Raw genomic sequence first — 48,598 nt, 5'->3', positions numbered from 1 at the left:
TCGGTGATCCTGCGGCCAATCTTACGCTTTCAGAGCGTCGTGCATTTGCGATCAAAACCTGGTTGGAGAAAAAATCTGCCAATAACTTCCCGGAAGGCAGGATTACGATATTCTCTCATGGAGCAAGCAACCCATTGGTATCCAATGATGCCCCTGCTGGCCGTGCGAAAAACCGTCGGGTTGAAATCATTATGGGGAAATAAATTGGTTTCAAGTTTTGGGTTGCCCACAATTCTGCCACTAAAGCGAAAATTGTGGGCAACCCAAAACCCAAAACTTCAGACATGTCCAAATTTACCGCTGATCTTCTGCGCGTATTTAAACCCAACACCAGTGTAGGCCGACCTACAGTGGTATTGATAATTGTAGTGCAGGCAATTATTGCGCTGATTGCCTGGTATACTTCTTCGGAGATTTTACCACGGCCACCCGAAATCTGGTCTGCGTTTGGTCGTTTGCTCAAAGGAGGTGACTTGATTCGGGAGCTGTTTACCAGTATGACGCTGTGTATTCAAGCAATGGGTTTGTCCATCATCATTTCGCTGACGCTTTCCTATTTGACGGTATTGCCCTTTTTCAGACCGACCGCATTTATTGTTTCCAAAGGCCGTTTTTTGACTTTGGTGGGCTTGAGCTTCGTGTTTACGCTGCTCACTTCGGGAGGTCACAACCTCAAGGTGTCTTTGATGGTTTTTGGCATCACGGTTTTTTTTGTTACTTCCGCTATCGCTATGATTCAGTCCATCTCCAAAACGGAATTTAACCATGCTCGAACTTTGGGCATGAGTGAGTGGCAGACAGTAGGGGAGGTCATTATCCTTGGCCGCTTGCATGAAGTGTTTGAAATCATTCGGCAAAACTTTGCCATCAGTTGGATGATGCTGACGATGGTAGAGGGGATTTCCAGGGCAGAAGGGGGCATCGGCGCAATGTTGCTCAACCAGAACAAACACTTGCATCTGGATGCCGTTTTTGCCATTCAAATCCTGATTTTGTTGGTCGGTATCGGAATGGATTACTTGATCGGCGTAGTCAAGAACATCATTTGCCCTTATGCTTCTTTGAGTTTGGAAAGAAGATAAACCTCAACCATGACACACGAATTTAAAAATACAATCCTCAAGGTCGAAAATGTATCGCTCAACCTGGGGGGGAATCAAATCCTGCGCGATGTCAATGTAGATGTGCGCGATATTGTGCGCCCAGGGATGAGTCAGGGGCAAATTGTCGGTTTTTTAGGTCCTTCCGGGATTGGCAAAACTAAGTTTTTTGAAATACTGGCGGGCTTGCTGAAACCCGATACGGGTCAAGTATTACTAGGAGATCCGCTCACTCCAGTACAAATTGGTAGAGTAGGGGTGGTGCAACAGAGCTACCCTTTATTCAATCACCGCACCGTAATGGGTAATTTGATGGTGGCCGCAGCCCGCAAAGGAATTCCTGTGGCTGAACGCAAGGCGAAATGTGAAGAAATGCTGGGGCATTTTGATTTGCAAGCGTATGGCAATCGGTTTCCTGCCGAACTTTCAGGTGGCCAAAAGCAACGAGTGGCCATCGCCCAACAGTTGCTTTGCTCTGAGCATTTTTTATTGCTCGACGAACCCTTTAGCGGACTGGATATCCTGATGATCGATAAGGTTCGTGAGTTGCTGAAAAGCATCTCTACCATGCACGAGTACAACACCATTATTGTGGTATCTCACGATATTGAATCTACGGCCTCCATTGCCGATACGCTGTGGGTCATGGGCAGGGATCGGGATGAGCAAGGAAACATCATCCCCGGTTCGCGGATCAAACACACCTATAACCTGGTTGATCGTGGCCTGGCCTGGCAAGAAGAGGTGATGGTACGTCCTGATTTTCACGAGTTGGTCAATGAAGTTAGAGGATTGTTTAAAACCTTGTAATCGATAATAGAGATGTGAAGTATCGCTTCTCGCATCCCTCCAAAAATAAAATGCCTTTGAAACGCGACGTATCGTGTAGCAAAGGCATTTCATTTTTGGGAAAGCAACACATTGCGTCTCTATCCAAATTTGCGCTTGAAGAACCAACTGCTGTCGTTCAATGTAAATCCGAAAAGGAATTTAATGTAGTTTTCTTTTAAGCCATTTTTGCTTCCAAAACGACCTGCTTCGATGGCCATGTTGAAATAAGAGATGGTTTGCCGAGGCAACACAACCGGAAGTCCAAGTCCCAAGGTGAACCCTGAGTTGGTCAATTGTTGGCCGTTGTTGCTGCGCGGATCTTGACCACTGAAAATGCCCAAGCGGTAGCGAGCCCGCTGCCAGTTGCTATTGTAAGACAAGGCATTGGGGATATACTCCACTCCAAGCGCCATTCTGCGGGTATCTGCCAATTGTTCTCTTTTTGCTTCATTTTGGTACTCGCTCCAATTTGCCAGTGAATATTCGGCACTAAGGCGCAATTTTCCCAGCGCTTCATAAGTGATGCCAAATCCCATTTCCGAAGGCATTGTTCCTGAACGTTGGATGTCAGTTTCGTAAGAAATGGTATCTTTTACCGCAGACACAGAAGACAAACTCCGATACAAACGACTACTGATCGATTTAAGGTTGGAATTTGGAACATAATAGGCTCCTAGTATGATGGTGCGGTCACCAATTTCATAAAGACCTTTGCTATCGGCTTTGTCCAGGCGAATTAAGTACTGACCGCCCAATCGAAATGAGACGCCGCTGTAATTGATGGCATCTTGCAGATCGGCAGAATAAGCCAAAGCCACACTGTCCAATGATACCGCCCGACTATTGGTTGTTTTACCGAACAGTGACTGAATTTCAACTCCTAAGGAAAGGTTTTTGTACCGAAAGCCATTGCCAAATCCCAACTTGTAAGTACCACCCGCACCTTTGAGATCTGTGGTAATCCGCTCAAGCGATTCACTGCGGATCTCCACGTTTTGGATAAGGTATCCAACTTCCGTGTAAGGTGCCAAATGGAAGCCCATTCCCCAGTCAAAATTGCGTTTTTTGCGCTCAAGCGATCGGTTGATGGAGTTGCTGAGCGGAAAAGCAAGCGACATGTGGCGAATATTTCCACTGTAAGTGGCATCTTTTTTGTCACCATCTGATAAGGCTGCATATTTTGCAGAAACAACAACCTCCAGACCTGCAACCTCAAGTGAACTCAAGGAAGCGGGGTTCAACCAATTGGTATGTGATCCATCGCGTAAGGCAATACCCATACCAGCCATGCCTGCCTGGGACACTAAGGCTGGGGAAAACAAATCACCTAACCCAAAGCGAGAATAGGGAGAGTTTTGCTTGGGCAAAATTTGTGCGGTGGTTGTTTGAGCCGAGGCCATCCAAGGCATCCACAACAACATTACGGTTGCAAAAAGCACCGTTTTTTTCATCCAACTACTCGACATTATGGTTCAATATTTTGTTCAGTCCAATGAATACAAGATCCGGCTCGTGTACAGTATCAGTCAGCATTGATTGGGTTAAGAAACCAGCGTCACCGCCAGTCAGCACAACTTTGAGTTGTCCCCATTCTTTTTCCCATCGTTGCCGGTATCCTTCAATTTCCAGAAAAGTCCCTAAGATGGCACCATTGTTCATTGCAGTTTGGGTAGAATCTCCAATCCAGTTTTGCACTGGATGCAGATTCACTTCGGGTAAACGCGCCGTAAACTCGTGCATGGCGCGCAAACGCATGCGCAATCCTGGTGCTATGTTTCCACCCAAATAAACGCCATCGGCTGTCAATAAATCATAGGTAATGCAACTTCCTGCATCTACCACCAGGCAGTTCATGCCTGGAAAAAGTGCAAAGGCACCCACCACCGCTGCCAGGCGATCTTTGCCTAAGGTTTGTGGGGTTTTGTAGGCATTTTGAATTGGAAGAGGGGTATTGGCTTCCAATTGAATCAAGCGGAGGTTTTTACCAAGCCGCACTGTTGATTCTTCGTCCAAACGCCGACCAACCGAACATAAGATCATATTCTTTACCTTATGGTTGGTTGTAAAGTGCAATAAATCATCAATTGCCCAATCATCCCAATGCTGACGTTCTACCAACTTATCCCCGTCAAAAACGGCGAGCTTGGTTCGGGTGTTGCCGATGTCGATGGTCAGGTTCAAGTGATTTGGGTTTCGTGGTTTAGGTATTGAGTTTTTGCCCCACTACTAATGTTTAAAATGCCTTACTCCCGTCACAACCATTGCCAGACCATGTGCATTGCAATAATCAACGCTGTCTTGGTCGCGAATGGAGCCACCGGGTTGCACTACTGCGGTTACGCCAGCTTCGTGGGCCAATTGTACACTATCTGCAAAGGGGAAAAACGCATCGGAAGCCATTACAGCTCCGTGGGTATCCAACTCAAAACGATGTGCTTTTTCAATGGCATGGCGCATCGAATCCACCCTTGAGGTTTGACCACAACCCATTCCAATCAATTGGGCGTTTTTGGCCAAGGCAATCGCATTCGATTTGAGATGCTTCACGCATTTGTTGGCAAAAATCATGTCTTTGATTTCTGCTGTAGTTGGCGCTTTTTTGGACACAACGTTGAAGTTGGTCTCCGTTTCGACCGCCAAGTCGGTATCTTGTTCAATCACCCCATTGAGCAAGCTGCGGAAATTGCGCGCTTGTGCGTTGAAGTGTTTAATTTTAAGCAGGATGCGGTTCTTTTTCTTGACCAATAATTTAGCAGCATCTGGATCAAAATCTGGAGCCAAAAGTACTTCGTAAAAAATTTCATCTACTGCCAATGCAGTTGCCAGATCAATCTTGGTATTGGAGATCAAAATACCTCCGAACGCAGAAATATTGTCTGCTTGCAAAGCGGCTTGCCAGGCTTCCAGTACCGTAGGTCGGGTAGCCACGCCACATGCATTGGTATGTTTGAGAATGGCAAAAGTAGGCTCATCATCAATGAATTCCCGCATAAGTCCGACTGCCGCATCAATGTCGACCATGTTGTTGAAAGAGATGGACTTACCGCCCAGCTTTTCAAACATCTGCTCCAAATCACCGTGATACACCGCTTTTTGGTGTGGATTTTCGCCGTAGCGCAATTCTTCGTGTTGGGTCAAGCTGTGCTTAAACAGTGGTTCCTGCACTCCTTGATTGAAATAATTGAAAATTGCGGTATCGTAGTGGCTGGAAACCTGGAAACCCCGGCGGGCCAATTCTTTGCGATCCTCAAGGTCAGTAGTCCCTTGTTTGGTCTGAATCAATTCCAGAAAATAGGGATAATCATTGCGCGAAGCGACAATGGCTACATCCTGGTGGTTTTTGGCAGCTGCCCGAATCAAGGAAATGCCACCAATGTCTATTTTTTCAATAATCGAACGCTCATCTGTAGTGCTGGCTACCGTTTCTTCGAAAGGGTAGAGGTCTACAATTACCAAATCAATTTCCGGAATATCGTATTGTGCCAGTTGGGTTTGATGGTTTTCTTCGCGGCGTGCCAGGATTCCACCAAAAATTTTGGGGTGTAAAGTTTTTACCCGCCCATCCAGGATAGATGGGTAGGAAGTCAGGTCTTCAACCGGGATAACCGGAATACCCAATTGCTCGATGAATTGTTGGGTTCCTCCTGTTGAATATATTTTTACTCCATGCGTATGTAACTCACGGATGATCGGTTCAAGCCCATCTTTATAATAAACTGAAATGAGGGCTGACTGAATTTTCTTACGTGCCATTTTGTGATTTGGATGCGGTATTAAAAAAGATGGGCAAAGGTAAATAGTTTTTTCTGATAAAGCGCAGCTTGAGTGCAGGAATGCCAATAACCAGCTGTTTAAAAAAAGAGGCAGAGTGAAATATCACCCTGCCGTCCAAAATTTGAAAAGTTCCCCCTATAAACAATTCTTATGCTTAAAGGCAATGCCTTTTACTTTCTTTGTATGCAAAAATACCAATGCTTAGACGCAAATTTAAAACACAGTCACGCATTATGTGCAAAAAGAATGCAATATTTTCGCTGAAATCTATATGTTGTTAGTAGTCAGTGAAAAACAAAAAAACCGCCGAAAGATTCATTCACCTTTCGAGCGGGATTGATTGTGCATTCAGTATGCCCTAACCAGAAAAAAATAACTGAATGCGTTTCTTAGTAGTGGGGCACAAATGAACACTTATTTTTTTGTCGCCCCTTAGCCTAAAAATTTACTGACAGCGTAGTATTTGCGTTTTGAAACAAATGTTGATGTAGGCTGCGCAATGCCGCATTTTTGGCATCTCCACTTACCAGAATAGAGATGTTGTTGCTGCTCCCACCATAAGAAACCATGCGTAGCGGAATGCTTTCGAGGGCACTGAAAATGTGCTTGGTTACTTCGGTATGTGCGCTCAAGGCATCACCTACAATACAAATGATAGATTGGTCTTTATCAACACTGACCTCTCCAAAAGCTTCAAGACTCTGAATGATTCCTGCCAAATGTTGGTCAGAATCAATAGTCAGAGATACGGATACTTCAGAGGTTGTGATCATGTCGATTGGCGTGCGGAATTGCTCGAATACCTCGAACACTTTGCGCAAAAAGCCATAAGCGTGCAACATCCGGCCACTCTGAATTTTGATGGCGGTGATGCCATCCTTGGCTGCGATAGCGGTTATTGTGCGATTGGAAGATGTACTTGAAATCAATGTGCCATGAGCCTTTGGCTCAAAGGTATTTTTCAGTACAATCGGTACCTGGCGTTCTTCTGCTGGAATGACGCAGGTAGGGTGCAAAATTTTGGCGCCGAAATAAGCCAATTCTGCTGCTTCCCGATAGGATACTTGGCGGATCGGCCAGGTGTTTTCAACGATGCGGGGATCATTGTTGTGGATGCCGTCGATGTCTGTCCAAATTTGAATTTCAGAAGCACGAATTGCTGCCCCGATTAAAGTTGCACTGTAGTCACTTCCTCCCCGCTGAAGGTTGTCTACTTCATCAAAAGCATTGCGACAAATGTAGCCTTGGGTAATGAAATAGGTTGCCAAAGGGTGTTGTTGAGGCAACAAGAGTTCTAATCTTTCTTCAATCCATTCCAAATCTGGCTCGCCGTGCTCGTCAATACGCATGAAATCGAGAGCAGAAAGCAAAGCAGAGGGCCGCTCTATGGATGCCAGGTACAACTGAAATAAATTCGTAGAAATGATTTCACCTTGAGCAAGAATCCATTTTTCATGGCGGGTTTCAAAGCGATTTACCCAAAGCAATTGTTCGGTTTCGTCAAAAATACCCCGTACAGTATCATGTCCTTTTGCCTGAAATGGATCAGTGGGCAATAGTTCGTTTACAAACAACCGGTACTCCTCACGTAGTGCCGCAAGTTTGATGGAAGCGACTTCAATCTGTTGTTTGCGAATGAGTTCTCCCAATTCAACCAACTTATTGGTGGTGCCAGATACTGCCGAGAGTACCACAATTTTAGGTTGGCCATCGTCGATCAGTTCGCCTACTCGACGCATTCTTTCCGGACTTCCAACTGAGGTGCCACCAAATTTCAGAACTTGCATAACTTCGTACTTAATGATGTGAATACTTGCAATAATTAATCATCTTGATTGATGAAACAAAAGTAAAGTGCGGAGCAAGCAATTGGAAATTTCAACAGTTAATTGTACGAAAAAATTTATTTTTGTATAAATTTTAACAAAGTGATAAAAATATCAGAACACGTCAGTCAGATTATCCTTCGGTCTCCCTTTTTAATCGAAGCCTTAGCTGAAGGTTTGGTCAATGTGTCTTCTTTGGCTCGCAAGATTCACCCGGAAGTAGAACAAGCTGTAGGAAAAACAATCAACTACGGTGCGATCATTCAGGCCATCAACCGCATGGATACTGGGAAATTGATGAACCTGGATAGAAACATGCGGCAATTCTTCAACCAAATGACCGACATCAGTGTGCGCTCTGGCTTGTTGGATTATACTTTTCTTAATTCGGAGACTTTGCTGAGCAAACAGGTCGATTTGCTCAAGGCCATCAGCAAGCAAGCCAAGGTATTTTATTCTTTTTCACAAGGAGTGTCAGAAACCACGATTGTCATTTCGGAAAACATGGGGATCGAATTGGAAGAAATTTTTCAATTAGAAAAAATGCTGGTCAAAGAGAAAGACCTCAGTTCCATCAGTCTTATGCTGCCTGCGGGCAACCAATTTGTATACGGCTTGTACTACTATATTCTCAAAGAGTTGGCGCTCAATGGCATCAACCTGGTTGAAATGATCTCTACCTCCAATGAATACACCATTGTGGTAGGGAATAAGGATTTGGACAAAGCTTTTTCCCTGTTAATGAGCCTTAAGCACCGCTAAACTCTATAAGTATGACGCAAAAAATTACTTATTTAAAATAGTTTGCCTCAAAAAACTCCTGATATCCATCTACCGTTTTATCGCGGAGGATGGAGCGGTAGTTGTCCATACTGATCGGCAACAGTTGGTAATCCATACCAGAATCCATGAATTCGCTACGGTTTTTGAGTACGCCATCATAGTATTTCATGGCTGCGGCTTTGTTTTCATAGCGGCGCAGGATGACCAATAATTTGCGGGCTTTCTCGTCATCACCGAGGAAAAGATTGGTAATGGTTAATTTATCCAACTTGTGGAACTTCCGGTTGTAGTCTGATATTTTTGCTTTGGCTGCATCCAGGTTGGAGCTGTTGTCCAGTACCACCAGGATAAAGTGGATGGCCGCATCGTCGGTTCTAAAGCGTTCGGCATCAGCGTCGGTACGCTCATCGTCACCAGGGAGTTGAGCGCCTGTGGCACCCAATAAGCGAAGAATTTCTTTGGACCGCTTTTGTTCGTCTGAAGTGGGGTAGCGCGCAATCACTTCGTTGAGCGAATTGATGTAGGCTTCTTTGCCTTGTAGGTTGCCGGTACACATGGCGGCTAACAAGGCAAAACGGGAAGCCAATTTGTTTTCAGCCCCAAAGCGCACTTTAGAATCTCCAGCCATTTTGAAGGCGTCCTGATAATTGCCTGCTTTAAATGCAGCATATGCCTCATCGTAATACACGTTCACTTTCTTCTCTTCATTCAGAAATTCAGCGGCAAAATTGGGGTCTTTCAACATCCGCGCAAAGGTGGAGGTAGGGTATCCATCTACAATTTTATCGTAGTAAACTTTGGCCTGATTGGTTTGATTCAGCTTGGTGTGTGCCAAATAAAGGTAATACCAGGAGTTGAGCTCAAAATTGTGTCTTCCAAAGCGGGTATTGAGGCTTTCCAGGGTTTTTACCGTTTTGCCAAAATTTTCGAGTTTGTCGTAGTACAAAACACCGAGTTTGTACATCGCATCGATTAATTTCACTTCAGAAGTGCGCCGTTCGGCTTCGTTGCGCGGAATTGGCCCCAAATAGGTAGCTATATCGTTGGCTTCGGGACTATCGGGGGTACTGGGATTGGCTGGGGCTGCTGGTTCAGGGTTGGGGTCATCATTGTTGTTGTTGCCCCGTTTTTGGGAGCGCCGCCAGTTGTCCTCCAGAGGCCGATCCCCCCAATAGCGTTGGAATTCCCGTTTGCCCTGTTTGAGTTCTTTGTCATCGTAAGCCCAAAAGAGGGCAGCTTGAGGTTGACCAGCAGTAGTAAGGCGAACGCCCGGATTTCCGGGGCCGGGAGGGTTGCTGGCCGTTGGAGCTTTAGCGTATTCTAGTTCTTTGAGGCGTTTTTCATCCTGATCCCTTTTCATTTTGGCTGCCTTTTTCCTGAGTTCAGCATCCGACAAAGTACTCAAGCGCAACATGCTGTCTTGGAGTTGGATGATGCTCAAGTTTTTGGCAATGTCAACGAGGTTATCTCTCAGGTTGTTGGCCGTTTTGTAGCGGTCATCTTTTTTGTCCATTACCTGGAGGGTACTGTCTAGGTAGCTCTTGGTCTCGATGAATTTGTCTTCATCAAAATACAATTGTGCCAAAGTGTAATAAGACTCTGTCACTTGAGCGGGGTTGCTGCCCCCACTGCGTACCGAAAGAGTCAGGTATTTGATTGCGGTGGGTTTATCGTTGTTTTTGAGGGCAACATTGGCCAGTGCATAATAAATACGATCGTTGTATTCCTGGTTTTTTTGATCCTTAAGCATGCGTTCCAACTGGGTAGTGGCTGATGCCGCAGACCCTTTTCCACTCAACCAGGAATTTTGGGCCATATTCAAGCGGGCATTGAACTGCATTTCGTAATTGACCGATGAGCTGGCTACTTTTTCAAAACCATTGTATGCATCGTTCCAACGACTCGCTCTTTGGTGCAACTGTGCCAGGATGAAATTGTATCGGGCTCTGGTTTTGGGATTATCTGACAGTGCGATGGCTTCTTCCAGCGGCTTTACCGCCTCTTCATACTGTTTGCTTTTGATGTAAAAATGAGCCAGAAGCGGAGCCAATTCCGCACGTACTTTATCAGGCGTATTTTTATCACTTTCCAATTGGGTCAGGGTACGGAAAGCCAAATCTTCATTGCCGCGCTCAATCAAGGTACGCGCCAACCACAATACACCTTCGTAGTAGGCTGGTTTTTTCTTGAGAAACTCTTCTTCTCGTTTTGCTTCTTCGGCGGCTTTGCGGTCTTTATCTTTTTGAATCTGAGCCGGAGTTTTATTGGTAGAAGTAGTTGTGGTCGTGGTTTTGGTTTTGTTCAGTATTTCCGGCTTAATTGGCAAGGGACGGCCACGTTTGCGGGCACTGGCTACATCGGCATTGTATTTCTTGCGTGCCTGAGCAACTTTTTTGGTCTGTTTCTCTTTTTCTTGTTGCAGCTTTTTCTTCACCTTGGCCTTTTCCTTGGCGGTGAGTACTTCTCCATCTGCGTTAACTGCAGGTGGGCGAGAAGAAGAGCCATTGCTGGAAAGATTGCGTTGCACCGCTTTTTTCATGCGCGCTTTTTCAGGCGAGTACTCAGAGGTAAGCCAACGGAGGGTTTGCTCCGCAGTTTCAAAGTCCTGTTTCAAAAAGTGGGCTTTGCCAGCTAGTAGATAGCAATCGTCTACCCAATCGCTTTTGGGGTGCAATGAAGCGACCTTGGTCACTTTCTTGACCGCTTCATCCAATTGGGGTGCAAGTGACTTGGGGTTGTCGAAGCCCATATAAGGATACACCACCAGAATTTGGGTGTAATTGTCTTTGTACTGCTGATCCATGCCCAGCATGGTCGTAGTCAGAATTTCGTCGGCATTGAAATAACCATTGTAATGCGCAGTCGTGTTGTGGTATGCCTTAGCCAACGGAGACAACTCCTTGCTGGAGCTTTTGACGGCAACACAACTCTCGATCATCAAGGCAAGGGCCAGCACCGGAAGGGTGTAAATAAATCGTTTCAAGGCCGAATATTTTATCAGGTTCATTCTTAACCTTAATCCCAATTGGACAGCGCCAACCTAAACTTGGACGTTGTGATCAAGGAGAATAAGCTAGGAATTAAACCCTTCGCTGAATAAATTCGTTAAAATCAGGTTGAAGCACTGGTTTACCAACTGGTAAACCGTAAATTTGCTGAACATATAACTTTAAAGGAACAAATTTATTTTGGTTTTAAGAAAAAACCAACCCCTAACGCACTCTTGGAACCAGAGTTCAAATCAAAAAACATGGCTTTGAAGTTCAATACCGAACGTTGGCAAAAATGGCGGGAGAATACCACCAAGCATTATCGTTTTGTCATCATGAATGAAGATACGTTTGAAGAAGTAGGTTCCTACAAACTTACTTTGATGAATCTTTATCTCTTCATCAGTACCCTTTTGGTCATGTTGACCTTTTTGGTCTTTTTGTTGATAGCCTATACGCCAATCAAGGAGTACTTGCCGGGTTTTCAACCTTTGGGCAACAACGACCGTCGTTTGCTTGAACTCACCCGGGAAGTAAACCGAATGGGCCAAGAAATGCAGGCACAAGAAGTATACATCAACAACTTGAGGCGGATGCTGACGGGCAACCCCATCCGCGAAAAAGACGTACCGAAAGTAGATATGCCGGATCAATCCAAAAAAGGAGAGACCAAAAAGGTTGGAATATCAGAGATTGATGAAGAATTTCGGCGAGAAGACGAACTGGAGAGGGTAGGGCGCATTGCCAAGCAAGCGCGTTCGGTGGGCTTTGCACCCACTGAAAAAGCAATGGAACAATTGTTTTTTGCAGCTCCAGTAAATGGAGAAATCAGTTCACACTTTGATCGCCAAAAATCACATTATGGTGTGGATGTGCTTGCCCCCCGCAATACCGCGATAAAAGCCGCAATGGATGGTTATGTCTTTTTGTCGGAATGGACGCTCGAAACGGGCAATACCGTTGGAATTCAGCACGACAATGGCATTCTTTCTTTTTACAAACACAATTCATCTTTGTTAAAAAAGGTAGGGAATTTTGTCCGCGCGGGCGAAGCCATCGCCATTGTTGGCAATACAGGGGTTCTTTCAAGTGGCCCTCATTTGCATTTCGAACTTTGGCACAAGGGAAAACCCGTTGATCCTGTAGACTATGTTACTTTTTGACTGTGCTGATCTGCTTGTTTTGATGGGATAAATTTTTTCTTGCAGATTTTTCCTTTTCATTTTTCTCAAAAAAACCGGATATTGCAGCGTTTTTACATGAGCCTCTAGCCAATATTGACCAAATTATTCTGTCTATCAATCCTTTATCCACACAGTTCAAGACAATACAACATTTTCATGGACCAGAATACCCAGCAGCTTAAGGCAGCTTATAATGAGAAGGGTGAATCGATTAGCCCGGTTTTACCAAACGAAACGAAGAATTTCCTCATTGACATTGATGGAACCATCTGTGATGACATCCCTAATGAGGAACCCGAGCGTATGGTGACGGTGTTGCCTTATCCTGATGCGCTCAGCATCCTGAACAAATGGTACGATGAAGGCCATGTGGTGACTTTCTTTACCTCGCGGACCGAAGAACACCGCCAAGTGACGGAAGAATGGCTCAATCGGAATGGGTTCAAATACCATGGCATTTTGTTTGGCAAACCACGTGGTGGCAATTACCATTGGATCGACAACCATATCGTAAAAGCAACCCGTTTCAAAGGGAAATTTACAGATTTAGTGGTTGAAAAACACGAAATCGAAGTGTTCAAGGATTAATTGATCCTCATGCTAAGATAAATGCAGAGCCAGTTTATAGCATACTATAAACTGGCTTCGTTTTTTTGAAAAAAAAAAGCCGACACACATGAATGCAGCCGGCAAATAAAAAATGTATGAAACTTAGATTAGCCATGGAAGAGACCTTTGCTGATCAACTCATCAATCCTTCAATTCACTCTGGCAAGGTCTGTTTAAATAAATCTTTGCAATTTAGGCACAAATTGCAGATCCATAACGAGGAATATTAGTTTAAGTTACAATTATTCGAAGAAAAAATTGTCTGAAATTAAGAATAATTTGGTCTTTAATTTGTTAAAAGCCTTGTTCTAATCGACGTTCATGCCTTTCTTTGACCACTTGAGCAAGGGATTTGTTTTGAATTTTACTTTCCACCCATGATTCTAAATCGAGGAAAATGAACGATCTCTTTTCAAAATCATTTGCTTTCAGTTCTTCTAATTTTTTGCGAAAATCCTGAAATAGTTTTTGAGTATCATCGGGTCTGGCATTGAGCAGCCTCCTAAAAAAGCTGATGCTGGCTTTTTGTAGCTTACTGGGATCTCGCATTTTACTGATAAATCGAGCGGTGTTGTTGATCACATAATCCAGGAAATCTACGTTCTTGAGGTCATAATGCGCCATAATGAACAGCAAGCTGGCATAGGCTTGCATGTCTTCCCTAAGCGCTTTGCCCGGATGGTTCAAAATGAGGTTCAGGTAATCGATGGCAGTGGTCGGTTTCCCTGCTCCCATCCAAAGCCAGGCAATTTTAAAGTAAAAGATTAATAGCTTGTGGGCATCTAGTTTATTGTCGTACCTGCGAATCCGTCTCAAGGTATGTTGTAAGGTTCGCCCGGTGCCTTCCTGAAAACTTCCTTCTAAAAAATGGCGATTGAACCTTCCTTGATGGACAAACAGAAAAGAAAGAATCTGTGAATTGTAGTTGAATTTAGGATAAACTTCTTTGCGAAATTTTTCAAAACGATCCAGGGTTTCGATGAATACAGGATAATTGCGCAAGTAAAAGGCTGTTACCAGTAATTGGTGCATCCCGATCATGTACATGTCCATGTCCATCTCAATCATCTTGGGCTCGGAGGCATACAAGTTGACCCATTTTGCGGCATACTCCTGACACTTGTCGTATTCCTGAAGCAAATAATGATACCAGTAATAAGCGTGGTAGATGTGAATTTTTTGAAAGAAGGTTTTGGCATCCTCTTCCTGTTTTGGCAGCTTGTCTCTGAAGTCTTTTTCCAACGCCAATCGCTCTTCCGTCGTTTTGACGTGGCCATTGTTGATGAAATGGCGTTGCAAGGCCAGCTTGAAGTTGGAAAGCAGCGCAATGGATAAGTTTGTATCACTGTGTTCTTCCGATTCCCGTTGCAGCTCATCCATGCGTTGGGTGGTACTGCGGGTAATGTGGCGGGACTCGATCCGTTTTTCAAACTCTACGATCTCGAGCTGCAAGATGTCGTGGTTGAGTTTGTTGGCCAGCGTTTTGGCTTTTGCCAGCAATTTCAAAGATTGCAGGTAAAGCCCTTTCCCATACAGTATGACTGCATAGTCAATCCATTCCCTGATTTGTATTTCTTCACTCTTGTGAATCTCCATTAACCGCAAGCAGGTCAGGATGTGCTGGTAAAGGTGACGTTTTAAATTTGACAGCTGGCTTTTATTAGAATCCTTCAGTTTTCGAATGATGAGTTCCTCGTCAAAGTCTTTTTGTTTTTCCAAAAAATCAAAGAGCTGAAGAAACTTGGCATCACTTTCTCCCTGTATCCGTTTGGCATACAGCCGAAAATTGCGCTTTTCAGCCTTGGTTAAGGACTGAATCATTTCAAAAAGCTGATCTCCATGAGAGATGGGCATAACATTGGGTTTTTAACGGCTTAAGGTTGAAAAAAACTGAAGATTGTCTTGCAAACAACTGAATGTCATTTCATTAGGGTGTTTGTGCTCGAAATTTATGTTGATGGGTTATGACTTGATAATAATTCCTGCAAAGGTTGGTGATCACAATTGGCAACAAATCTGCCTACCCAAACATGAAATTACGATTTAATTTTGAATTGTTCAAACAGCAATAAGAAACAGCATAGGAGCAGATTAGAACAACAATTGTTTACTATGCCAATCATAGCCGCGCAGTTGGTTGTCATGGGCGGGAACTAAGAGAACAAAGAGACCACGTCTACCCATGCCCTAACCATAGTTGTTGCTGCCTTTTTTGGGCGGCATTACTCGGTCTATTTGGTTTTCTTATTTGGATAGCAAATCTGGCAGAGTTGAAAAAGGACTGATAGTTTCCGCAAGCCCGGGAGATGTTTCTCACCGGGTTTTTGCTTTTTATGCCTATTTGAAAACAAAAGTAGTTTTTTTTCGTCAGAGGAAAAAATCTAGAAAAAGAGTGCGGGACGAAGGATAAGATCAAGTATTGAGGACTTGCTTATCCTTCATCTCTCCTTATTTATACTCACTCAGCAAACGCTTTCTGCAAAATATCTTCCTGCTGCTGATCGTGGATTTTCTTGAAACCAACTGCGGTAGAGGCACTGGCCCGGCGAGAAATGCGCTGCAAATTCCGATCAATCTCCCAATTGAGTTTCATGTATTGCCATGCCCCCATATTGGCGGATTCTTCTTGCACCCAGAAAAGCTCTGCTTTTTTGTAGCGATTTAGAATGACTTCCAATTGCGTTTCGGGCATTGGGTGCAATTGTTCGAGGCGTACGATGGCTACATCGCTGCGGTTGAGGTCTTTCTTGCGCTGCGCCAAATCATAATAAATTTTACCGGAACAGAACAACACCCGCTTGATGCCTTTGGCTTCTTTGTCTGTCACATTTACATCGTCAATTACTTCATGGAAATTTGTTCCCGCCTCAAAAGCTTCAAGAGGGGACACACATTCCGGGTGACGAAGTAATGATTTTGGAGACATCACCACCAGTGGCTTGCGGAATTCCCAGGCCAGTTGGCGGCGCATCAAATGGAAGAAGTTGGCCGGAGCCGTTATATTGGCCACAATCATGTTGAGGTCGGCACAGTTTTGCAGGAATCGCTCCAGGCGTGCACTGGAGTGTTCTGGGCCTTGGCCTTCATAACCGTGTGGCAGCAGCAGGGTCAAACCAGACATGCGGTTCCACTTGCTTTCAGCCGCAGAAATAAACTGGTCAACAATGGTTTGAGCGCCATTGAAGAAATCCCCAAATTGTGCTTCCCAAATGATCAGGTTGTGGGGATGTGCCAGCGAATAACCATATTCGAAGCCCATTACCGCAAACTCAGACAGCAAAGAGTTGAAAATATGAAACTTGCCCTGGGTAGCTTCAATGTTGTCCAAACGGTTGAGTACTTCGTTGGTTTTGGCATCATGTAAAACTGCGTGCCGGTGCGAGAAGGTACCCCGTTGTACATCCTGGCCGCTCATCCTAACGTCTTTGCCCTCCAACAAAATTGAACCATAGGCCATCAATTCAGCGGTGGCCCAATCTATCATCCCTTTAGCCAACAGTTTTTTGTTGTTTTCCAACAAGCGACTCACTTTTGGAATCGGTTTGAAATGACTTGGAATGGTATTGAGGTGGGCAAGAATTTTTTCAACTGTAGCTTTTTCTAGTCCTGTTACAGGAGACTTTTTAAAATCTTCCACCGTGGCGTGGCGCAATTTTTCCCACTCTTCTTCTGGTTCTTGTGACTTATAAGGCAGTGGGTGTTGTTTTACTTCTTCAAGACGCGCCTGAAGATCTGCCCAATAGGTTTTTTCCAAATCATCGGCAAGTTGCTTGGGCAATTCGCCCATTTCCAGCAATTCTTTGATGTAGATTTCTCTTGGATTGGGGTGAACGTTGATGGCTACGTACAAATCTGGCTGAGTAAACATTGGGTCATCTCCTTCGTTGTGGCCGTGTTTACGGTAGCACACCATATCGATGAAAACATCAGTATTGAACTCCTGGCGGAACTCCATGGCCATTTCAACGGCATAAAGGATAGCTTCTGGGTCATCACCATTCACGTGAAATACTGGTGCGGAAACCACACTAGCCACACCAGTGCAATAAGTAGAAGAACGCGCATCTTCAAAATCAGTGGTAAAACCAATCTGGTTGTTGATCACAAAATGGAAAGTACCGCCAGTATTGTAGCCTTTGAGCTTGCTCATCTGAATCACCTCAAATACAATGCCTTGCCCGGCTACCGCAGCGTCACCATGAATGAGAATGGGCAAAATGCGATCGTAATCACCTTTATATAGGCGATCCGCTTTGGCGCGAGCATAGCCTTCTACAACTGGATCTACAGCCTCAAGGTGAGAAGGGTTGGGGGTCAATTCAAGCTGAACCTCCTTACCAGTAGGCGTAACTACTTGGGAAGAGTATCCAAGGTGGTATTTTACGTCACCATCCCCAAAACTTTGATCGGGAATGGCTGTTCCTTCAAATTCAGTGAAAATCTGCTCGTAGGTTTTCTTCATGATGTTGGCCAACACGTTCAAACGACCGCGGTGAGCCATCCCAATGATGACTTCTTCTACGCCCATTTCTGCACCTTTATTGATGGCCGCATCCAGGGCAACGATGGTGCTTTCGCCGCCTTCTAATGAAAAGCGTTTCTGGCCGATGTATTTGGTGTGCAAAAATTTCTCAAACCCGACCGCTTCATTCAGTTTTTCCAGAATGCGGCGTTTTTTATCAATCGGGATGTTGTAATCCTTCTCTGGACGACTTTGCTCAACCCGGGTACGCAACCAACGGCGCTTTTCGCGCTGTTGAACGTGCTGAAACTCAAAACCGATGTTGCCTCCGTAAATTCGCTTGAGGTGGACTATAATGTCGCGGAGGGTTGCAGGTTGATCCATGCCACATTCGGTCGCAGCATTAAACACGGTGTCCAAATCGGCCTCAGAGAGGTAAAAATCTTCGATTTCCAATTTTGGATTTCGATCGATGCGCGGGCGAATTGGATTGGTGGTAGAAATCAAGTGACCTCGTCCACGATAGGCGTTGATCAAGGCAAGTACTTGAAACTCTTTTTTGTTAAAAGTACTTGGACTGGCAACCCCGTTACTTTTTTCATGACCATTGGTTGAATGGGCATAATCAAAACCTTTGAAAAAAGACGACCAGGTTTCGTCGATTTGTTCGGGATTATTCAGGTATTGCTCGTACAGCGAATCTATGTACGCCGGGTGAGCATTGGCAATGAAGGAGAAATCGCTCATTGTTTTGTTCAGTTTTTATGTCTATGTAGTCGGGCAAAAAAAGTATTTCATTTTTTATCGCCCCTGTGCGCGCAAAAGTACAAAAAGAACAACGAATTAAATGATTAGATATTCGAGTGAAAAGATAATTTGATTTGCAAAAGGTTTTTTAAATTTACTTTTGCAAGTTCCAAATGAATAATTATCTTTGCGCTCCAATTGTTCAGAAGTGATTTTTAATATTGAGAAAAGTTTTTGTATGGCAAACCATAAATCGTCTGAGAAGCGTATCCGTCAAGAGTCCAAGCGTCGTCTTTTGAATCGCTATTATAAGAAGACTACTCGTACTTCAATCAAGAAGTTGCGTAGTTTGAAAGACAAAACGGAGGCAGTAGGTTTCTTACCAAAAGTGATCGCGATGATCGACAAACTGGCTAAGAAAAATACCTGGCATAAGAACAAAGCAGCTAACTTGAAGAGCAGCTTGATGAAGCATGTTGCTCAATTGGGTTAATCGATGACATACCCCCGGCCTAGGTCGGGGGATTTATGCTGTGGGGAAATCGAGAAAAAGCAAATCTACCAAGCTGTCACGCGCTTATTCCGCCACACCTGGCCATCAGGCCTCTTCAATGCGCGACCTATACTATGCAGATAGGTTTGAAGCATACTTCTCCATACAATTTATTTTGTCCTGTACTTTGATCTCCGCAATGCGCTGGTTGTGCAATTTGGCGCCATCCGGGTAAATAGATTTTGGCAGAAGAGTTGAAGCAAGAAATTTCGCAGATTTTGTTGGAGGGAGTACGGAAATAAAAATCGACTTATTTTCGTGCAAAATTTATGCAATGCCAACCGAAAAGCTTCCTGTTCTCCGTTTGCACAACCAAAAAATCACGAATCCCGATTTTGTTACTCCTCAAGAGCTTGTGGCTCACATGGGCGCCATCCAGGCACAAGACTACCCTATGTCCAAATGGGCAGTTGGCTTGCGGGTGCCCGGCACTACAGATGCCGACATTGAAGCTGCACTGGATTCCGGAGAACTTGTGCGCACCCACGTTTTGCGAACAACCTGGCACCTGGTAGCTGGTCAGGATCTGCGCTGGATGCTCGCACTGACCAGCAAGCAAATCAAAGCAGCTTCTGCTTCCCGGGATCGCGAACTGGGCATCGACTCAGCACTTTATTCCCACACCAACGACTTGATTGCCAAAGCCCTGGAAGGAGGCAAAAACCTGACCCGTGAAGAAGTCATGCTGGAATTGGAAAGGGGAGGGGTGAAAACTGATTCAAGTCGCGCCGTACATTTCATGATGAATGCCGAAGTAGACGCCATCGTGTGCAACGGCGTGATGAAGGGCAAAAAATTGACCTATGCTTTAATTGATGAGAAAATCCCTCCAGGCTTGGTTTTGAGTAAAGATGAAGCATTGGCCACCTTGGCCAAACGATATTTCAGCAGTCATGCTCCAGCCACTTTACCCGATTTTCAGTGGTGGTCGGGCTTGTCGATGCCCGATGCGCGGGCAGGACTGGAAAGCATCAAAAATGAGTTGCAGTCATTTGTCGTCGACGGAAAAACTTATTTTTTTGAAGAGAAAAACCTGGCTGCGCTGAACCCCGATCCCAGTGTTTTTTTTCTCCCTGCCTTTGATGAATACACCGTAAGCTACAAAGACCGCAGCACAGTTTTTGAATCCAAGTGGCACAAAGAAGCCATCACCAGCAACGGAATTTTTAAACCGATCATTGTGGTGGACGGCCTGGTAGTTGGCACTTGGAAACGGACGGTGCAAAAGAATAAGGTCGTGATTGAGCCGACTTTTTTTGACCCAAAAGACAAATTGGCAATAGAGGTAATGGAAAAAGCGACAGCAGCGTTTGGCACGTTTTTGGGGTTGGGCGTTGAGATAAGGAGCTGAAAGACTCTGTATTTTGCTGACTGAGAATGGTTTTTTGAAAAGATTGATTCTCAATTTGGTGGATTAATACGTTTTTGGTCCAGCCATAGCGCTTGGTTTGATGGATGTAAAATAGCCGCTCGTTAGGGTCTTTGCATTTTTCAATGATCAGGTAATTGTGCGTCCATCCAATTTCTGCCACCGCCAGTGGCAGAAATTCAAAATAAGCTAAATAGAAGATTCGCATGCGCCATAAATTCCGCGATGATAAACCTTCCATCTTAGGAAAAGTCTTCTGCAAATCTTTCGCCAACATTTCCACAACTGAATTGCCCCAGCCGTTTTCCTCTTGGCGTTCGAGAATCATTTTCCCCAAATCCCAAAAAAAAATTTTAAAAAATAGCCATGAATTCAAACTTAAATAACGAGTACAAAAAAATTATAGGCTTAATGACTGAAAAGGCACATCCAAAATGCCATTTGATCTCGTAGATATTGATGATTGCAATCAAGTTACCTGGAATAGGAATGATTTCCTAAACTCCCGGTTCACCTTAAGTTCTGTTGAGGTATCCCTAGATTTGTTTCATGTTGTACCAAACAAAATAAAATAACAATGAAGTACATCATTCTACTCTTTTTATCCATCCCAATATTTGTGACAGCTCAGAAAGGCAGCATCCAGGGATTCATTTTTGACGAGAGCAATCGAAATCCATTGATAGGGGTATCCGTCAGTTTGGGCGATAACGTGCGCGGAGCAGTAAGTGACGACGCTGGAAACTTTGCCCTTGGCAATCTCAGTGCGGGCAGCCATCAGCTGACTTTTAGCTATTTGGGATACCAAAGCCATCAGGAAACGGTTGAAGTTAGCGATAAAGGCACTGTTCGAGTTCAGATTTCGCTCAAATCTGGAGAATTCACGCTTAAAGAAGCGGTCATCAAAGGGCAAAGTGCCCATCAGCAACAAACCATCAATCAGATTGATATTCGCCTGCGTCCCATTATCAACTCTCAGGAAATCCTGCGCATGGTACCTGGCCTTTTCATGGGGCAACACGCTGGAGGAGGTAAAGCTGAACAAATCTTTCTGCGTGGGTTTGACATCGACCACGGTACCGATATCCGACTCACCGTTGATGGGTTGCCCGTCAATATGGTTTCGCATGCGCATGGCCAAGGTTATGCAGATTTGCATTTTGTAATCCCTGAACTGGTTGAAAAGGTCAATTTTGAAAAAGGCCCCTACTATGCCGATAAAGGAAACTTCAGCACCGCAGGCTGGGTAGATTTTCGTACCAAAGAAGTATTGGATCGCAGTTTTACCAAATTTGAAATTGGTCAATACGGTACTGCTCGTGGCGTAGCAGCCATAAATTTATTGGGAGAAACTGCCCGGCAAAAAGGCCAATCCGCCTATCTGGCCAGTGAATACAGCTATACCGAAAGTTATTTTGATGCGCCCCAGCATTTCAATCGTGTCAACGTACAAGGGCGGTACAATGGAGTCCTCAGCCCGAGTACCCGCATGAGCCTCACAGGTTCTCATTTCTGGTCAAAATGGAACCATTCCGGCCAAATTCCTGACCGGGCAGTAGAATCCGGTCTTATTTCTTTTTATGGCTCCGTTGACCCAAGTGAAGGCGGTGAAACCAGCCGCAGCAATGCCAACCTCCAATTGGTGACCCAAATGGGCAAAGGTGCTTCCTGGAAAAACCAGTTTTTCTACAGCCATTATCAGTTTGAACTCTATTCCAACTTTACATTTTTCCTCGAAGACCCCGTGAACGGGGATCAAATTCGGCAAAAAGAAGACCGCAGCATCCTGGGCTACAATGGAAGTCTCAACTTCCCCTCCCGCTTTGGCAGCACGACCATCGGGGTTCAATATCGGCAGGACATGGTGAATGACGTAGAACTTTCCAATACACGCAATCGCACCATTACGGAGCAGAATATTCAATTGGGGGATGTACAGGAAGGAAACTTGGGCCTTTACCTGGATGATAACCTCCAGTTGGGGCGCAAAGCAACCCTCAATCTTGGCTTGCGCTACGATTTTTTCCAGAACCGCTATACCGATCACTTGCAAGACGATACCCGTGCTTCGGCCAGCTCCGGTATTTTTTCGCCCAAAATCAATTTGAATTATAATGCGAGCGAAAAAATTCGCTTGTACCTCAACACTGGACGTAGTTTTCACTCCAACGACACGCGGGTAGTTGTACCTCAAAACGGCCGAAAAATCCTTCCTGCTGCTTATGGTACGGATTTGGGCGTGGTGTGGAAACCGATTCCCAACCTCTTCGTAAACACGGGGTTGTGGTACCTCTGGTTGGAACAAGAATTTGTGTATGTGGGAGATGCAGGGGTAATCGAGCCCAGTGGCCGCACCCGCCGTTGGGGTTACGATCTGTCTGCGCGCTACCAACTCAGTCGCCGCCTGTTTGTGGATGTGGATGCCAATTGGGCTCAACCCCGGGCAATTGGCGAGGCAAAAGGTGAAAATTACCTGCCATTGGCGCCTTTGTTTACTTCGGTTGGAGGGCTTTCCCTCGTGGGGGATAAAGGATTCAGTGGTTCATTGCGCTACCGCTACATGGCCAATCGCCCTGCCAATGAAGACAATTCGATTGCGGCCAAAGGGTATTTTGTACCCGATGTGCAGTTGAATTACGCCTATAAAAAGAAGTGGGAATTGGGACTTAACTTGCAAAACGTCATCAATACCCAATGGAAAGAAACGCAGTTTGCTACCGAAAGCCGTTTGTTTAATGAGACGGAACCGGTGGAAGAAATTCACTTTACTCCAGGGACACCATTTTTTGCACGTTTGTCTTTTACTTTGTTTTTTTAGGACTTGTTTTTGCCCACTACTAATGAGTATCGCATTGTGCCTTTATTTGAAGATACTGAAAGGCTCATGGCACATTTTTTTAATAAAAACGGAACACCTCAACTAAAGCTCCCTTACCTGCAAATTCTTATCCCTCTCAAGCATCTTCCATACACAATCCGTATCTTTGAACCAAATTCTAGGCAGATGGAAAAAATGATTCTGAATTTTAATGATTGCACCTTAATGGATTTAGACAAACGATTTGGATTGCGTTGGAGTCGTCCATTGCCGCAACTCAATGAATGGATGGACAAGGCGGCAACCATGGAATTATCTGAGTATGAAATTGCCACTTGCCAGAATCTCAGAAATTTGCTAGACCTCAATGTTTTTTACTGGCGTGAACAAGACTTGAGCCTGCATTTTATCGGCCCTATCTTCAGTTTGATCAACTTTACCGAACCCTATAGGTACAATCTTTTTGCTCAGCGCTTCATTCAGGCGACTATTGGTACAATAAATGGAGAACTGATTGATTTGATGGGTAAACCAGATGAAATTTTAGCCTCGGGCTACGGTGAGCCAGAAATGCCTTTTTTTGCTTTCAATGAATTCAAAAAAGAGGTACAATTTAAGGGTGATCCTGCCGGCCAGGTTCTTTCGGCGATGTTGGTAGGTCAACACCTCAACGATCATGACGCACCGATTTATGGGTGTTATGTACTGGGGCGCGATTGGTATTTTGTGGTGTTGACTGGTAAAATGTACCACATCAGCAAAGGCTTTGATGGCACCACCGATAATGTGTATGATATTTGCCGCATTCTAAAAGCCCTGAAAGAAATCGTTAAAGAGCGGACTGCTTTACTCGTTTGACTTGCATCTCAAAAAACGCCACCTGTCCCTGAATGTGAAGATGCATCGATTGCTCAGCCACCGATTGTTCAATTATTGGCAGGATTCAATTCTTCAAATTATTTTTAACTTGTTTGGAGATGCTGTCCTCGTTTCTACAACATACGCATTGATCAGTTGGGTCAGAACTCGGCTCTTAGAGATACCCGATCACCGGGCATAGGCGTAATTTCTAAAGCTCCTGGGTTTCGGCAATGATCCTTAAGCCTTCCAAGGTCAACATGGGATCAATCTGGTGGAAATCTTCCTGGAGTGGCGTCAACACAGCCGATAAGCCTCCAGTAGCTATTGCGATGTATTGAGGTCCAACTTCCCGCCGAATTTCGGCCAACATGTGCCTGACCAAGCCGACGTACCCAATCAAAATTCCACTTTGAATGGCATGTTCAGTATTTTTTCCGATTGGCGTGGTCGGAAGCGTAAGGGGCACTTCAGGCAATTGTGCGGTTTTATGAAACAAGGAAGCAATTGCTGTTTTCAATCCAGGTGCAATGGCAACCCCTAAGATGTGTCCGTCGGCACTGACTGTGGTAAAAGTTAGGGCGGTGCCAAAATCAACCACGATGCAATCTTGCTGAAAAAGATAATGGGCCGCTACTGCATTGGCCAACAAATCGGTGCCAATTTCATTGGGTCGATCAATTTTTAACTTCAATTTGGGATAAATGGGTGGCGCCACCTTTAGTGCTGGTTTTCCAAATAGATGCTCGGAAATGTGCAGGAAAGGAGCAGTCAACTGCGGTACGACACTACTGATGATCACTTGTGGGGCCGGGCCAGGAATGATCCCTGCTTCCAGCAAAATATCGGTCAAGCGCTTTTCATAATACATTGGGGAGTCGGGTTCGGTTAAGGTAGGCAAGCGCCAAACCTGACTCCATACCAAACCATCATGCAGCGCCAATACTACATTACTGTTGCCTATATCGATTGCAAGAACCATGCTTTGTTAACTTTTCTAAACGTCCGCTAAATTTTTAATAAATCCCTGGTAACCAGCCTGGGTCAATCGGCTTTGCATGATGGTGGCTTCGTTGATGTTGGCATAAGCACCTACGACTACCTTATAGATTTGGCGGCCATTTTGAGTGGAAACCACAACGTTTACCGTTTGCCCAAATTGTTGCTTGAGCTTTGCTACCATGGAAAGTACATTGTCATAATTGCTGAATACGCCCACCTGGATGCCCCATCCTGTACGCGGAATTTGGTTGGCGTTGACCTCGAAGACATTGCTTTTGCCGCCTGTGTTGACGGGCTGTGGATTTGGTTGCGGGTTGGGTTGCGGCGTAGGATTGGGCATAACGGTTGGCGAAGACATTCCTCTCCTACGCAAAGCTTCAGAAACGGCGCGTTCGGCATTGATCATTCCGTATCCATATTTCCGGGAGTGGCCATTGATGTATTCGGCAGGGTTACCAATTTTGTCTGCGGTTTGAACCAAAATTTGTTTGACCTCTCTGGCGGTCAGGTCTGGATTGGCGGAGAGCATTAGCGCACAAACGCCAGCCACCAGGGGTGTAGCCGCCGAAGTACCTCCAAAATGCTTGTATTGATTTCCTCGGTTTAAGCCATCGATCCAATACCGCTGTTCTCCTTGCTCATTAGGATCTCCCTGATCCCACCAGGCCCTTGCTGCAATGATGGGCCAATCGCCATTGGAAGGCGCACATACGGTCACTTCCATACCCATGTTGGAGTAATCGGCATGAACGCCCTGGCTTGTACATGCTGCAACGGCGATCACATCGGGGTGCTGGGCATAAAAATTGATGTAGTTTAAAGAATCATTACCCGCTGCGTACAAAATTACACAACCTCGGCCATTGCGGCCACGACGGGCGGCATTGGCAATGATCTGTTGTTTCTCAGCATTCAGTTGATAATTGGAATCGGTAGATCCCCAACTGCAACTGATGATGTCTGCTCCATTGTTGATGCAATAATTGAAAATGGATTCGGTGGCACGCACACTAAACGAAGTACCGCTAATGGGCATGAAACGGGCATTGGGCGCAGAACCAACCATGCCAACGCCATTGGAGGCACCCAGTGCCACGCTTGCACAAGGGGTGCCATGGGTGTACCGGGCGTCGCCCTGCAACACCTGGGGGGTATTGTTCCAAAAATCAAACGGATTGACTACTTTTCCTTTTAGATCGGGATGCGTCAGGTCGAAACCGTTGTCTACGATGGCAATCTTGATATTGGGCGACCCAAGGTTGCCGAGCAAACGCCAGGCAGCCACTACTTTCGCATCAATACCACGGCGCAACTGAACGTTGGCATCTGGGACAAATCCATTGTTTTGCAAATGCCACATGCTGGGCATTAGCGTATCGACAGGTAAAAAATATTGATCAAGGATGGTGTCTATATCTGGTTCAGCCATTTTTACCAAACAGCTTTTTTGCAAAAGGGCTGCTGTTTTGATGGGGTTAGGAGAATTGGGAGTCACCCTGGCTACCAAAGTATTTAGCCCCCTACGCTCCACTAAGTCTAAATTGTATTCATTTAATGCCAACATTTGCTCTTCATCACTTACGCCTTCGTGGTAGGTAATGAAAATCTCGCCAGTGGCAATCAGCGGTCTATTGCTGTTTTCGGGGTAATAAACATGGGTGCCCACTTCGACATCATCCTTTTCGCGAACTTCATCCAGTTTGGAATTGATGTCTGAGTCGTCTAAACTGAGTTCTACAACCTTGAAGCCACCCAAGCTTTGGTGCACCTCCTTGTTGATGTAGTCTGGAGCCTCCAATCCACGGGATTGGGCCATTTTTAGACCGACCAGCGCTTTACTCTTGCGAAGTTTAATTTCTCCTTTATCGCTGTGAATGCTAATTTGATCCATGCCTTTTTTAGTTAATAATTAGCCCTAAGTTGCCTTATGGGGAATTAGAGGGGGTTAGATAGCTGAAATGTACAAAATATTCTTGATTTGGAAAAAAACGGAAAAAGGGGCTAACCTTTAAGGCGCCCCTTCTTCCATCAAATCAATCCTGAAATAGGATGACTTATGCTCGCTCCCGATAATTTTCTTCGTAGAGCTTCTGTAATTTTTTGCGTGCGAAGAAAATCCGACTTTTGATTGTCCCAAGCGGCGAACCAAGCTCTTCGGCAATTTCTTCGTACTTAAACCCATCGTAAGCCATCAGAAATGGCTCGCGAAAATCGGAAGGCAAAGTATCCACCAAACGCATCAGTTCGCCAAAAGCGACATCGTGCTCCCCATCATTTGACACCTTCTCCTCACCTGAATTGATGTAAAAATTATTGGGTGTTTGGTCTACAATCATGTTGCGCCGTACTTTTTTGCGGTAATTGTTGATGAAAATGTTCCGCATAATGGTAACCGCCCAAGCTTTGAAGTTGGTACCTTGATTGTATTTGTCAGCGTTGGTGATGATTCTAACCGCTGTATCCTGGTAAAGATCATCAGCATCGTTGTAGTTACCGGTCAGTTTGAGGGAAAAGGCGCGCAATGAATTGCTCACCTTGTCAAGTTGCTCGTAGATCGGAGTTTGAATCGCGTAAAGCATAGTCCGGTGATTTATTTGGGTAACGGTATTTGTAATAATTTTTTACAAAAATATAAAACACTTCCTTTTAATGCAATTATTTTTTCCTATTTAGATTCATTTTTAATAAAAAAGGTGCTCAGGCGACATTTTTTGACTAAAACAAAGAAAATTGTTAATTTTATTAACAGCATCAAAACAATGGAGGTCTAAATTTGTATTTAGAAAGTAGATTCGAAACACCGATAATTGACGACGAATACCGAAAAATAATCGGTGAACTACAAGTTTTAATCGAAGGACTAATTTTAGGTTTGAATTTGTGTTGAAATTTTGATTATTTAAATCATTTGGATGGTATGGACCCAATGGTAGAATCCACCTACCTGAATAAGAACATTCGCTTTTTAAGAAAGCAGATGAATCTGAGTCAGGAAGAGTTGGCCTTAAAAATCGGTTTAAATCGTGGCAACATCGCCTCTTACGAAAACGGCTCTGCGGAACCAAAGGTGTGCAACCTATTGCGGATCTCTCGTTTGTTTGGGGTGTCTATTTGTGATTTGGCACAGCGCGATTTAAGTGGAGGCAGCATTTCGTCTCCGAATGCCTACTTTAAATCAGGGTCTCGGCAGCAGGGCAAAAACCAGGAGCAACTGGATGTTATTCACTCTAATGCCCAGCGCATGTTGCAAATGATCGAAGGATTGATGACTTGTAGCCGGATCAAATTGGAACAAGTTGATGACCAAATCCCTCAGGAATTGCGACTCATTATTGTGAATTTCGAAGAATTGTACCACACTGCCCGTTCCCTCATGGATGAGCACCTTTCCCTCTTGAAAAGCCTCAATTCCAAAGATAGTTCTGCTCAAGAATAACCTTTAACATATTTGAAGTTGTTACTCATAGGAATTATGAATATCTTGCATATAGTTTTTATGATTGTATTATAATTCCGCCTTTCTATGAGAAAACTGACGACCGTTACCTCGGGCATGCTCCTGGTATTTACCCTAGTTGTAGCATCCCAAAAACTGCGTGCTGCGCAGTTCTTAAACCTACCTTTAGCCGAAGCAAAAGCGCGTGCCGCTCAATTGAAACGACCACTCTTTGTTCATTTTTACGCAAGTTGGTGTCTTCCCTGTCAATGGATGGAGGCGAACACTTTCATTGACCCAGAAGTCTCTGCGTACATGAACAATGATTATTTGGCTGTGAAAATTGACGTAGATGAAGTGCAAGGCTACGCCGACCGAGAAACCTGTGGGGTGAAATTCTTGCCTTCAATGCTGATTTTTAATGCATCAGGTGTTGCAATTGCACGCTTTGAAGAAACCATTAATGCAGTTCAGTTATTGGATCAGCTTCGCCACTACAACACACCGGAGAATAGAGTGGTATCCAGAACCTCCACTGTTTCTACCGTTGAAAATTTGGAGCCGGATAAGCTTTATTCTGCTTATCAAACCAACAATGAAGTCCAAAATTTATCGGCTGATTTAGAAGACGATCCTGCAATGTTGGACGCTCAGCGGAATCGGACATTGACTCAAAGCAACACCTCCAACTTCTACTCCCGCAAAATGGGTGTTCAGGTTGGGGTATACAGCAGTTATGAAAACGTAGTACAGCAAGTACGGTACCTTGAAAAGAAATTTAACACGCCTGTAAATATTTCTTCCAGCAACAGCAATGGCCAAACTTATTATCACCTCATTGCAGGGCCATTTAAAACCCCTGCTCTTTTGGAAAATTACCTCAATGCCCTTCAGCGTGAAGGTATTAAAGGGGTAGTCAAAGATTTGGGGCAATAATTTGTTGTTTTACCAGCGAAAATGATGGGTTGATGTTCAAAAAGGACATCAACCCATTGGTGTTTTAATTTTGTATTTTCGCCGCCATTCCATCCGCTGGGAAATATTTGTCGCTCTACTGCGTTTTTCTGTCGGAGCATTAAGTTCGTTCAGCGATAATCAGAATGATGAGCAAAATGAGCAGATTTTTCGGATATCTTATCCTACTATTGTTGCCAGCAGCTATGCTGCAAGGCCAAAACATTAGCACACTTAAGTTTGACCCCCGTGGTAAAGCTGGACAATTGCGTCGTGCATGCAACAACAACGCTGGTACAGTTACAATTGGAGCGATTGGAGGCCAAAGCAATACTTCAGGTGGAGGTACCATTTACCTTTGTTTTGGAGATTCAATTAAAATTACCCACGATGGTAATTTTCGAATTGATGACCCCAACTTTGCAACCCCTTCTGGGATTGTATACCTGGTTACTACCTGCGCGCCCTCAACCGAATTTACCGGACCGGATACCAGCGATATTTTCAAGCAAACTTGCCTTTATCCTCGGGTACCGATCACCATTGGCAATACGGTAATCCAGCCTGATGGCCTGTATTGGACAGTTACCGGCAAACGCAATGGAGACATAACCTACATCAATGATGGGCGCTTTATTCAGGGTTTTGGGAAAGGGGCACCAGTCGCCCTTTATTTTTCCCCCATCACGGTGGATAATTTTGCAACAGGTTCCATCGAAAATGGAGGCTGTGTCAATCTTAATGCTGAAGAAGCTTATCGGATTGCTTTCCTCAAACCCCTCGATACAGCAAGAGTACGTACGCGTATCAACAATGCCGGGTGTACGGGGTCATTTATTGTAGGTGGAGGCGTTCCGGAGTTTGATCCCAATGAAAGGTATACCATTACGGTGGTAAAAGAGAATGACCCCAGCATTACCGGGGTAGCAAAAGGATCCAGCACCAACAACAATACTGCACGCCACCTCGATTCCATTTCCTTTTTTGTACCTGAGCCTGGTCGTTATATCATTACGATTACCGATGGACGAAACTGCAATAAGTCTTTTCCGGTGAACATGGCAGGTTGTCAAGCAGTAGGCTTTCAATTGCCTTTCCTGAATGCAAAAACGGGTGACGAGATCTGTGTTGACCTCAAAACGACCAATTTCAAAAAAGTTGGATTGTTTGAGATGAATATACGCTGGGACACCAAAGTATTGGAACTAGTAGGCCCCAAAAATTACAATACCAGCCTGGGTGGTTTTGGTTCATCCAACATTGGCCCAACCTCGGATAAATTGGGTTTGGCCATTTCCTGGTCAGATCCTGCCCTTCAAGGCGTTATTTTGCCAGATAGTGCCACCATTTTTACCATCTGCTTTAAAGTCATAGGTGCAATTGGAACAACCAGTCCGCTCAGCTTTCAAGGTTCGCGAAATCCCGCTGAAACAGTGGGAAGTTCTGAACCTGCCTCTTTGGGGTACGTTTTCCGGGACGGACGGGTCAATGTGTCGATGGATGTGCTGTTTACCAGTATTACCACCAGTGGATTGGCTTGTGCTGGCCAAACGAATGGGGTCATTGAAGTGATTGCCGACAAGGGGACTGCTCCTTATGGCGTCTCCATCCAAAAAATAGCTCCAACACCTCAAAGCTTTCCCACTGAAGTCATTTTAAAGCCCGGGGGGAAATTCCGCTGGGAGGATTTATCCGTAGGGAAATACATTGTCAAAATTCAGGACAGCAACAAGCCTACGGCCAATGTTAAAATAGATACGGTTGAATTTGCTGAACCAGAAGGACTTGGTATAGATGTGCAAATTTTGGCGCAGGTTTTATGCCACGATTCCAAAACTGGAATATTGAATGCAGCCATATCGATCAATTCGATTCCTTTGACCAATCCTGATTCTACCTATAAATTCCAGTGGAATATACCAGGAAAAAGAACCCCAAGAGTAGATTCACTTGGGGCTGGATTGTATTCGGTTACCGTCACCAATGCCAAGGGATGCCAGGCTTCCTCCAGTGTGAGCATTGCGGCACCCAGCAAAATTGAACCCAACCCAACGATCACTCAACCCACTTGCTCCGGGGTATCCAATGGCTCAATTGTTTTAAGGGCCTCAGGAGGGGTTCCTTTTAGTAGAGGAAGGTATTTGTACAAATGGAGCACCAAACCTGCCGATACCAACGCGGTTTCCAATTTGACCAACATCAAAGAAGGCTTGTATGCGGTGACCATTACGGACAACCGCATGTGTACAAAAATCTTCACCTTTCCAGTAGAGCCTTTCAAAAAACTGGTGATCGATACTGCCGTAAGCAATGTAACCTGTTTTGGATTGTCAAATGGCTTGGTTATCGCAACGGGTAATACAGTTGGCGCTCAAAATCAGTTGCCTTTTACATTTACCTGGACGGGAACAACAGCTACTCCGATTAATCAACCTACCAATAGCACATTGAACAATGTTCCGGCTGGAAAGTACATCGTTACGATGAGAGACAATGATCCGGCGGGTTGTCAAGTAAGTGATACCATCACTGTGAAGCAGCCCACTCCGGTAAGCATTACCAGGAATCGTTTGCGAAACGAGACCTGTAATCCTGGTTTGGATGGTTTTGCATCGGTGAAAGTTAGTGGCGGTGTAAAACCGTATAAATATCAATGGCGTTTGGATACCATGCTGCTTCCAACGAAGACGGATTCGCTGGCATCTGCCTTGAGGTCAGGAAATTACATCGTGACGGTTATCGACAGCAATAAATGTGATACAACACTGGCAATTCGTGTTGGAGCACCAGCCCCTCCACAAATTACCCAATTGAATGACTTCACCCTGCGTTGTTTTGGAGATCAAAATGGTCGCTTGTCGGTTAGTGCCACTCCAGCACCAAGCACCACGATTACTTCCATTGTGTGGGATAATTCAGCCAACGGGCCAAACATCACCAATTTGCCTGCTGGCCGTTACATTGTTACGATTACGGGGAGTGATTTCTGTAGAGCGGTAGATACCGCTCAGGTTATTGCGCCTACGCCGGTTCAAATTGACAGCATAACCAGCATTGCTCCACGTTGCCCAGGCGACGCCAATGGATCATTAACTGTAAATGCCAGTGGTGGAACCGCTCCTTATAAGTTCTTGTGGAAAGACCAAGGCAAAGATACCTCCCGTTTTCAATTGCGTCCAGCCATAAAAGCAGGCAATTATGAAGTGACTGTATTTGATGCCAAGGGATGCCCACCTACCACAGGCCAGTTTGTCTTGCAGGATCCTCCACGCATCTTGATCAATTTTAGAGACAGTACCGGGGTCGCTTGTTTTGAAGGCTCAAGTGATGGTAGAGCAACCGCAGTTGCTGCATTCAGCAATGGCCGCTCTGGTAGATTTGAATTCACCTGGCAGAGCAGCAAAGAAACATTTGCAGGGGTATCCACCTCAACCGCGGTGAGATTGCCTGCAGGAATGAACATTGTGGTGGTAGTAGATTCTAATTCTTGTGCGGCAGCGGATTCCGTGCGCATTCTCAGTCCTCCGGAAATTAAAGTACTTTCTGTCATTGAATCAGTAACTTGTTTTGGCTTAGCCAACGGAAAAGTCAAACTAACGCCTGCTGGTGGAACGCCTCCTTTCCGATTCAACTGGCAAGGAACCGGAGCTACTCAAGATAGCCTTAGCAATTTGCGTGCAGGAACCTATCGGATAGTAATAACCGATAGCAGGAATTGTGTGAAAAACCAGGAACTTGAAGTCAGAGAACCAGCTGAACTCACCATCGTGGTTGACCAAAGCTTTTCGCGGGCAGCGAGCTGCAACAATACCAAAGATGGAAAATTTGGCGTGAGCGTCAATACGGATGAAGGCATCAACCCGCTTCCTGAAAATGCGTTTACCTGGTCGGGAAATATCTCACGGGCCAATTCGCCTTTTGCGGAAAAACTGGCTCCGGGAACTTATTTTGTTACCGTAACCGACACCAAAAATTGTACGGATTCGACTACTTATACAGTGCTTGCACCTCCGCCAGTAGTGGCGATAATCAATCCGGTTGCTGAACCTCGCTGTTTTGGTGACGCGACTACGGTGACGATTGATACAGCTTATGGTGGAAATGGAATTTTGTCATCAGATTTTACATTTACTGTAGACAAAAATGGCATCAATTTCCCTCTCAATCAGGCGGCCAATATTTTTGCTGGACAGCACATCATTGCCGTTGAAGACCAATTGGGTTGCCAATATGTAGATACCATTCAAGTCAATCAGCCGGATCAATTATCGGTTGATTTTAAGCCCAATCAGGTCACCGTAGAATTGGGTGACAGTTTGCAATTGACGCCAATCGTGACCAGTTCCAAACCAATCAGAAACTATTTGTGGCTGCCCGCTAAAGGCTTGTCCAACGATAAAATAGTTGATCCTTACGTGCTTACAGCTACACGCACTACCCGCGACCTACGTGACGATACTGAGTACATCCTGACCGTAACCGACATCAGTGGTTGTAAAGCGGAAGGCAAACTGTTTGTAGAATTGGATCGCAATCGCAATTTCTACGTTCCAAATGCTTTCTCTCCGAATGGGGATGGCCGCAATGATGAATTCCGGGCTTATGGCTGCAAAGGCGTCAAGACCATCAATTATGCCCGAGTATTTGATCGATGGGGCAACCAGATTTTGGAGCAAAAAAACATTACCGTGAATTGCCTGAGTGGTACCATCCTTTGGGACGGTTTGTTATCTTCAAAACAAGCTGGCCAAGGCGTATATGTCTATGTAATCGAGGTGGAATTCCTGGATGATGTGAAACTGCTGTATCGCGGAGATATAGGACTGGTGAGATAAACTTTGAAATTGGTTTTTTAAGTTGCCCACAACTTTATGCATCTTTGCAAAATTGTGGGCAACTTAAAACCAAACACCTAACATTACCGCATCACCATCACACTTCCGGTGGCAATTTTCTCTTCTCCCTTGCAGCGGTAACGAATTTTATAAAGCATTACTCCTGAGTTGACCTTTTTTCCTTGAAAAGACCCATCCCAACGGTAAAACGGATCTGCCGTACCGAAGACCCTGCTTCCCCAGCGGTCGTAAATTTCAAACGAAATCAATTCCTGAATTACGAAAGGATTACTGATGCCAAAGGTTTCATTGAGCCCATCGCCATTGGGCGTAAATGCTTTGGGCAACAAAACCTGCCCACAATCCAGGGTATTGGGGTCGATTACCGTAATGCGGATGGAATCGGTAGCTACGCATACCCCACTGTCATCGGTCATGTTGACCGAATAAAAGTAAATGCCAGGATCGAAAGGTTGAATCACCGGTTCTTTATCGAAAGCAGATACAACGCCATTGATTGGTGACCACTTGAAAATGAAATTACAAGTCGGCCCCATTTTGATTTTTACGGCACCACCAACGAAAATGCTCGTGTCGCGGGTTACGATGTTGTCGGGTTCAACGGCATAAAGCTGTTTGGCTTCGTTGTCATTGAGTGAGCGGTTGTACAAGCGAACCTCATCCAGATAGCCCTCAAAAGGCGCCTGGTTGGCAACTGGAGCACAAGGAGAATTGCCCATGATGAATTTTCCGTCATTGGACAAGTTGATACGCCCTTGGGTGTTTAATTCTTGCACTTTAACCCCATTGATGTAAAGTTTGACTTTCACTCCTTCCCGAATGACCGCAACGTGGTGCCAACACTTCTCTTTGGGTACTTCGCCAATCAAGTTTACGGTTTTGGCTCCTTCTCCCAAAAAGACGTTCAGCGTGCGGGTAAAGGGACGAAACCGGATGTAAAAATAGTTTCCATCCGTTTTGCAATTGCTGGTGAGTTTGTGTGCCAGGTATTGAATACCATTTTGATTGGTCGCCTTAAAGTAGAAGCTCAGGGTGAAATCTTCCGTATCGAATTCGTCATTTGCGGGGCCCATTACTACGGCGTTTCCATTTGCGCCACCGAATTTCAAAGCTCGGCCAATGGCTCCACAATCGTAACTCCGATTGAGCGCGGGCTGAAAGGCATTGGCCGTATTGCCCGCCGCATCCGCATTGCTGTTTTCAAAGGGATAAAATGCAACCAATCCAGCCTGGGTTTGGGCAGATAACTGGGCAAGACAAAATAAGCAAAAAACAAGTGCAGCTATTCTCATGGTATTTTTTGGAATTGACATAACAACTAATCCCAATACTGAACAGTACGGGATCATATTCCAGTAAAAAACGAAGGAAGAGAAGGCTTATTATTTGAACAAGCCATCCAAGCCAGGAGGCAACATGTCTTTGAGCAACTCTTGAGTCTCAGACGCTTCTTTTTCAAGCGCACTTTGCAGGGCGCGATTGATGGCCACCAACAGGAGGTCTTCCAACTCTTCTGCTTCCACATTTTTTAAAAACGCAGGATCGATGGTGATGTTGGTCAATTCTCGGTTGGCGTTGGCGCTGATCTTGATGGCCCCCTCACCGGCTTCACTTTCAACGATATACTCGGCCAATTTTTCGCGCATGGCTTTTTGCTGTGCCTCCATATCGCCAAACATGTTCTCAAGTCCAAACATGGTATTGCTTTTTTTGTCGGTAAATTATGGGCGAAGATATAACGGAATGCACAGGAAATGACAGTATTTTATACATTTGTCCCCGTTAAACTAGTTGAGCGACAAAACTGTTTGGCATATAAGGACAAACAGTGCAAGGAATTTCGAAAAAAGAGCCATCATGCCGTTGGATCAAATTGATGTAGACCAAGAAGAGAAAAAGACTGGCAGAGAAATGTCTTTCTTTGACCACCTGGAGGAATTGCGTTGGCACATTCTTCGCTCACTGACAGCCATTTCTGTCTTTGGGATCACGCTTTTCATATACCAGGACTGGATGTTTAAGGTGCTGATTTTTGGCCCTTCCCGACAAGATTTCATTACGTATACCTTGCTTTGTTCTTTCTCCAAAAGCATGGGTTTGGGCAATACCATGTGTTTTGCTGCGCATGAGGTCAATTTGCAAACCATCGGATTTGCCGAGCCATTCGTCACCAGTATGTGGGTGTCCTTTGTGGTGGGATTGATTATGGCAGCCCCATATGTGCTTTGGGAAATTTGGCGCTTTGTCAGCCCCGGTTTGCTGCCCAAAGAGCAAAAAGCGGCTACAGGAGCCGTTTTTGTTTGTTCTTTTTTGTTTCTGCTCGGCGTTGTGTTCGGCTATTTCCTGATGGCGCCTTTTGCCATCAACTTTTTGATCGGCTACACCATTCCAGGTGTTACCAATATTCCTACGCTCAACTCTTACATCAATTACATGGTGATGTTTACCTTACCCTTGGGGGTTGTGTTTGAGTTGCCCGTGGTCGTCTATTTTTTAGCCCGAATCGGTTTGATAACTGCCGCCGACATGCGTGCATTTCGCCGCCAGGCCATAGTAGTCATTTTGGTGGTAGCAGGGATCATTACCCCACCTGACGTGGTGTCTCAAATGCTGGTAACCATTCCTCTATACACCTTGTACGAAGTGAGCATCATGATTGCCAAGCGGGTGGCTCCCAAAGATGACGATGATGATTCTTCAGCGGAAGTAACCCCATCTTAAGCATGGAAAGGATATCAAGTAATCTCACGTTGGTGTACAAAATTGTACTGCCCGTTTTTTGGCTGGTTTTGGTGGGAGGGACTACCGTTGCCATTCTGCTGACCAATTTTGCCGGGGTAGGCAATACTCCAGCCTTGACAATAAAGGGTGTCATGTTGTTCATCTTTGCTTCAGGAACACTCTTTCTGGCCTTTACCTTAATGCGGCTTAAGCGCGTTGAAGTTGGGCCTAAGGGGATTTACGTGACCAATTATTTCAGGAACGTTCACTATCCGTTTAGCGAAATTGAAAGCATTACCGCCACTTCTTTGCTGATTTTTTCGGTGGCTACCCTGCACTTGAAAGGCAAAGGGAGTTTCGGCCAGCACCTGCCGTTTATCCCGAGTCCGAGTCGTTTTTATGCTTTTTTTGAAGAAAATCCGGACTTGAAAAATAGTTTGTTGAAGCGCGAAACTTCTGAGTTAAAGCACTAGTCTTTAAAATTGCACTTTAAATCGACTATTCATGAATACCATCCTTGAGCAACTTCGTACGACCCGTCAGGCAGCGCGCAAGCTCATCCAATTGAGCAATGAGGACATCAACTTGATCCTGAATCGCGTGGCCGATGCGGCAATACTTCACACACCTGCACTACTAGCCGCAAACCAACTGGATTTAGAGCGCATGGATCCTACTGATCCCAAGTACGATCGCCTCCTGCTCAATCCCAAACGTTTGGAAGACATTGCTCAGGATATCCGTAAAGTTACCGATTTGCCTTCTCCCCTTGGCCGAGTCTTGGAAGAGCGTACCTTGTCAAACGGGCTGGAACTCAAAAAAACCAGTGTGCCGATGGGGGTCATCGGTATCGTATACGAGTCGCGCCCCAATGTCACGTTTGACGTATTTGCACTTTGCCTTAAATCTGGTAATGCTGCGGTACTCAAAGGCAGCCGCGATGCGCATTTTTCCAATTTGGCCATTGTTGATTTGATCAAAAATATTTTGGCCGATTATGGCCTGGAAAATAGTGTATACCTGGCCCCCAGTGAGCGAGAAGCCTTGTTACTCATCCTGACCGCCAACGCCTACATTGATTTGGTGATCCCACGGGGCAGTCAGGGCCTAATTGATTTTGTGCGCAAAAATGCTACTGTACCCGTGATCGAAACCGGAGCAGGGATCGTTCACACTTATTTTGATGCAAGTGGAGATTTGGCCAAAGGCAGTGCCATTGTCAATAATGCCAAAACCCGTCGGGTAAGCGTGTGCAATGCCCTGGATACTTTGATCATTCACGAATCGCGATTACCAGATCTAGCAGCCTTGCTTGCTCCATTAGCCGAACAGCAAGTAGAATTATTTGCTGACGAAGGGGCACTGGCGCATTTAACAGGGAAATACCCGGATCAGTTGTTGTCCCTGGCCGATGCCACCCATTTTGGTACAGAGTTTTTATCCCTGAAAATGTCGGTTAAAACCGTATCTAACCTACAGGAAGCACTCGACCACATCGACCGTTATTCCTCCCGCCACAGCGAAACCATCGTGGCCGAAGACCCTGAAATCCAGGAGATATTCTTGTGCAATGTGGATGCCGCAGTGGTGTATTCCAATGCTTCAACGGCATTTACGGATGGCTCCCAGTTTGGTATGGGCGCCGAAATTGGCATCAGTACCCAAAAATTGCATGCTCGTGGGCCAATGGCCTTGCCCGAATTGACCAGCTACAAATGGGTGGTTAAGGGAAATGGCCAGATACGGAGTTAGACTGTAGTACCACCATTTTTTGTATTATTTAGCACTCGCCTTCGGCGGCGCTGAAAAAACACTCCACCGAAGGTGGGGTGCTAAACGTTTACCTTTTGTACATCTTCAAGACAAAAAAATGCAAAACCCATTCCTTACCGCCGAATGGCGCAGGCTGTTGATGCTCAATTACGCAGTCAATCCTGAAGTATTGTTGCCTTATCTGCCTGCTGGCGTTGAGCTGGATTGGTGGAATGAAACCTGCTACGTCAGTCTGGTGGGTTTCCGGTTTTTGAACACCAAGGTCAAAGGTATTGGATTTCCGGGGCACCGCAATTTTCCGGAGATCAACCTGCGGTTTTATGTAAAATACCAAGACCCCGAATTGGGCTGGAAAAGAGGAGTGGTGTTTCTCAGGGAACTCGTGCCTGTACCTGCAATCACCTTCGTGGCAAATACCCTATACCGCGAGCAATACAAGACTGTGCCCATGCAATACCGCTGGACGGAAACGGAGCAGAATTTGGAAGTAGAGTATTCTTGGAAACAAAAGGGGCAGCAGTATTCTTTTTCTGCTACTACTTTACCGCAAGCTGAAGACATGCCCGCTGGTTGCGAAGCAGAGTTCATCACCGAGCATTATTGGGGCTATGCCCGCTGGGATGCCCAACGCACTATGGAGTACGCAGTAGAGCATCCACGTTGGCAAACCTATGCGGTGCAAAATTTCCTTTGTCAGTTAGATTTTGGCGCAGCCTACGGCCAGGAATTTGCATTTTTGAATGATCTACAACCTTTGTCGGTCTTTTTGGCCGAAGGCTCCGGGATTGAAGTAGGACAAGGTCATTTTATCCCTGGGTAGTGGGGCAAAAATAAGTGTTTCATTTTCTTGTAGCCAAAGGATTAGATAAGAAACTTGAAATGAACCGTTTTCTCATCTAATCCTTTGGCAAAATGAAACACTCATTTTTTTATCGCCTTTTGATTATTTTTTTCAAAAAAATTTAAAAACGGCAGTAAGATTTCAACGGCTTTGGAGATGAGTAGATGAAGCCCCCTTAAACCTACTCATTTATTTCATCCAATTTAATTCCGTTGAACATGAAAAAGATCCAAAACCACTTGATGTGGGCAATTTTTAGCCTGCTTTTCCTGAGTCTGCCTGGCTTATTGCCTGCACAAACTCAAGCTACCTTGACCAATACCGTTACTGCCAATGGGTTTGCAGTAAAAAAACAGGTCAGCAACTCCAGCGTTCCCTCGGGAGTCGTTTTCACCTACACCATTTTTTATACCATTCCTGCTGGCGCCACCAATGTTGTCATCACCGATCAGGTTCCTGCTACGTTGATCATCGACGGAGTAGTGCCAGGCACAGGTTGTGGCACGCCAACGGTGAGCACCGTCGGAAATTTGGTAAGCTACAGCCTTGCTTCGGTAAGCTCTGGTTGCAGTGGAACTTTTCAAATCAATGTGCACTTTCCGGCTGGAACAACTTGCCCCGGTACGGCCGCACGCAATTCCATTTGCCTTGAAGCCAAAAATCAACCCAAACTTTGTACCGATTTTATTACCACTACGGCAACTGCCAATAACCCTTTTGCAATCAGCAAGGGCGTAACCGGACTTTCCTGGAATCCTCAAAACAACGGCTGCCAATACATCATGGCTGCTGGAGGCAATGTGACTTACAACCTGATGGTGTACAAAACCAACCCTTACCAGGGCAACGACGACGGCCAAATCAACCTCAATAGCGCGGTAGTAACCGATGTTTTGCCAGCGGGCGCAACCCTAGTGTCGAGTACTTGCGGGATCACCCAAAGCGGCAACACCCTGACCTGGAACGTAGGCAACCTTAATGCGGCTTCTCCCTGGGTATGGCTAAGCTGTCAGGTGACCGTAAACTATCCGGCAGGTTCCTTCCCGGTAGGTACGCAAATCCCGAATACGGCTACACTTTCTGGTACCAACGCTTGCAACCAGGCTTTTAGCGCCAACAGCAACACAACTTGCGTACAAGTTGCTGCTCCGATCAGTTCCGGCACCTTCAGCAAAGGCTTGTACCTCAACAACAAGATGCCTGGCTGCCAGGGCGTGTACTACATTACCACTTGCAACAACGGCAATACACCGCTTACTTTTTCTATTCAGGATGTGATTCCGGCAGGCGTTACGGTCAATTCGATCTCTTTTTCTGCCTCTGCTCCGGTTACCGCCAGTGCTGTTTTAGTGAATACCAATACACCCATCATTGCAACTAGTCAAACGGGCAACATCAACTGGACTGCGCCTGTCATCAGTCCGGTCGCTTCATTGAGCTTTAGCCAAACCGGATTGGCCGCCGCTGCTTGCTTGCAGATTCAAATCGCTTTTACGATCAATGCCAGTGTACTGCCCAATACAACCATTACCAACTGTGCCAATCTGACTTCTTCGCAAATTCCTGCGCAGCAGAGTTGCGCTAGCTTCGTGACTTCTACCCCCGCGCCAGACTTGTGTTTGTACAAAGACATTTGCAGCCCACAGGTAGCTTATCAGCCTGGCAATGTATTCCGCTACCGTTTGCGCATACAAAACATCGGTTCCCAAAATGCCAGCAACTTCAACCTCAGTGATGTACTAAACCCCAGTTTGATTTACATGGGCAACCAAATTGCCTATTCCAGCCTCAATTACAACCCTGCTTGCGGTGGGGTAGGAGCGACACCCTGGCCAATTGCCACTGCTTCAGTAAGCGGCAATACCCTTACGTGGAACAACCTGAATATCCCCGCCGAATGCCAGAATTTTTACTATGCCAATTGCGGTGCTTACGGCACGCAGGGTGTCACGTTTTACTTCATCGAATTCGATGTCAAAGTTGCTCCTGATGCAGCCAGTGGGATTGTGCCCAATACCTTTACGGGCAATGGTGGCAACTTGCCTGCCCCTGAAACAGCCAACACGGTCAATACCCTGATCAACGTTACCCACGGTACGGAATTGACCAAAGAAGTCAGCAAAGACAACGCCACCTGGGCATCAAGTACCACGACCAGCGCTGGTGGCAGCCTTTGGTACCGCCTCAACATCAAAAACACCGGTACTGGCCCCCTTTACGATGTGCGCAAGGTTGACCTGCTGCCCATGAATGATGGCGCCAACGATTGGAAAGTAATGAGCCGCACAAGTCCCAGAGGGGCACAGTTTGGGGTGAGCAACCCAAGTGGATACGCTTATGCCGCAGTAGCGACCCCGTCCGTGACCGGAACTGCCGGAACCATGGCAGGCAACAACCTGAGCATCCTGAACTCAATGGGGTTGAGCATCGGTACAACCAGCGACGCCTGGCCTTATACCGGCAGTGGCAACAACGTGGGCATCGCGTATGGCGCTGCATATGGCTTGATCAGCGGCGGTACTTTGCGTGCCAACTTCAAGGTTACTACTTCTGCAAATGCCCAAACGACCCAGCAAGCCTGCAACGATTTTGCTTCACGGGGCTCGGGCAAGTACATCATCAACGGCAACCTGACCTATACCCCACTGACGCCAGCTGCTTCCAATACGGTATGTGCTACCGTTGTATCCAGCGGATGCTGCGAAAAAACGACCCTGAAGCCCATCGATGGTAAGTGCTGCTTGCGGCTAGTTACGCCCTGCGATGTGAAACAAATTCAGGTCACCGTACAAGGGGGCACCATGAGCAGCGCTGGCTGGAATTGCGCCGCCAGCCTGGGTGCATACCAGGGACAAAGTACCTACAACTTCATCCCCAACGGATGCGCTCCTACCCTCGATATCTGTTTCGCTACTTCGCCCAACAATACCACGGGCAGCATCGTGGCGATGTTCAGCATTACCTTCAGCAATGGCGAGCAGTGCTTCAAAGAGATCAAGCTGGATGGCTGTGGCAAACCACCCGTGCCAAGTGATTGCTGTGGCCAATGGACTTTGAACTTCAAAAGCTCACATTTCAAAAAAACCGGCATTTTCAACTACATCAACCCCTCCAACAAGCCAATTTGTTCGGTAAACATTACTGCAGCGGCTGGCCTTAGCGCAGGCAGCTACAGTGTAGACAACGGCCCTGCTCAATCCATGACCAGCACCAGCGTAATCACCCCTTCAACTCCAGCCATCAACAGCATTGCTTTCTGGGTGAGCGCCAGTGTGACTTACAGCAGCGGCATTGTATTGCAAATCAACTACTGCGATGGCACTTTCTGCCGCGATACCCTCAAGTGGAAAGGCAGCATCATCAACCACGATGTGGCGACCTTGAGCTACCAGATTCCTGCCAAACTGTATGCTGTACGCCTGCAAGCCGATCCGAATTCCAAATTCATTGGCGAAATTTCTGCAATGGCAGTTAGCCTGGATCTGACCGACCCGGGAGCTACCACCCGCTTGTCTTCTGCACCCTACATTTTTGCAGTGACTGCGGGTAAGATTGAAGGCGAAGCACTCCGCGATGACCAAACCTGTGCCGTGCGCACGTCGATGGGCACAGATTATGTATACGCAACGTTCCCTTCGCTGGAAGATTTGGATTATTGTGGCACCGCCATCGAAAAAGGCTTGTCGCTGGTGATTGCTGACAACAGCGGCAGCAAAACGGTTCCAACCCTGATGATCACCTACTTTGATGCCGAAGGCAACATACTCAGCACCCGCAAGTTTGCCAACTACATCAGTGGCGACATCAGTACATCGGCGGTGGATGTAAAGAACAACGGAGCGGATTTCACCCAAATGAGTGTGTTCCCCAACCCGGCCAAAGAACAAGCAACCCTGACTTATGCCCTCGGCAAAACCCGCAACCTGGTCATTGACTTATACGACCTGCAAGGAAAATGGATTCAAAACCTGAACCAGGGGCAACAAAGCGAAGGCTTCCACAAGCTCAATATAAACACCAGCAATCTGCCAGCGGGTATGTACTTGATTCGCTTGCTGAGCGAAGGAGTGGTGCAAACGCAAAGGTTGAGCGTAGTGAAATAGGTCTTGGATTTATTCTTGGAACGATATAGGTAGGTAGGTATTCCCGCAGTGCTGGTTGGCGCTGCGGGATTTTTTTGTACTGATTATGGAACAAGATTTAAATGACTGTCGTGTTTGAAAAACAGTAAGCTTTTTGAACAAGCAACCTGAATATTGAAACGCGACAGTTATCTAAATCACTTCCCTAAGCGCTCTATTTTAAAAACACATCAGCAACTCCTGCAACAACAACGGCACTACCATTTGCGCTGCATGGGGCTGCGGTTTTGGGTGGAATAAAGACAAAACGACGGCCAGCGCTTTCTCAATCAACCTTCAATGACCCCATCAAAAATCGAGGCCTGCTGAACAATTGGTAGCGGGTAGTGAGAAAAAACATTTCGTTGGGGTCTGTTTGCTTGCAATGTCGGGCTACAATCAGCCCTTTGTTGGTATCTTCTTTGATTTCAAAGGCGAGATTGCGGGACATTTTTCCATCGGAGCTGATCGTTACAACGGTTGCTACGGCATCATTGAAGGAGCTAATGCGTTTTGCTCGGGCAGTCAGTGGATTTTTCAGGTTGTCTTCATCATCATTGTACAGAAAGTACAAGTTGCTGCCAGAGACCATCATCGTGTAACCGCTGAAAATATCGGTTTCAGCCATCACCTGTTTTTTGGGAATGGTGCGTACCCAATCAATTTCTCCGGTCGGACTGATGCTCGTAACGCAGATTTCATTGTTGTAGTAAGTTGTGCGCGATACCCAATAAACTCCATTCCGATAAGTGGTGGTAATTGAATAAGCCTGTTCCGCAGTAACCACTGCGCCACCGTCGTCGCGAAGCACGATGCGGTCGAATCTAAACTCCTTGCTGAGTCCCTCATCACCACTTTTATCGGTATCGGTATCAAATAAGGCCAGGTCGGTAGCAGTGAATGCTTTGAGGTTGACCGTGAGTGCCTGGCCGGTTTGGGCACTAATGCGGGAAAAAAACACCCCTTGAATCACGCCTTTTTGGTCATTGGAGTAAAACCCTGCACAACTCAAATCTCCTTCCGGGCTGAGTTGGAAAGTCACATCCGTGACGTATTTATCTCTCAGGTTCATGCGGATTTGGTAGGGCTGTGCACTTTCGGGATCAAAGCGGAAAATCACCAATTTATAAGCCGGTTTGCGCTTGCCGTTTTCTTTCTTGGACTCCTTGTTGTTGAATTCATCATAAATCTTGGCCAACAAATAGACCTTGCCATCATTGGCCAGCGTCCAGTTTTCAAACGAAAACTGCTCCTGTGAGTAGGGGAGGGTGTAGCCTTTGCCCCAAAGTTTTTGCAGGTTGTGATCGTGCACGATGAAGCTGACCTGAGTTTTCAAATCATTGTCATCATTGTCTGCATAGCTGGCCACCAGCAGTTTGGTAGTGTCTTCCGACATTGACCAATCTACTTTTTTTGGTTCGTCGTCTTTATGGTTCCACTGAATTTGAGCCAACTGTATTGGTTTGCTGGCCTCCCCTTTCATCGAGATGGTGGTGGCGTGAAAACTGAGCGTTTTTTCTCTGGAATTGTATTGATTGGAACACAACAAGAACTTGTTTTTTGTGTAAAAACAATTCCCGAAAGAGGCATCATCGAGTTTGGCAATAAGAGGTTTGGAAGACAACAATTTAAATTTTTGATCGAATTTTTGCAGGACGGGTGCGTGTTTATCTCGCGATAAAAAGTTACTGCCATCAGATTCTGTTTGCAAAACATAATGCCCGGAGGCATCGTGGTGCAGGTGTCCCCAAAAGCTTACGTCCTTGTCCGCTTTCATTTCGGGGCCAATTGCGAGGCTCATTTTTTGGGCAAAAATTTCACTTCCCAAGAGCAAAAAGGCGATCAAAAATAGATTACGCATATTACTGCTACGTTTTTCCCAAGTGAACGTAAATGGACAACCACAAGTTGCTTGGGCTGGAAAACGAAATCAATTCATACTACTGGATGTTTTTTTGACTCTGTGACATAAATCACCTGCGATAAGTCTCAAACCTCATCTCTGTCCCTTTTCATAGCGGCTAACTTTGCACTGTATCAAAGCAAAAAGCCATGAAAAACAAGGCATCTCTTATTCTAACCACCGCACTTATCTTTCCGCTGATGTTGTGGATGATCCCCGGCAGTCAGACGCTTAAAAGTTTTAAGATGTCGGTTTCGGGTACTTCTACCCTGCACAAATGGGAGTCTGGAGTAACTGTACTTAGCGTCAAGAGCGACATCAATATATCTGAAGGCGGACTCGAAGCCATCAATAGCCTCACCGTCGATGTAGATGTAAAATCCATTAAAAGCGAACACGGCGCAATGATGGATAAAAAAACCTGGGAGGCGCTGAAAGCAACCCAATATCCAAAAATTACTTACCAACTGACCAAAGTTGAGTCGATTGCCCCTAGTGGAGCTGGAGAATACGACATCAAAGCGATTGGCAACCTGAGCATCGCTGGCGTTAAGCTTCCGATTGACATGAATGTAAAAGGCAAGATCCTGAATGGAGGAAACCTATCCTTCAAAGGAGCCAAAAAAATCAAAATGTCGGATTTTAAAATGGAAGCACCTACCGCATTGATGGGAACCATCAAGACTGGAAATGAAATCACCGTAACTTTCGATATCGTTTTGGGCAATTGAATTCTTGTAGCCCTACACTCTTTCACTAACGACTAAAATTCAAACAAGATGAAAAAGATATTTTACTCGAACCTGCTGGCAGGTTTGCTAGCGCTAGCTTTCTCCTTACCTCTGGTGGCTCAGCAAGCTGAGATCCAATACTTCCGACCCTGGAACAAAAACGGGATCAATGTTTTTGAACCAACCAAAGGCGGTGTACAGCCCGAATACAAAGGGGTTTCTCTTCGCATCGGCGGTAGTTTTACCCAAGATTACCAAAACTTAAAGTCCTCTAATGAGGCCAGTTACGTCGCAACTTCCGCTACCAACAAACTGAATAAAAACCTGCTTTACGGGACTATCAAGATTCAAGACTCTACTTCTGCAACGTTGTCTGGTTTCAACCTGGCTATGGCCAACTTGAACCTTGATTTCCAAGTGGATGACGGTATCCGGGTTTGTTTGGAAAACTACATGTCTACACGTCACCACAACGAATTTTGGGTAAAAGGCGGGTACATCCAAATCGACAAACTCCCTATGTTTGGTAGTCCACAGTGGTTTACTGATTACTTCCGGGTAAAAATCGGTCACTTTACCCCCAACTTTGGTGACCAGCAGTTCCGCCGTACCGATGGTGGCAATGCTATCTTCAATCCTTTTGCTGAAAACTATATTTTGGACGCTTTCACCACTGAAATAGGTAGCGAAATCTACGCTTTCCCCACCAAGAACTTGATGCTGATGGCCGGGATGAGTTCCGGGTTTATCAATGGTAACATTATACCTCCTCCAACAGCACTAACCAATGGCGTGGTAGCGGTAAAACGTACTCCTTCCATCTTTTTAAAAGCTGCGTTCGACAAGAATTTTAACGATGATTTTCGCTTCCGTATCTCTGCGTCATTGTACCACAACAGCAACAGCCAACGCAATACTTTGTTTGCAGGTGACCGTACTGGCTCGCACTACTTTGGTGTAATGGAACCAGCAACCATTGGAGGTCTTCCAATTTCGATTGGTACTTCTCCATCGAATACCGCCACCCAGGCTGGGCCAAACTTTACCTCTGGCCGTTTCAATCCTAACGTAGACAACCGCCTCGACGCGATTACCATCAACCCATTCCTGAAATACAAAGGATTTGAAGTATTTGGTTCATTTGATATGATCAAAGGTGGCGTTTATGCAGACGTTAAAGACGGCGAATGGGTAAAACGTACTTGGAATCAAACCGCTATCGAAGGTCTTTACCGCTTCTTGCCTCACGAACAAGCGTACATTGGCGCCCGCTACATTACCGTAACTGGTCAACCTAGAGGAATAACTGATGCGCAAGGCAAACAAGTGGATATTACCATCAACCGCTTGGCTTTTGCTGCTGGCTGGTTTCCTACTCAGAACCTGCTGTTGAAATTGGAATATGTGAATCAGGATTACAAAAATTTCCTGAAAACAGATTACCGCTACAATGGCAACTTCAAAGGTGTGATGGTGGAAGCCGTGATCGGACTGTAATTGATTTAGAGATATAAAATGATCAACCAATCATAGCCGGGTGCGCCATTTAGAGATGCTAACACATCATCTCAAAAATGGCGCGCCCGACTTTGTTTTGCCCCCAATCACTCCTCTAATCCAACGACATGAGCAGATATTCTTCTCTAATCTTTCTCTTTTGGGTCTTAGGCTTTGGGCTGTCCAACGATACCATTGTTACGATCGATCCTGCCAGTCAGCTTGCGCTTTTTGGTGCCAGCAACATCAATAAGTTTCAATGCGATTGTACGGATCAATTTCCGCGCTCAACCCTCAAGTTCAACAAAGGAAAAACCGGCACTTCAGCTACCTTTTCCAATGCCATTCTCAAGATTCGTTCCGCAGCATTGGATTGCGGCAACAAGTTCATGAACAAAGACATGTTCAAAACCTTGCATGGGGATGAATACCCCGAAATTCGGATTGAATTGCTGCAAGTAAAACAACTGAATGAAACGAAGCCAGGAGAATGGTCCAATCAAATTGTGGAGGCTGCGTTGACCATCGCTGGCTATCGAAAAACAATTGATTTGAATGTACGCGCATTGCAAAATGACGAAGACAATTTTCGATTCGTCAGTGACAAAAACATCCTAATGACCGATTTTGGTCTGATTCCTCCCAAGGCTTTGATGGGAACCATCAAAGTGAACGATCTCATCCGTATTCATATGGACATGATTGTGGATGTGGAGCAGGGGATGTGAGGGCACTTCGGCTACGCTCAGTGACCGCATTTCGGCTACGCTCAATGACCGGCACTGAGCGTAGCCGAAGTGCGGTCACTGAGCGTAGCCGAAGTGCGGTCGCTGAGCGTAGCCGAAGTGCTTACCTCGTA

General features: G+C 45.6%; 34 protein-coding genes and 1 pseudogene. 21 read left to right on the top strand and 14 right to left on the bottom strand.

Features of this window, described 5'->3' with window-relative positions:
* The 3 genes from ABW391_RS11760 to ABW391_RS11750 all read left to right on the top strand — a co-directional run.
* Positions 1-203, top strand: a 203-nt coding sequence (locus ABW391_RS11760; RefSeq protein WP_353482062.1) for an OmpA family protein, incomplete at its 5' end; no start/stop codon positions are given.
* An 81-nt stretch (positions 204-284) separates the two neighbouring features.
* Entirely contained in the window at positions 285-1,082 is a 798-nt protein-coding gene (locus ABW391_RS11755; RefSeq protein WP_353482061.1) for an ABC transporter permease, read from the top strand.
* Between the two features lie 9 nt (positions 1,083-1,091).
* Positions 1,092-1,910: an ATP-binding cassette domain-containing protein gene (locus ABW391_RS11750; RefSeq protein WP_353482060.1), complete on the top strand. Its 819-nt coding sequence runs from the start codon at positions 1,092-1,094 to the stop codon at positions 1,908-1,910.
* A 119-nt stretch (positions 1,911-2,029) separates the two neighbouring features.
* Here ABW391_RS11750 and bamG read toward each other — a convergent pair whose 3' ends face one another.
* The 4 genes from bamG to ABW391_RS11730 all read right to left on the bottom strand — a co-directional run bounded on the left by bamG (position 2,030) and on the right by ABW391_RS11730 (position 7,492).
* Positions 2,030-3,397, bottom strand: coding sequence for a BamG family beta-barrel-assembly machinery protein (gene bamG, locus ABW391_RS11745; RefSeq protein WP_353482059.1), 1,368 nt, complete (start codon positions 3,395-3,397; stop codon positions 2,030-2,032).
* Positions 3,387-4,112: a type III pantothenate kinase gene (locus tag ABW391_RS11740; protein WP_353482058.1), complete on the bottom strand. Its 726-nt coding sequence runs from the start codon at positions 4,110-4,112 to the stop codon at positions 3,387-3,389. The genes bamG and ABW391_RS11740 overlap by 11 nt, the downstream gene beginning before the upstream one ends.
* Before the next feature lie 45 nt (positions 4,113-4,157).
* Complete coding sequence (purH, locus tag ABW391_RS11735) at positions 4,158-5,684, bottom strand: bifunctional phosphoribosylaminoimidazolecarboxamide formyltransferase/IMP cyclohydrolase (RefSeq protein WP_353482057.1); 1,527 nt, start codon at positions 5,682-5,684, stop codon at positions 4,158-4,160.
* 458 nt (positions 5,685-6,142) lie between these two features.
* Complete coding sequence (locus ABW391_RS11730; protein WP_353482056.1) at positions 6,143-7,492, bottom strand: aspartate kinase; 1,350 nt, start codon at positions 7,490-7,492, stop codon at positions 6,143-6,145.
* 141 nt (positions 7,493-7,633) lie between these two features.
* Between ABW391_RS11730 and ABW391_RS11725 the strand changes: the two genes are divergently transcribed.
* Entirely contained in the window at positions 7,634-8,293 is a 660-nt protein-coding gene (locus tag ABW391_RS11725) for an aspartate kinase (protein ID WP_353482055.1), read from the top strand.
* A gap of 28 nt (positions 8,294-8,321) precedes the next feature.
* Here the strand turns inward: ABW391_RS11725 and porW are convergent, their stop codons facing one another.
* Positions 8,322-11,297, bottom strand: a complete 2,976-nt coding sequence (porW, locus tag ABW391_RS11720) for a type IX secretion system periplasmic lipoprotein PorW/SprE (RefSeq protein WP_353482054.1) — start codon at positions 11,295-11,297, stop codon at positions 8,322-8,324.
* A 267-nt stretch (positions 11,298-11,564) separates the two neighbouring features.
* Here porW and ABW391_RS11715 point away from each other — a divergent pair, with 267 nt between their 5' ends.
* Together ABW391_RS11715 and ABW391_RS11710 are read left to right on the top strand one after the other, a co-directional pair.
* On the top strand, positions 11,565-12,467 hold the full coding sequence (locus ABW391_RS11715) for a M23 family metallopeptidase (RefSeq protein WP_353482053.1): 903 nt from the start codon (positions 11,565-11,567) through the stop codon (positions 12,465-12,467).
* Between the two features lie 177 nt (positions 12,468-12,644).
* Positions 12,645-13,076: an LNS2 domain-containing protein gene (locus ABW391_RS11710; RefSeq protein ID WP_353482052.1), complete on the top strand. Its 432-nt coding sequence runs from the start codon at positions 12,645-12,647 to the stop codon at positions 13,074-13,076.
* A 315-nt stretch (positions 13,077-13,391) separates the two neighbouring features.
* Here ABW391_RS11710 and ABW391_RS11705 read toward each other — a convergent pair whose 3' ends face one another.
* Positions 13,392-14,951: a hypothetical protein gene (locus ABW391_RS11705; RefSeq protein WP_353482051.1), complete on the bottom strand. Its 1,560-nt coding sequence runs from the start codon at positions 14,949-14,951 to the stop codon at positions 13,392-13,394.
* A gap of 604 nt (positions 14,952-15,555) precedes the next feature.
* On the bottom strand, positions 15,556-18,306 hold the full coding sequence (locus tag ABW391_RS11700; RefSeq protein WP_353482050.1) for a 2-oxoglutarate dehydrogenase E1 component: 2,751 nt from the start codon (positions 18,304-18,306) through the stop codon (positions 15,556-15,558).
* Positions 18,307-18,544: 238 nt separating this feature from the next.
* On the opposite strand from ABW391_RS11700, the gene rpsT reads away from it, so the two are divergent.
* Positions 18,545-18,799 carry a 30S ribosomal protein S20 gene (gene rpsT, locus ABW391_RS11695; protein ID WP_353482049.1) on the top strand — a complete coding sequence of 85 codons (255 nt, stop codon included), beginning with the start codon at positions 18,545-18,547 and terminating at the stop codon, positions 18,797-18,799.
* Between the two features lie 334 nt (positions 18,800-19,133).
* Positions 19,134-20,210, top strand: coding sequence for a winged helix DNA-binding domain-containing protein (locus ABW391_RS11690; RefSeq protein ID WP_353482048.1), 1,077 nt, complete (start codon positions 19,134-19,136; stop codon positions 20,208-20,210).
* A gap of 43 nt (positions 20,211-20,253) precedes the next feature.
* Here ABW391_RS11690 and ABW391_RS11685 read toward each other — a convergent pair.
* Positions 20,254-20,565, bottom strand: a pseudogene (locus ABW391_RS11685) (DUF1016 N-terminal domain-containing protein); the annotation flags it as partial.
* A gap of 240 nt (positions 20,566-20,805) precedes the next feature.
* Between ABW391_RS11685 and ABW391_RS11680 the strand changes: the two are divergent.
* Positions 20,806-23,046, top strand: a complete 2,241-nt coding sequence (locus ABW391_RS11680; protein ID WP_353482047.1) for a TonB-dependent receptor — start codon at positions 20,806-20,808, stop codon at positions 23,044-23,046.
* A 186-nt stretch (positions 23,047-23,232) separates the two neighbouring features.
* Positions 23,233-23,904 (top strand): hypothetical protein, encoded by a 672-nt coding sequence (locus ABW391_RS11675; protein ID WP_353482046.1) that lies wholly within the window; start codon positions 23,233-23,235, stop codon positions 23,902-23,904.
* Between the two features lie 211 nt (positions 23,905-24,115).
* On the opposite strand, the gene ABW391_RS11670 is transcribed toward ABW391_RS11675, so the two are convergent.
* The 3 genes from ABW391_RS11670 to ABW391_RS11660 form a co-directional block, all read right to left on the bottom strand.
* Positions 24,116-24,886: a type III pantothenate kinase gene (locus ABW391_RS11670; protein ID WP_353482045.1), complete on the bottom strand. Its 771-nt coding sequence runs from the start codon at positions 24,884-24,886 to the stop codon at positions 24,116-24,118.
* Positions 24,887-24,901: 15 nt separating this feature from the next.
* Entirely contained in the window at positions 24,902-26,797 is a 1,896-nt protein-coding gene (locus ABW391_RS11665) for a S8 family serine peptidase (RefSeq protein WP_353482044.1), read from the bottom strand.
* A gap of 163 nt (positions 26,798-26,960) precedes the next feature.
* On the bottom strand, positions 26,961-27,485 hold the full coding sequence (locus tag ABW391_RS11660) for an RNA polymerase sigma factor (protein WP_353482043.1): 525 nt from the start codon (positions 27,483-27,485) through the stop codon (positions 26,961-26,963).
* Between the two features lie 338 nt (positions 27,486-27,823).
* Between ABW391_RS11660 and ABW391_RS11655 the strand changes: the two genes are divergently transcribed.
* From ABW391_RS11655 to ABW391_RS11645, 3 genes are all read left to right on the top strand, one after another.
* The gene (locus ABW391_RS11655) at positions 27,824-28,342 is read left to right on the top strand and encodes a helix-turn-helix transcriptional regulator (RefSeq protein ID WP_353482042.1); all 519 of its coding nucleotides are present in this window, start codon (positions 27,824-27,826) and stop codon (positions 28,340-28,342) included.
* Positions 28,343-28,429: 87 nt separating this feature from the next.
* Positions 28,430-29,278, top strand: a complete 849-nt coding sequence (locus tag ABW391_RS11650; RefSeq protein WP_353482041.1) for a thioredoxin family protein — start codon at positions 28,430-28,432, stop codon at positions 29,276-29,278.
* Positions 29,279-29,454: 176 nt separating this feature from the next.
* Positions 29,455-34,131 carry a T9SS type B sorting domain-containing protein gene (locus tag ABW391_RS11645; protein ID WP_353482040.1) on the top strand — a complete coding sequence of 1,559 codons (4,677 nt, stop codon included), beginning with the start codon at positions 29,455-29,457 and terminating at the stop codon, positions 34,129-34,131.
* Positions 34,132-34,214: 83 nt separating this feature from the next.
* Here the strand turns inward: ABW391_RS11645 and ABW391_RS11640 are convergent, their stop codons facing one another.
* The gene (locus ABW391_RS11640; RefSeq protein WP_353482039.1) at positions 34,215-35,444 is read right to left on the bottom strand and encodes a LamG-like jellyroll fold domain-containing protein; all 1,230 of its coding nucleotides are present in this window, start codon (positions 35,442-35,444) and stop codon (positions 34,215-34,217) included.
* Positions 35,445-35,534: 90 nt separating this feature from the next.
* Positions 35,535-35,849: a YbaB/EbfC family nucleoid-associated protein gene (locus ABW391_RS11635; protein ID WP_353482038.1), complete on the bottom strand. Its 315-nt coding sequence runs from the start codon at positions 35,847-35,849 to the stop codon at positions 35,535-35,537.
* 160 nt (positions 35,850-36,009) lie between these two features.
* Between ABW391_RS11635 and tatC the strand changes: the two genes are divergently transcribed.
* The 5 genes from tatC to ABW391_RS11610 all read left to right on the top strand — a co-directional run bounded on the left by tatC (position 36,010) and on the right by ABW391_RS11610 (position 43,590).
* Entirely contained in the window at positions 36,010-36,873 is an 864-nt protein-coding gene (gene tatC / locus ABW391_RS11630) for a twin-arginine translocase subunit TatC (RefSeq protein WP_353482037.1), read from the top strand.
* A gap of 2 nt (positions 36,874-36,875) precedes the next feature.
* Positions 36,876-37,346 (top strand): hypothetical protein, encoded by a 471-nt coding sequence (locus ABW391_RS11625; protein WP_353482036.1) that lies wholly within the window; start codon positions 36,876-36,878, stop codon positions 37,344-37,346.
* Between the two features lie 31 nt (positions 37,347-37,377).
* A complete protein-coding gene (locus ABW391_RS11620) occupies positions 37,378-38,625 on the top strand; it encodes a glutamate-5-semialdehyde dehydrogenase (RefSeq protein ID WP_353482035.1) in 1,248 nt (415 codons plus the stop codon).
* A gap of 118 nt (positions 38,626-38,743) precedes the next feature.
* On the top strand, positions 38,744-39,466 hold the full coding sequence (locus tag ABW391_RS11615; protein WP_353482034.1) for a YqjF family protein: 723 nt from the start codon (positions 38,744-38,746) through the stop codon (positions 39,464-39,466).
* Between the two features lie 239 nt (positions 39,467-39,705).
* Positions 39,706-43,590 (top strand): T9SS type A sorting domain-containing protein, encoded by a 3,885-nt coding sequence (locus ABW391_RS11610; protein ID WP_353482033.1) that lies wholly within the window; start codon positions 39,706-39,708, stop codon positions 43,588-43,590.
* A gap of 304 nt (positions 43,591-43,894) precedes the next feature.
* On the opposite strand, the gene ABW391_RS11605 is transcribed toward ABW391_RS11610, so the two are convergent.
* Complete coding sequence (locus ABW391_RS11605; protein WP_353482032.1) at positions 43,895-45,469, bottom strand: hypothetical protein; 1,575 nt, start codon at positions 45,467-45,469, stop codon at positions 43,895-43,897.
* A gap of 191 nt (positions 45,470-45,660) precedes the next feature.
* On the opposite strand from ABW391_RS11605, the gene ABW391_RS11600 reads away from it, so the two are divergent.
* From ABW391_RS11600 to ABW391_RS11590, 3 genes are all read left to right on the top strand, one after another.
* On the top strand, positions 45,661-46,242 hold the full coding sequence (locus ABW391_RS11600; RefSeq protein ID WP_353482031.1) for a YceI family protein: 582 nt from the start codon (positions 45,661-45,663) through the stop codon (positions 46,240-46,242).
* A 48-nt stretch (positions 46,243-46,290) separates the two neighbouring features.
* Positions 46,291-47,739: a hypothetical protein gene (locus ABW391_RS11595; RefSeq protein WP_353482030.1), complete on the top strand. Its 1,449-nt coding sequence runs from the start codon at positions 46,291-46,293 to the stop codon at positions 47,737-47,739.
* A 128-nt stretch (positions 47,740-47,867) separates the two neighbouring features.
* Positions 47,868-48,467 carry a YceI family protein gene (locus ABW391_RS11590; protein ID WP_353482029.1) on the top strand — a complete coding sequence of 200 codons (600 nt, stop codon included), beginning with the start codon at positions 47,868-47,870 and terminating at the stop codon, positions 48,465-48,467.
* The last annotated feature ends 131 nt before the right edge of the window (positions 48,468-48,598 follow it).

It is taken from the genome of Haliscomenobacter sp. (assembly GCF_040403615.1).
Taxonomy (GTDB): domain Bacteria; phylum Bacteroidota; class Bacteroidia; order Chitinophagales; family Saprospiraceae; genus Haliscomenobacter.
This window is presented reverse-complemented; position numbering and strand designations above follow the sequence as displayed.

Bases quoted from the DNA above. Each gene is read 5' to 3' on its own strand.
- ABW391_RS11700 (WP_353482050.1), bottom strand. From the start codon at position 18,306: ATGAGCGATTTCTCCTTCATTGCCAATGCTCACCCGGCGTACATAGAT.
- ABW391_RS11710 (WP_353482052.1), top strand. From the start codon at position 12,645: ATGGACCAGAATACCCAGCAGCTTAAGGCAGCTTATAATGAGAAGGGT.
- ABW391_RS11635 (WP_353482038.1), bottom strand. From the start codon at position 35,849: ATGTTTGGACTTGAGAACATGTTTGGCGATATGGAGGCACAGCAAAAA.
- ABW391_RS11670 (WP_353482045.1), bottom strand. From the start codon at position 24,886: ATGGTTCTTGCAATCGATATAGGCAACAGTAATGTAGTATTGGCGCTG.
- ABW391_RS11705 (WP_353482051.1), bottom strand. From the start codon at position 14,951: ATGCCCATCTCTCATGGAGATCAGCTTTTTGAAATGATTCAGTCCTTA.
- purH (WP_353482057.1), bottom strand. From the start codon at position 5,684: ATGGCACGTAAGAAAATTCAGTCAGCCCTCATTTCAGTTTATTATAAA.
- ABW391_RS11590 (WP_353482029.1), top strand. From the start codon at position 47,868: ATGAGCAGATATTCTTCTCTAATCTTTCTCTTTTGGGTCTTAGGCTTT.
- ABW391_RS11730 (WP_353482056.1), bottom strand. From the start codon at position 7,492: ATGCAAGTTCTGAAATTTGGTGGCACCTCAGTTGGAAGTCCGGAAAGA.
- tatC (WP_353482037.1), top strand. From the start codon at position 36,010: ATGCCGTTGGATCAAATTGATGTAGACCAAGAAGAGAAAAAGACTGGC.
- ABW391_RS11645 (WP_353482040.1), top strand. From the start codon at position 29,455: ATGAGCAGATTTTTCGGATATCTTATCCTACTATTGTTGCCAGCAGCT.
- ABW391_RS11660 (WP_353482043.1), bottom strand. From the start codon at position 27,485: ATGCTTTACGCGATTCAAACTCCGATCTACGAGCAACTTGACAAGGTG.
- ABW391_RS11690 (WP_353482048.1), top strand. From the start codon at position 19,134: ATGCCAACCGAAAAGCTTCCTGTTCTCCGTTTGCACAACCAAAAAATC.
- ABW391_RS11750 (WP_353482060.1), top strand. From the start codon at position 1,092: ATGACACACGAATTTAAAAATACAATCCTCAAGGTCGAAAATGTATCG.
- ABW391_RS11675 (WP_353482046.1), top strand. From the start codon at position 23,233: ATGGAAAAAATGATTCTGAATTTTAATGATTGCACCTTAATGGATTTA.
- ABW391_RS11755 (WP_353482061.1), top strand. From the start codon at position 285: ATGTCCAAATTTACCGCTGATCTTCTGCGCGTATTTAAACCCAACACC.
- ABW391_RS11715 (WP_353482053.1), top strand. From the start codon at position 11,565: ATGGCTTTGAAGTTCAATACCGAACGTTGGCAAAAATGGCGGGAGAAT.
- ABW391_RS11655 (WP_353482042.1), top strand. From the start codon at position 27,824: ATGGACCCAATGGTAGAATCCACCTACCTGAATAAGAACATTCGCTTT.
- ABW391_RS11625 (WP_353482036.1), top strand. From the start codon at position 36,876: ATGGAAAGGATATCAAGTAATCTCACGTTGGTGTACAAAATTGTACTG.
- ABW391_RS11595 (WP_353482030.1), top strand. From the start codon at position 46,291: ATGAAAAAGATATTTTACTCGAACCTGCTGGCAGGTTTGCTAGCGCTA.
- ABW391_RS11605 (WP_353482032.1), bottom strand. From the start codon at position 45,469: ATGCGTAATCTATTTTTGATCGCCTTTTTGCTCTTGGGAAGTGAAATT.
- ABW391_RS11615 (WP_353482034.1), top strand. From the start codon at position 38,744: ATGCAAAACCCATTCCTTACCGCCGAATGGCGCAGGCTGTTGATGCTC.
- ABW391_RS11650 (WP_353482041.1), top strand. From the start codon at position 28,430: ATGAGAAAACTGACGACCGTTACCTCGGGCATGCTCCTGGTATTTACC.
- rpsT (WP_353482049.1), top strand. From the start codon at position 18,545: ATGGCAAACCATAAATCGTCTGAGAAGCGTATCCGTCAAGAGTCCAAG.
- ABW391_RS11620 (WP_353482035.1), top strand. From the start codon at position 37,378: ATGAATACCATCCTTGAGCAACTTCGTACGACCCGTCAGGCAGCGCGC.
- ABW391_RS11610 (WP_353482033.1), top strand. From the start codon at position 39,706: ATGAAAAAGATCCAAAACCACTTGATGTGGGCAATTTTTAGCCTGCTT.
- ABW391_RS11640 (WP_353482039.1), bottom strand. From the start codon at position 35,444: ATGAGAATAGCTGCACTTGTTTTTTGCTTATTTTGTCTTGCCCAGTTA.
- ABW391_RS11600 (WP_353482031.1), top strand. From the start codon at position 45,661: ATGAAAAACAAGGCATCTCTTATTCTAACCACCGCACTTATCTTTCCG.
- ABW391_RS11665 (WP_353482044.1), bottom strand. From the start codon at position 26,797: ATGGATCAAATTAGCATTCACAGCGATAAAGGAGAAATTAAACTTCGC.
- bamG (WP_353482059.1), bottom strand. From the start codon at position 3,397: ATGTCGAGTAGTTGGATGAAAAAAACGGTGCTTTTTGCAACCGTAATG.
- ABW391_RS11680 (WP_353482047.1), top strand. From the start codon at position 20,806: ATGAAGTACATCATTCTACTCTTTTTATCCATCCCAATATTTGTGACA.